Here is a 57671-nt window from a genome sequence, read left to right on the forward strand (position 1 = left end):
CACGCATCTGCGCCGCGCCCGGTGGAGCGAGAAACAACCGACGGCTCCGCCCCGACGGTTCGCCGATCGAGGCGTATCCCCGGGGACCCGTGGAGGTGGGGGGCGCGCCGGTGGGGGCGCGCCGCACACGTCGTCACCGGCGCCGTGCCCGGCGGCGTTCGGCACGGCGCTAGGGTTCCTTCCATGTTTGCCGTCACCGCCGTGAGCATCGATGCCCAGGACCCGCTGACCGGCCTCCGCCTGGGGGAACGCCCCGAGCCCGGGCACGACGGCGGCCTGCCGCCGGGCTGGACGACCGTGACCGTCAAGGCCGCGTCGCTCAACCACCACGACCTGTGGACCCTCAAGGGCGTGGGCATCACCCAGGAACGCCTGCCGATGATCCTGGGCTGCGATGCGGCCGGGATCGACGAGGACGGCAACGAGGTCGTCGTGCACTCGGTGATCGGCGGCCTCGGCACCGACGAGCCCCGGTCGATCCTGACCGAACGCTACGACGGCACGTTCGCCGAGAAGGTCGCGGTACCGCGCTGGAACCTGCTGCCCAAGCCCGCCGAGCTGTCCTTCGAGCAGGCCTGCTGCCTGCCCACCGCCTGGCTGACCGCGTACCGGATGTTGTTCACCAACTCCGGCGTGCGCCCGGGCGGCACGGTGCTCGTGCAGGGTGCCGGCGGCGGGGTGGCCACCGCGCTGGTGGTGCTCGGCAAGGCGGCCGGATATCGGATGTGGGTGACCAGTCGGGACGAGGCCAAGGGCGCTCGCGCGATCGAACTCGGCGCCGACGCGGTCTTCGCCTCCGGCGCGCGACTGCCCGAGCGGGTGGACGCGGTGATGGAGACCGTCGGCGCCGCGACCTGGTCGCACTCGGTGAAGAGCCTCAAGCCCGGCGGCACCGTGGTGATCTCCGGCGCCACCTCGGGCGACCGTCCCAAGGCTGCCGAACTGACCCGGATCTTCTTCCAGGAACTGCGTGTGGTCGGCTCCACGATGGGCGACAAGGACGAGCTCGCCGGTCTCCTGCGGCTGTGCGCGAACGGCGGGGTGCGGCCGGTGATCGACACCGTGCTGCCGCTGACCGAGGCGCGCGAGGGCTTCCGCCGGTTGGCCGAGGGCGACCTGTTCGGCAAGATCGTTCTCACCGCCTGATCGCCACACGTCGTCGGTCCGGCGTCGCCCGGGTCGTCTCGGAAGGACCGCCGGATGCCGTTGTCCCGTCGCCGCGTACTCGCCCTCGGGGCCGGTACGGGCGTGGTCGTGGCCTCCGCCGGCCTGCTCACCGCGTGCTCCGGCAACGGACTGCGCACCGGCGGCACGCTCGCCGTGGGGCTGCCGCGCCTGCCGGACGTGCTCAACCCCGTGCACTCCACGACCGAGCCGGTGCGGTGGATCGCGGATCCCGTGGTCGAGGCGCTGTACACCTACCGGGACGACACCACGATCGGGCCGGTGCTGGCCGGAGCCGATCCGCAGATCGCGCCGGACGGGCTGAGCTGGACGATCCGGCTGCGCGCGGGGGTGCGCTTCCACGGTGGGGACCCGTTCACCGCGGAGCACGTGGTGGACTGCCTGCGCCGGGTCGGCGATCCGGCGACGGCCGGGGACTGGGCGCCGTGGCTGGCGGGTCGGCTCGGCACGATCGAGGCGCCGGACGCGCAGACGGTACGGATCGGGCTGCCCAGGCCGTTCGGCGCGTTGCGGGCCGTCCTGGCCTGCCTGCCGATCCCGCATCGGGCGACGCTGGGTGATCCGCGGGCCCTGGTCGGCACCGGGCCGTTCCGGCTCGCGAGCGCGGACGGGGGAACGGTCGTGCTGCGGCGCGATCCGGACCATCGGGGCAAGGCCGTGCCGCTGGAGGGCATCGAGTTCCGTGCCGTCGCGGACGGGTCGGCCGAGCTGAAGGCGCACCGGGTGGCGGTGTACCCGCGGCCCACGCCCGACCAGGTGCGCCGGTTGCGCAAGGGCGACGACACGTACGTGCAGACCGCGAGCGGGCCCGCGGACCTGGTGGTGCTGCCGAACCTGCGCCGGCCGCCGTTCGACAACGTCGCGGTGCGGCGGGCGCTGGCGTACGGGATGGACCGGACCCGGGTGTCGCAGGACGTGTACCGGGGCGACGCGGTGATCGGGCAGGGGCCGCTGGGGCCGGGCAACGAGGGGTGGGACCCGGAGTACACCCCGTACGGTCGGGGGGTTTCGCCGACCACGTCCCCCAAGCCGAGCCCGAGTGCGACCGCGGGGCCGACGGTGGAGCCGGAGCGGGTGACCGCGATGTTCGGCGAGGCGCCGGTGCCTGCCGGCGTGCGGTTCACGCTGCTTGCGGTGGTCGGGGACGCCGCGGAAGTGCGGGATGTGGCACGGGTGTTGGCCGAGGGGTGGAATCGGGTCGGGTTCACCGTCACGGTCGAGAACGTGGACCCGGCGACATGGGCGGCGCGGCGCCGGACCGGGGACTTCGACGTGGCGCTCGTCGATCTGCGCGGGTCGGCGTATGCGGTCGGGCGGACCGGGCTCGCGGTGTTGTCTCCGGCGGTGTCGACGAGCGCGGACAACACGGGATACGCGAACCCGGAGCTGGATCGGCTGGTCGAGCAGGTTCGGGGGACGGCGGATACGGCTCGGCGGGCGACGCTCACGCGGGTGGCGGGGGAGATTGTTGCTCGCGATGCGGTGGTGTTGCCGCCGGTGTATCCGAAGTCGGCGGTGGGGCGGAGTGGGCGGGTCGAGTCGGTTTCGACGCGGCGGCTTGGGCTTGGGCGCCTGGGGTTGGCGGAGCTGCACCTTAGGGGTTAGGGGGTTTGGCCTCATGCGCCGGCCGGGCTGCTTGGCCTCAAACGCCGGCCGGGCTGGTTCGCCTCAAGCGCCGGCGGGGCTGATTTGGCCTCAAGCGCCGGCCGGGCTGGTTCGCCTCAAGCGCCGGCGGGGCTGATTTGGCCTCAAGCGCCGGCGGGGCTGAGTGGCCTCAAACGCCGGCCAGGCTGGGTTCGCCTCAAGCGCCGGCGAGGCTACTTGGCCTCAAACGCCGGCCGGGCTACTTCGCCTCAAGCGCCGGCGGGGCTGAGTGGCCTCAAACGCCGGCCGGGCTGGTTCGCCTCAAGCCCCGGCCGGGCTGGTTCGCCTCAAACGCCGGCGGGGCTGCTTGGCCTCAAGCCCCGGCCGGGCTGGGTGGCCTCAAGCGCCGGCCCGGCTGCTTGGCCTCGAGCGCCGGCCGGCCGGGTGGGTTCGGGGGGCGGCCGGCGCTCGGGGTTGGGGGTGGGTCAGGTTGGGGGGTCTTCGGTGAAGACCTCTCGGAGGTCGTTCAGGGCTGTGACGATGATGTGGCGGGCTCGGTCGAATTGGTCGGGGGTGATGCCGGCTCGGCGGGCCAGGGGGGCTACCTCGGTGCGGATCGTGTCGAGGATGGCGTCCAGGTCGAAGGAGTCGCCGGCGTGGCCGGTTCGGTCGGTTTCCTTGGCCCAGGCGTCGGTTGCCCGGTCGCGGGCCGTGGGGGGCTCGGGGTCGGCGCCGCCGAACCGGCGCCGCAGCTCGCGCTCCAGGTCGTGCAGGCCGGGCTTGCCGGCCAGGTCGACCAGGTTGTGCGCCAGGCCCTCGGCGAGGTCGGCCATCTTCTGCGAGAAGATCGGTTCCCAACCCTCGGCCATCGGACGCCGCTTGCCCTCGGCGGGCTCCGTGCGCTCCCCGGTCGAGGCGCGCGGCGCCTTGCGCACCTCGCGGGCGGCACGGCCCAGTTCCTCCCGCAGGTTCTGCGCCGAGCTGCGCACCTCGTCCCGGATCTCCCGGGCCCGCTCGTAGACCGATTCCCGGATCTGCGCCTCCAACTGGGCCAATTCCTCCTGCCGTGCCGCCAGTTCGGCCCGCCCGGCGGCGGTGATCCGGTAGACCTTCCGGCCGCCCTCGACGTCGTGCTCGACCAGACCCTCCTGTTCGAGCTTGGTCAGGCGCGGGTAGACGGTGCCCGCCGAGGGGGCGTACAGGCCCAGGAAGCGGTCCTGGAGCAGCCGGATGACCTCGTAGCCGTGTCGGGGGCTCTCGTCGAGCAGCTTGAGCAGGTACAGCCGCAGGCGGCCGTGACCGAAGACCGGGGTCATGCGATCACCTTTCCCTCCGGGGCGCGACGCAGCAGCGTCACGTCGCCCGCGATCGAGTTGATCCGAAGCCGCCCCGAGCCCTCGCCCAGCTTGCCGCTCACGTGGCTGGTGCCGAATTTGGCGCTCGTGGTCAGCTCGTCGAACACCGAGTCGACCGAGCCGGTGGCGCTGCGCACGTCCACGTGCATGTCGCCCTCGTGCGGCAGCCGTACCGTCAGATCGCCGGACACGGTGCTCAGTTGCACGTGGCTGCGGCCGACCGCGTCCAGGTCCAGGGTCATCGGGCCGGATACCGAGTTGGCCCGGACCCGGCCGCCGGTGCCTTCGATCACGGTGAGCGAGCCGGCCACGGTGACCACGCCGAGGTCGCCGGCCATCGACTCGGCGTCCACCGAGCCGTAGACGGTGTTCGCGTCGACCGTGCCGGTCAGACCGACCAGGGTCACGTCGCCGCCGATGCTGCGCACCGCGGTGTCACCGTGCATGCCGGAGACGGTCGCGTGTGCGGACACCACGACGATCTCCACCGTGCAGTCCCACGGCACGGCCAGCGAGACCTCGGCGTGCCGCCGGCCGAGCGCGCGGCCGTCCGCCATGAAGGTCTTGAAGTCCGCCCGGCGTCGGGCGTTCTGGAACCAGGTCTTCAGGTGCTTGCCGGTCAGGTCCGGATAGGAGACGACCAGTTCGCCGCTCACCTCGTCGTGGGTCACCTGGAGCGGCGGCCCCTCGACGGCGTGCACCTCCAGGCGCGGCGGCCCGTCCGTGCCCACCACGTCGACCAGTCCGCCGATCGTGCGCACGCGGAGCACGCGCACGGAGTCGAGTGTGAGGTCTCGTGGTGCGTCGATCGTCCATTGGGACATGGACCCTCCCCTTCGGGTCGGAGTGTCGAACGCGATATATCGCGAAGCTCTGTCATTCACGATATATCGCGTCTGCCGAACGTCAAGGGAACCATCGGGTCTGGTTTCGACGTTTCTCGAAGCCGAGGGACTTCGCTCATCCGCGCGTCGTGCCCGTGACGCGCGTGCGCGCGAGCGGGCACGCGGGCCGACGGCACCACCACCGGGGGCACCACGCATGCCATTCACGCTCAGCCACATCGTGGCGGTGCTGCCGCTACAGGGCGCCACCCGTACCGGCACCACGGCCGGGGACGGGGCGGGCCGGCACGGCCCGTTGATCGCGTCCGCGCTGGCCTTCGGCGCGATGGCGCCGGACGTGATCCTGTTCGTGCACCTGGACTTCCTGCCGACGCGCGCCGACCGGCAGGCCACCCACGAACTCTGGCCGGGTGTCCTGGGCCTGAACGTCGCGCTCACCGTGCTGCTCGTGCTGGCCTTCCACCTGCTCGCGAGACCGTTGCTCGTGCTGCTCCCGGACCGGATCCGGGGCGCGCTGGAGGAGCCACTGCGACCACGCCTGCCGGGCCGGCTGTACGCGGCCGCGCGGGCCCGCCGGCCGTTCCTGCGGGAGAGCGTCTCGGTCTGCGTCTGGTTCGTGGTCTCGGCCGTCCTGGGCGGCCTCACGCACATCGGCTGGGACGCCTGGACGCACCACGACGACCCGGGCGTCGCCCACGTACTGCCCGAGCTGCGCCGGGAGTTCTTCGGCCTGCGGCCGGGCTATGTGCTGCTCCAACACGTCAGCACCGTGGTCGGGCTGACCGTGGGCGCGGTGTGGACGTGGCGCTGGACGGGCCGGCTGCCGGTGCGGCCGATCACCGGCGTGCGGATGCCCGTCGCGGGGCGCTGGGCGGTACTGGGCGCGCTGGTGCTGGTCGGCGCGCTCGGCGCGGCCCGGGCGCTGCTGCCGTTCCCGGACGGGCGGGTGCCGGCCTTCGAGGTGCTCGGCTTCGACGCGGCGACCGGATTCGGCCGCGGCCTGGCGGTCGGGCTGGTGCTGTACGGCCTCTGCTGGGCCCTGTGGCACACCCGCACACTGCGACGCTCCGGCGACGCCTGAACCGCGCCCGGTCCCGCCGCACGGGCCCGGGGGAGCCGCGCGGGCCGGGGGTCGGCCCGCGCTCGGGATCGGCTATTCGTCGTCCTCGTCGTCGTCCAGCCGGGCGAGCCAGGTCGCGAGCCGTTCGACGGGGGTCTCGAACTCGGGGTTCAGGTCCACGAACGTGCGCAGCTGTTCGGCGAGCCAGGCCAGGGACACCTCCTCCTCGCCGCGTCGCTTCTCCAGCTCCTCGATGCCACGGTCCGTGAAATACATGCTCTCCGACTCCGGTGTGTGTGAGGGTGCACGGCACCCGGGTGCACGCGACTCCGCCCCGGCGCGCATCGTACGCGGGCCGGGGCGGAGTCGGTGGTTCGGCGAAAGCCGTGGATCAGCTCATCGCTTCCTCGACCAGACCCTGCTGCTCGGCCTCGTGCCGCTTGGCCGAACCGACCGCGGGCGACGAGGACGACGGACGGGCGATCCGGCGCGGGGCCGGCAGGCCGTACTCGACCAGGTTGAGCGCGATGAACGGCCACGCGCCCTGGTTGGTCGGCTCCTCCTGGGCCCAGACCAGCTCCAGGTCCTTGCCGTAGCGGTCCAGACCGTACCGCTCCAGCTCGGCCTTGAGCTCGGCCACGGGCAGCGGGTAGAGCCGCTCCACGCGCACCAGGGCGACGTCGTCGCGGCCCGACTTGGCCCGTCCGGCGGCCAGGTCGTAGTGGAACTTGCCGGAGGACATGACCACCCGCTTGACCTTGCTCGGGTCCACCGTGGTGTCCCCGATCACCGGCCGGAACTGCCCGCTGGTGAACTCCTCGATCTTCGACGCGGCGGCCTTCAGGCGCAGCATCGACTTCGGGGTGAACACCACCAGCGGCTTGTGGTGCGGGTTGAGCGCCTGCCAGCGCAACAGGTGGAAGTAGTTGCTGGGCAGGGTCGGCGCGGCCACCGTCATGTTGTTCTGCGCGCACATCTGCAGGTAACGCTCGATGCGTGCGGACGAGTGGTCCGGGCCCTGGCCCTCGTAGCCGTGCGGAAGCAGCAGGACCACACCGGAGTGCTGGTGCCACTTCTGCTCGGCGGAGGAGATGAACTCGTCCATGATCGACTGCGCGCCGTTGGCGAAGTCGCCGAACTGCGCCTCCCACAACACCAGCGACTGCGGCCGGGCCAGCGAGTAGCCGTACTCGAAGCCCATCGCGGCGAACTCGCTGAGCAGCGAGTCGTACACGGTGAACTTGGCCTGGTCGTCGGACAGGTGCGCGAGCGGGGTGTACTCGGCGCCGGACGTGCGGTCCACCAGGACCGAGTGCCGCTGGCCGAAGGTGCCGCGTCGGCTGTCCTGACCGGCGAGCCGCACCGGGCGACCCTCCATCAGGAGCGAGCCGAACGCGAGCGTCTCGCCCATCGCCCAGTCGATCGTGCCGTCCTCGACCATCGCCGCACGGCGCTGCAACTGCGGCTGCAGGCGCGGGTGCACGGCGAAGTCCTCGGGCAGCGAGACCTGCGACTCGACGATCCGCTTGACCGTCTCGTGCGCGATGCCGGTCGGGTCGATCCGCGGGAACGCGACGTCCGCCGCGGGCGCGGCCGGGGTCGCCTGCGGGGCCTGCGGTGCGGTGGCCTGCCGGACCTCGGAGAAGACCTTCTCCAGCTGGTCCTGGTAGTCCTTGAGCGCCTGCTCGGCCTCTTCGACGGTGATGTCGCCACGACCGATCAGGGCCTCGGTGTAGAGCTTGCGCACCGAGCGCTTCTTGTCGATCAGGTCGTACATCAGCGGCTGCGTGAAGGACGGGTTGTCGGCCTCGTTGTGACCCCGGCGCCGGTAGCAGATGAGGTCGATCACCACGTCCTTGTGGAACGTCTGCCGGTATTCGAACGCGAGCTGCGCGATCCGCACGCACTGCTCGGGGTCGTCGCCGTTGACGTGGAAGATCGGCGCCTCGATCATCCGCGCGACGTCGGTCGCGTAGATGGACGAGCGGGACGCGGCCGGGGAGGCGGTGAAGCCCACCTGGTTGTTGATCACCACATGGATCGTGCCGCCGGTGCGGTAGCCGCGCAGCTGCGACATGTTGAGCGTCTCGGCGACCACGCCCTGGCCCGCGAACGCGGCGTCGCCGTGCAGCAGCAGGGGCAGCACCGGGAAGTCGGCGCCCTCCATGTCGATGATGTCCTGCTTGGCGCGCACGACGCCTTCCAGGACCGGGTCGACCGCTTCCAGGTGCGAGGGGTTCGCCACCAGGGAGACCTTGACCTGTGCGCCGTCCTCGGAGGAGAACGTGCCCTCGGCGCCGAGGTGGTACTTCACGTCGCCCGAGCCGTGCATCGACTTGGGGTCGATGTTGCCCTCGAACTCGCGGAAGACCTGCGCGTAGGACTTGCCGACGATGTTGGTCAGCACGTTCAGCCGGCCGCGGTGCGCCATGCCGATCGCGACCTCGTCGAGACCGTCCTCGGCCGCGGCCGAGATGATCGCGTCGAGCAGCGGGATGGTGGTCTCGCCGCCTTCCAGCGAGAAGCGCTTCTGGCCGACGTACTTGGTGGCCAGGAAGGTCTCGAACGCCTCGGCCGCGTTCAGCCGGCGCAGGATGCGCAGCTGGTCCTCGCGGTCCGGCTTGGCGTGCGGCACCTCGACCCGCTCCTGGATCCAGCGGCGCTGGTCCGGGTCCTGGATGTGCATGTACTCGATGCCGACGGTGCGGCAGTAGGTGTCCCGCAGCACGCCGAGCACGTCGCGCAGGGTCATCAGCGCCTGGCCGGCGAAGCCGCCGACGGCGAACTCGCGCTCGAGGTCCCACAGCGTCAGCCCGTGCTCGACCACGTCGAGGTCCGGGTGCCGGCGCTGCTTGTACTCCAGCGGGTCGGTGTCGGCCATCAGGTGACCGCGGACCCGGTAGGAGTGGATGAGCTCCTGCACACGTGCCGTCTTGTTGACGTCGTCCTCGTGTGTCGCGGAGATGTCCTGCACCCAGCGCACGGGCTCGTACGGGATGCGCAGCGAACGGAAGATCTCCTCGAAGAAGCAGTCCTCGCCGAGCAGCAGCTGGTTCATCCGGCGCAGGAACTCGCCCGACTGGGCGCCCTGGATGATGCGGTGGTCGTACGTGCTGGTCAGCGTGAGCGTCTTGCTGACCGCGAGACGGGACAGGGTGTCCGCGGACGCCCCCGCGAACTCCGCCGGGTAGTCCATCGCACCCACGCCGACGATCGTGCCCTGACCGGGCATCAGGCGCGGCACCGAGTGCACGGTGCCGATGCCGCCCGGGTTGGTCAGCGAGATCGTCACTCCGGCGAAGTCGTCCACCGTGAGCTTGTTCGAGCGGGCTCGCCGGACGATGTCCTCGTAGGCCTGCCAGAAGGCGAAGAAGTCCATCTCGTCGGCCTTCTTGATGGCCGCCACCACGAGCTGGCGGTCACCGTTGGCCTTCGTCAGGTCGATCGCGAGGCCGAGGTTGACGTTCGCGGGCTTGACCAGGAACGGCTTGCCCTCGCGCTCCTCGTAGGAGTGGTTCATCGACGGCATCGACTTGGCCGCCTGGACGAGCGCGTAGCCGATGAGGTGGGTGAACGAGACCTTGCCACCGCGAGCGCGCTTGAGGTGGTTGTTGATCACGATCCGGTTGTCGATCAGCAGCTTGGCCGGAACGGCCCGCACGCTGGTCGCGGTGGGAATCGCGAGCGACGAATCCATGTTGATCGCGACACGTGCCGCCGGGCCCTTGAGCTGGACGGCCTCGGGGGATGCGGCGGGCTGCTTCTTCGCGGGCGCGGCGGGTGCCTTGGCGGCGGGTGCCTGTGCGGGCGTCGCAGGTGTGGCGACCTTGGCAGGCGCGGCTTGGGCCGGAGCCGGAGTGTCGGCCGGGAGCGGAGTCGGCGAAGGGGCCGCGTCCTGTACGCCGGTCGTCATTATCGGGTGGCTCGGGGCCGGGGCCGGAGTCGTCGTCCCCACTGCGCTCGACGGCATCGCCGTCGTCACGGGGGGTTGCGCCGGGCTCGGCGCGGGGATGCTTCCAGAGTTGTTCGTGGTACTGCTCACTGGTGTGGGGCCGCTCGGGCTTGCCACGGTGGCTGGACCGGCGGACGTCGACGGCGTCGACGACTCGCTGGGCTTGTAATCGGCGAAGAAGTCCCACCAAGCACGATCCACCGAGTTGGGATCTTGCAAATATTGCTGGTAAATCTCGTCGACGAGCCACTCGTTGGGGCCGAAGCTGGCCATCGGGTTGCTAGGGGACTGTGACGACACGGCGGCAACCGCCCTCTTCCGCTTCCTGGGGTGGTGGACAGCGGGAAACAAGGCTACGCCCTTTGACCAGTGTCGCGCAGGCCCCTCGGCCTCCGCGTCGCGTAGATCACAAACGGTTGACCGTTTAGTCGCGTTTGTTGCTTCCCGCCGTATTGGTGGTCACGGAACGTCATGTCGGGATCGTCCCGTGCAGTAAGTGACCGATCACCCGGTTACGTCGGGTCACCGGGCAGGAGCACTCGGATACGGCACCCATGGCTCGATTCGGCTACGGAAATATCACCCCCATGCAGATCCACGGCCCAGCGGGCGATCGCGAGGCCCAGTCCGGTTCCCCCGTCGGTGGACGAACTTCCGCCGCCACGGGTGAACCGCTCGAAAACCCGACCGCGCTCGCCGTACGGGATCCCGGGCCCTTCGTCCTGGACTTCCAGGCGCAGACTGCCCGGGCCCTCGTCGCGTCGTGCGTGCAGACTCACGGTGCCACCGAAGGGGCTGTGTCGGCAGGCATTGGCCACCAGATTGGTAACAACCTGATGCAGCCGTTCGGGGTCGGCCAGTGCGGTGAGATCGGCCGGCTGCACGTCGACCCGGAACCTGACGTCGCTGCTCAGCGCTCCGTTCTCCGCGGTGAGCGCGGTCAGGAACGGGCGCACCGCGAACTCGCGCGCCTGGAGCGGCACGGCCCCCGAATCCAACCGGGAAAGGTCGAGAAGTTGTGACACGAGTCGACCCAGTCGCGCGGTCTGATTGAGCGCCAGCTCCAGCGTGTCGGGATCGGGTTCCTGCACGCCGTCCACGAGATTCTCGAGCACCGCGTGCAGTGCGGAGATGGGCGTGCGCAGTTCGTGCGAGACGTTGGCGACCAGTTCGCGGCGATGTCGGTCCACCGCCTCCAGGTCGGCGGCCATCCGGTTGAACGCGCCGGCGAGGCGGCCCACCTCGTCGCGCGAGGTGGCGCGTACCCGGCGCGAGTAGTCGCCGCGGGCCATCGCCTGCGCGGCGGCGGTCATTTCGCGCAGCGGCGAGGTCATCCCGTGCGCGAGCACCAGGGTGACCGCCAGGCACGCCAGCGAGGTGAACACGAGCATGTACCGGAACCGGACCTCGGCCCGCAGCCCCAGGATGATCAGCAGCGTCGAGACGAACACGGACGCGATCACGAGCACGCCGAGCTTGGCCTTGATCGAGCGCAGCCGATCGAGCGGCCGCAGGTTGCCGCGGCTCAGCCGCAGGCGCCGCAGCCGCGCGGGGCGGGGGTCGGCGAGGTTCAGGATGGTGCCTCCAACGCGTAGCCCACGCCGTGCACGGTCCGGATCCACTCGGCGCCGAGTTTGCGGCGCAGCGCCTTGACGTGGCTGTCCACGGTACGAGTGCCGGAGGCGTCGACCCAGTCCCACACCTCGGCGAGCAACTGCTCGCGCGAGAGCACGGCGCGCGGGCGGGACGCCAGGCACACCAGCAGGTCGAACTCGGTGGGGGTCAGGTGCACCTCGTCCACCCCGAGCCGGACCCGGCGCTGGGTACGGTCGATCCGCAATCGGCCCAGGTTCAGCGCGGCTTCGGGGGAGACGGCCCGGGCGGCCGCCTCGGCCCGCTCCATCCGGCGCAACAGCACGTGCACCCGGGCGACCAACTCGCGCATCGAGAAGGGCTTGGTCATGTAGTCGTCGGCGCCCACGGCCAGACCGACCAGCAGATCGGTCTCGTCGTCGCGCGCGGTCAGCATGATCACCGGCAGGCCGGGGTGCATCGCCTGAAGCCGCCGGCACACCTCCAGGCCGTCCAGGCCGGGCAGCATCACGTCGAGGACGACCAGGTCGGGCCGGGTGGTCGTGGCCGCGGTCAGCGCCGCGGGGCCGTCGGACGCGATGAGCGCGCCGAAGCCCTCCGCCCGCAGCCGGGCCGCCACCGCGTCGGCGATCATGGGCTCGTCCTCGACCACGAGTACGAGCCGCTTTTCCCCCGTCGGGTCGGTCATACCCGCAGCCTACGTATCGTCGGCGGGCCTTGTGGGGGACTTGCCGAGCTTGCCCGGAGCGCAGGTGGCGGTCGGGGGGTTCGGGGGCGGCCGGGGGCCCGGGGCGAGGTGGCCGGCAGGTTCGGGGGAGGCGGCGGCCACCGGTGTGCGGGGTGGGTGACCACGACGTCCGGGGGAGCGATATGGGACTCGGGTACCCCATGCGAGCCGGCCCCGATTGGTACCTCAGGGGGAGGATCGGTCTAACCTGATCCGTCTACCCTGGCTGAAGCGTTGCCGCCGTACACCGCACTCCGTGATCCGGAATGCGCGATCGGGGAGTGGTCCACGACCCGGGTGGCGACCGATCCGACGGCATCGGTCGACGGTACGACCGATACCGACGGCACGACCGATTCAACCGACAGCATGGGGGCGTGGTGCGGCGCAACGTCACGGAGGGTCCCTCCCACGAGGTCGATCGGCTCGACCAGGCGTCGCCGACCACGCAGGCGGCTTCGGTGACGAAGGCCGGCGAGCCGGCCGGGCGGCCGACGGCCGAGTCGGATCCGGCGGCGGTCAAGGCCCGCCGGATGCGCACCTTCAAGGACGCGGCACGCGAGCTGGTCCTGGTCGCGCTGCTGTTCGGGGTGTACAAGCTCGGGCGTGGTCTGGCCTCGGGCGAGACCTCCACCGCGTTCTCCAACGCCAAGCAACTGCTGACCATGCAGAAGGACCTGCGGCTGCCGGACGAGGCGGCGATCCAGGACTGGTTCATGCAGTCGCACGCGGCCGTGACCTTCTGCAACAAGTACTACGCCTATGTGCACTTCCCGGCCACCGTCGGGTTCCTGCTGTGGTTGTGGATCCGCCATCGCGACCACTACAAGTGGGTCCGCAACATCCTGGCGATGATGACCGGCGCCGCGTTGATCATCCACATCCTGGTTCCGCTGGCACCGCCGCGGAAGATGCCGGGCTTCACCGACACGGGCATGGACGCGGGCGACTCGCCGTACTCCGGTGCGGGCGCCAAGATCGCGAACCAGTTCGCCGCGATGCCGTCGTTGCACGTGGGCTGGGCGGTGGTGGTCGCACTCGGGATCGCCTCGGTGTGGCACGCGGCCGGCACGGGTCGGCGGGTGGCGAGCTGGGCGGTCTGGCTGCATCCGGCGATAACCCTGATGGTGGTCGTGGTGACCGCGAACCACTACTGGATGGACGCCGTGGTGGCGGTGCTGCTGATGATCTTCGCGCTGGCGGTGCTGCCCGGACCCGACCGGAATCTGCAGCGGGGGTTGATCCGGCCGATCCCGGCGCCGCGGATAGCACGCTAGGCGGCTGCCACGAACGGGCGGATGGCCGGGCAGGGTCTGCCGGATCGGGGTCGACGGAGCGAAGTGGCGGCCCGGGTCGATCCGTCCTGTGGTGGGTGATCGAACCTCGGTGTGCGTCCGAACGATCAGGGTCGAATTTCGGGCGCTCCGGCCGGGCATGATGCACGAATGCCCGTCTCCTTCCCCTCCGGGGGCATTCGCGCCAAGACCCCGGCCGGCCGGTGGGTGCTGCTGGCCACCGTGCTCGGCTCCGGTATGGCCATGCTCGACTCGACCGTCGTCAACGTGGCGCTGCCCAGCATCGGGCGCTCCTTCGACACGTCGCTCGCGGCATTGCAGTGGACCGTCAACGCGTACACCCTCACGCTGGCCGGACTGATCCTGCTCGGTGGCGCGCTCGGGGACCGGTACGGGCGGCGCCGGGTGTTCGTGATCGGCGTGGCCTGGTTCGCGGTGGCCTCGCTGCTGTGCGGGATCGCCCCCAACGTGCAGACGCTGATCGCCGCCCGGGCGCTCCAGGGCATCGGCGGCGCGCTGCTCACCCCCGGCTCGCTGGCGATCATCCAGGCCACGTTCCACGCCGACGACCGAGCCCGCGCGGTGGGCACGTGGTCCGGCCTGGGCGGCGTGGCGAGTGCGATCGGCCCGTTCCTGGGCGGCTGGCTCGTGGACGCGGTCAGCTGGCGCTGGGTCTTCCTGATCAACCTGCCGCTCGCGGCGGTGACCATCGTGGTCGCGCTGCGCACCGTTCCGGAGACGTTCGACCCGCAGCCCCGGGGCCGCTTCGACGTGAGCGGCGCGGCGCTGGCCGCGCTGGCGCTCGCGGGCGTGACCTGGGGCCTGGTGGAGGCGCAGACCAGCCCCGTGCCGGCCGTGATCGCGGGCGCGGCCGGGGTGGCGGCGGGCGTGGCGTTCGTATTCGTGGAGAAGCGCTCGCGCGAACCGATGTTGCCGCTGGACATCTTCCGGGTCCGGCTGTTCACCTCGGTCAACATCGTGACGCTGTTCGTCTACGGCGCACTGGGTGCGTTCATGCTGCTGCTGGTGCTCGAACTGCAGACGGTGGCGGGCTACTCGGCGCAGCAGGCCGGCCTGGCACTGCTTCCGATCACCATGGTCATGCTGCTGCTCTCGGCCAGGTCGGGCGACCTGGCCCGGCGGATCGGCCCGCGCCTGCAACTGACCGCGGGCCCCCTGGTGTGCGCGGGCGGGCTGCTGACGCTGCTGGGGATCGGCTCCGACGCCTCCTTTTCCTCCTATGCGACCGACGTGCTGCCCGGTGTACTGATCTTCGGGCTGGGCCTGGCCGTCCTGGTCGCTCCGCTGACGGCGACCGTGCTGGCCTCGGTGGACGTCGGCCGGGCCGGCATCGCCAGCGGCGTGAACAACGCGGCGGCCCGCGCGGCGGGCCTGCTCACCGTCGCCGGACTCCCGGCACTGGTCGGCCTGTCGGGCGACGGCTATCGGGACCCGGGCGTGGTCGACACGGGCTTCGACCGCGCGCTGTGGATCTGCGCGGGGCTGCTGGTCACGGGCTCCGCGGTGGCCTGGTTCAGCATCTCGGCCAAGGCCCTCACACCCGCCGAGACGGGGGTCGAGTGCGCCAAGCCGTGCGTACGGATGGGCTGCGATGTGGCGGGGCCGCCGCTGGATCCGGGGGACCGGGCGGCGGGGATGGGAGCGGGGAGGTAGGGGTGCGGGGACGGGCCGGGGCGGGGTGGCACGTAGCGTGGCTCGGGACGTGGGTCGGTGAGCGAGAGGGCGGCGGGATGGATACCGGGGTCGACGGTCTTGTGGTCGAGGTCGAGGGTGGGGTCGCGACGCTGCGCATCGATCGGCCGCAGGCTCGTGGGGCGCTGACCGCCGCGATGTGGGGGGCCTTGCCGGGGATCCTGGCGGCGCTGGAAGCCGATCGCGCCGTGAGCGTGTTGGTGCTGACCGGTAGTGCCGGCGTGTTCTCGGCGGGCGCGGACATCCGCGAGTTGCGGGGGCACTACGCGACGGCCGAGGCGGCGGACGCCTATCACGCGCTGAACTCGGCCGCGGAGCAGGCGTTGGCGACGTTCGGCAAGCCGACGATCGCGTACGTGCAGGGGCCGTGCGTGGGCGGCGGGTGTCAGCTGGCGGCGGCGTGCGATCTGCGCTTCGCGGACACGACGGCGCGGTTCGGAGTGACGCCGGCCAAGCTCGGGATCGTCTACGACGCGGGATCCACCGCACGGCTGGCCGCGCTGGTGGGTGTGTCGACGGCCAAGTACCTGCTGTTCTCGGCCGAACTGATCGACGCGGCACACGCGTTGCGGGTGGGTCTGGTGGACGACGTGTTCGATCCGACCGAGGCCGACGAGCGGGTCTACGCCTTCGCCGACACGATCGCGTCCCGCTCGCAGTTGACCATCCGGGCCGCGAAGGACCTGCTGATCACGGATCCCTCGATCACCCCCGAACCCGCCCGCCTCGCAACGTGGCGTGCCGAATGGGAGACCGAATCCCGCACCTCGGCCGACGTCCGAGAGGGCCTGGCCGCCTTCACGGAACGCCGCGCCCCCCGCTTCGCTTGGCACCGGTGAGATGTTCGTGGCCGCATGGCCCTGATGGGTTCGGTCGGTTCGGGTTGGCGGCTGCGGTTGCGATGTGGGTGGCTTGGGTTGTGTGCCCACCCGCTCCACCCGTGGCGTTTGGTGCGGAGGTTGGGGTTTCAGGGGCTTCGAGGGGGCCTGGTCGGGCCCGGCGGCCACCGAGGTGGTGAGATCTCGTGATCGACGCGCGGAGAGCGGCGGAGCCGCAAAATTGCCGAGTCGCGAATTGCTCCAAGTCGCCCGAAGGGTTGCGTACTTAGCATGCCGGTGGCTATCCCCACAAGGGAGAACACCGTGTGGTAACCGGTCGGTCACGCGTTTAGCCTGACCGGGTTGCCGAGCGGAACGAGGGGGCGCCCGTTCCATGTCACGCACCACAGCACCGATGTCCACAAGTGCGGCACGGTCGGCCGCAAGTACGGCGGGATCGGCCGGAGCCATCGCGTCATCGGCTCGGTCCGTCGGCGGAGTGGGGGTGCGTCGGCGGGTCAGGGCTCGGCCGCGGTTGCCCTCGTCCACGCCGGGGCGGTTGGTGGCGTTGGCGTTGCTGGTGGTCCTGACCCTGGTTCCCGTGTTCACCCTGTCGGTGTTGATCGCCGACCGGTCCGAGGCGACTGCGGCCGAGTTGAAGGACCGGCGGATCCCGGGTGTGCTCGCGCTCGATCAGGCCGCCGCCGCGTTGACCGAGGCCGATCGGGCGACCGCCACGAGCCTGGTGTCCGGCGCGTTCTCGTTGACCGGACCGGGTCAGGACTATCAGGACGCGGTCAAGCGGGCGAACCAGTTCCTCACCCTGGCCGCCGATCTGCACCGCGGCGACTCCGCCGCCCGGGCCCGGCTCACCGGCGTCAACGCGCTCATGGTCGAGTACACGATCATGGTCGGCCTGGCCCAGACCGGTGGCGACGGTCCGCTGTCCCTGGCCAACGTGTTCTACGCCTCCGATCTGCGGCGCTCGATCGTGACCAACCTGTACGAGCAGCGCCGGGAGGATCTGGCGGACATTCGTGCGGCCCGCTCCACGTGGTGGGTGGGCACGTACGTGGCGGTCCCGTTCGGCGCGACCGCGTTCGTGGCGCTGTTGCTCGTGCTGTTCGCGCACGCCTATCTGCGTCGTCGCTTCCGCCGTCGGACCAGCCCGCCGCTGTTGCTCGCCACCGCCGCGTTGGCCGCGCTGATCGCCTGGACCGTGCTGCACGCGCAGAGCACGCACGACCGGCTGGCCGAGGGCGCCGGGCGGCGGGTCGTCGAGCAGTCCGCGCTGTGGCAGGCCCGGACCGCCGTGCACGAGGTGGTCGGCACCGCGGCCCTGGACATCGCCTCCGGAGGCGTCCGGCGCGCGACCGACGTCAAGGCCGGCCTCACGCTTCGGGATCTGGTCGACCCGCTTCCGTCGGCGGCGGAGATCGACGTCATGCGGGGCGGAGCGGATCCCAGGTTCGGCGGCCTGATCGCCACCGCCCTGGCCGAGGACCGCTCGTGGGCCCTGCGCGAGGCGGGTGCTCGGGCGCTGACCGCGGTGACCGCGCTGCGTACCGCCGCGGAGCGGGTCAGGGCCCAGGCTCCGCCGGGTGGCACCCGGGACGGCGGGCCCGGGACCGAGCTGCTGACCGGTCGGGATTCCGATCGCATGTCCGGCGCGGCCGACGACGCGCAGACGGCGTTGACCGACGCGCTGATCGTGGTTCGCCGGGCGGGCGACGCGGCGCTGGCGGAGGCCGCCGACGACGGCGGGCTCACCCTCGGCGGCCCGGTGACGTGCGTGGCCGTGCTCGTACTGACCCTCGCGGGTCTGCTGATCCGCCGCTTCGAATACGGGAGGCTTCGGTGACCGAATCCGGCAGGCCGACACGGGAGTCCGGGGTGGTCGGGCCCGGCAGGCCGACACGGGAGTCCGCCGCGACCGGGTCCGGCAGGCCGGCGCGCAGGTCACCCCTGACCGGGCGCGGCAGGTTGAGGTCGGTGTTCGGCGCTCTGCTCCTGGTCGGCGCGGGGTGTCTTCCGGTGGCGTGTTCGACCGGTGGGTCGGACCGGGTGGTGGATGTGCTGGGCACCTGGGAGGGCAACGAACAGGAGGTGTTCGAGGACGTGGTGGCGCCGTTCGAGGAGGACACCGGGATCGACGTGCGCTTCAAGGGCACTCGTGATGTCGCGGCGGTGTTGGCCGGTCTGGTGGACGAGGGCGATCCGCCGGAGATCGCGGTACTCAGTTCGCCCGGCGACCTGTTGCACTACGCCAAGACGAACAAGCTCGCGCCGCTGGACGGGCTTCACCCGGGATACGCGCCGGAGTGGTTGGCGCCGGGCCGGGTGAACGGGCGGCAGTTGGCGGTCGTGCTGAAGGCGGCGCTCAAGAGCACCATCTGGTTCAACCCGGCCAAACTTGCCCGGGTAGGCGATCCGAAGCCGACCACGTGGACGCAACTCCAGTCCACCACCGCCAAGTTGCGGGCCGCCGGGATCACCCCGTGGTGCATGGGACTGGCCTCCAGCACCACGTCCGGCTGGCCGGGCACCGACTGGATCGAGGATCTCGTGCTGGCCCGCTCGGGTTCGGACATCTACGACGCCTGGGCGGGTGGCCGACTGTCCTGGCAGTCCAAGGAGATCCGGGCCGCGTGGCAGGCCTGGGGCGAGTTGTCGACCAGCCCGGACACCGTCCCGGGCGGGTCGATCGGCACCCTGCTGACCGGGTTCGACAAGTCGGCCGAGCTGCTGGACCCGCGCGGCGGCTGTGTGTTCGACCACCAGGGCTCGTTCGTGTCCGGCAACTACGCGGACCGAACCCCGCCCGGTACCCGGCGCGACTACGACACGTTCGCCTTCCCCGGTTTCGGCACCCCGTCCCCACGCGAGGTGGCGGGTGACGTCGCGGCGATGTTCCATGCCACCCCGGCCGCCCGGGACCTGCTCGACTACCTGATCAGTACGCAGGCGCAGGAACGGTGGGTCCGGTCGGGCACCGCGCTGTCCCCGGATCGCAACGTGTCGCCGAAGGCCTATCGGGACGAGGTGACCCAGGCCCTGGGCGCCGAGTTGGCCGGTGCGCCCGCGATCCGCTTCGATGCGTCCGACCTGATGCCGACCACGATGCGCAGCGCGTTCCAACGCGCGGTGTCCGCCTACGTGTCCGCCCCCGCGGACCTGGATCGCATCCTGGACGACCTGGATCGGGTACGAGCCATGGCGTACTGATCCGGCCCGGGTCGGGAGCGGGGTCGGCCGCCGGGCGAGCGCATCGGAAGCGGTCGGCAGTCGTGCCGGCGAGGTCGTCGGGCCGATCGATCGAGGGCGGCGGACACACGCCCCGGCGGCCCGGGAAGGGACGACGCGGGCCCGCCCCGGCCGGGCCCGCCTCGTCTCGAAGTGTTCGCCACGCTCCCTGGCGAACACCTGCAATCTTGGCCCCTCAACCGGCTACTCATGCGTATCCGGAGTGAAGTTCTTGAGAATTTTACCTTTCTCCGCACAACCATCGAGGTATTTGCCCCGATATTCGGGGTTCGTTCCAGGCGGAAGCTCACTCCTCCAGCGTGTCCCGGGCAATGTCTGCCAAACCGGATACCAGGGCCACGATCCGTGCTCGACGCGCACCCGACGCATTCGTCCCGCGACGCAGTGCACCCGCACAGACGATCGCCAGCTTGATCACCGCGAACGCTTCCCAGAACGGGATGTGACGGACGCTCAGCTCGGCGGCCCGACCGGCGGCGGGATCGAGGGCCCACCCGGTGGCCGATTCGGCGGTTGCGGCGCGGTATTCGGCGACCAGTTCGGGTGCCGTGGGCAACCCCGGGTTGGCGTCCGGCAGATGCCCGCCCCGCTCGGCGAACAACAACCGGCCCGCCGGTCCCCAGTACGCCAGCAACTGGCCGAGATCCGCCTCCGGCGGCCCGAGCGTGGCCATCTCCCAGTCGAGCACCGCCAGCACCCGGTCGGGACGGGCCCGTTCGTACATCACGTTCGCCAGGTTGTAGTCGCCGTGCACGATCCGCTGCGGTCCCGCCGTCGGCGTCCGGGCGGACAGGGCGGCCAGCACCTCGTCGACCGCGGGCACCGGATCCGCGCCGGACGCCGCCCATTGCCGCCGCCAGCGGCGCAACTGGCGTACCGGGTACGGCTCCGGCCGGGCGTACTCGGCCAGGCCCACCGCGCCCGGGTCCACCGCGTGCAGCACGGCCAGGGTCCGGGCCAGCGCGCGCCCGGCCGCCGCGGCGGTGGACGCGGGCAACTCCCGCACCGCATCGGCCCGGGCGTGCACGACCCCGTCCAGCCGAGCCATCAGATAGAACGGCGTACCGATCACCGCCGGGTCCGAACACAGCGCGACCATCGGTGCGACCGGCACCGCGCTGCCCGCCAACGCGGCCTGGAACCGGTATTCGCGGTCCATGTCGTGCGCGGTGGGCAGCCCGCCGCGCGCCGGTGGCGTGCGCAGCACCAGGTCGGCGCCGCCGCCCCGGACCCGGTACGTGGGATTGGACGATCCGCCCGCCAGCGGCTCGATCCGCGGCTCGGCCCCGGGCGCCAGCACGCCGTGCGCCACCGACCACGCGGTGAATGCGCGCAGTTGCGCCGCGTCCAGGGTTGTCGAGCCGGGTGTCGCCCCGCCCGATGACGTCCGACCCGGCGCCGTCGGCCCCGCCGTCACGGCAGGTCCAGCCAGGTCGCGTAGCGCTGCTCCGCGATCGCGCGCCGGGTCGGGATGTGTTCGCTCGGCCATCCCTCGACCGCGGTGTGGCCGCGCAGCGCGAGCTTGGCGACCTGCGCGACGTGCACCTCGTCCGCTCCGTCGGACAACCGGAAGTTGCGCGCGAGCCGGTACATCTCCTCCAGCGGCAGGTCGGTCGAGTAACCCAGCGCACCGTGCACCTGGATCGCCCGGTCCACCACGTCGTGCAGCACCTGCGCACCCCAGTACTTGACCTCGGAGACCGCCTGCCGGGCCGCCTTGGGGCCCTCGTGGTCCCAGGTCCAGGCGGCCTTGAGGGTCATCAGGCGCAGCGCCTCGATCTCGATCGTGGACTTGGTCACCATCTGCTGGACGAGTTGGTGCTCGGCCAGCAACCGACCGTGCGAGCGCCGGGACAGGGCCCGTTCGCAAAGCATGTCGAAGGCCCGGCGGCACTGGCCGATCCAGCGCATCGTGTGGTGGATCCGGCCGCCGTTGAGCCGCTTCTGGGCGAGCGTGAACGCATCGCCGGGGGCGCCGATCAGGTGCGTCCCCGGCACTCGGCAGCCCTCGAAGCGGATCTCCGCGTGGCCGCCCAGGTTTGCCGTCGCGGCGCCGTCGTAGGGGTGGTGCATGGTGTGCACGTCCCGCACGATCCGCATCCCCGGGGTGTCCCGTTCGACCACGAACATCGAGGCCCGGCGGTGCGGTTCGGCCTCGGGATCGGTGACCGCGAAGACCAGGACGAAGTCCGCCCGACGTGCGTTGGAGGCGAACCACTTGTGCCCGTCGAGCACCCAGTCGTCGCCGTCCCGCACCGCCCGGGTCCGGATGCCGGTGGGGTCGGAGCCGGCCGTATGCGGCTCGGTCAGCGAGAACGAACTGGTCAGCCGGCCCGCCAGGAGCGGCCACAACCAGCGCTCCTTCTGGGCCTCGCTCGCGCCCACCGCGAGCAGTTCGCTGTTGCCCGAGTCCGGCGCCTGGTTGCCGAAGATCGCCGGTGCGGAGGGGGTCCGGCCGAGGATCTCGTGCATCAGGGCCAGTCGTAGTTGGCCGAAACCGCCGCCGCCCAGCGCCGGATCCAGATGCGCGGCCCACAGGCCGCGGTCCTTGACCGCCTGCTTGAGCGGCTCGGTGACGGCCCGCCAGTTGGCCGCGCTCATCCGGGTTCGGACCAGGTCGAGCGGTTCGATCTCGTCGACCACGAGCCGGCGGATCCAGTCGAGTTCGGCCGCGACGTCCGGGTCGGTGCTGAAGTCCCATGCCATGGCCGGACGTTAACCCGGTTAATTAACAAGGTCAATCATCTTCCCGGGCGGACGCACTGCGCGGCCCACCGGGCGACCGGGACCGCCGCCGCGCCGGGCCCACGGAACCCCGAGCCACCGGCCCGCCCCGGGCTGTCGGGCCGACGCGAACAGGACCGACACGAAGGGGCCGATCCGACTCGGGCCGTCCCGAGTCGGCCCGCCCGGCCGTCACTCCGCGTCGAGCGGCCCGCGCAGATCCGCGACCAGGCGCTGCATCCGGTCGGCCAGATCGGTGAGTTCCGCGGCCGTCCAGCCGGCCAACTGCCGGGCCAGCATCGCGTCGTTGGCCGCCACGAACAGCCGGTACGCCTCGCGCCCGTGCTCGGTGGCCTCCAGCAGCGCCACCCGGCCGTCGTCGGGGGCGGTGACCCGGATCGTGTAGCCGCCCTCCTCCAGGATCCGGATCTGCCTACTCAGCGCGGCCGGTTGGATGTCGGCGCGCTCGGCCAACTCGGTCGGTCGGATCGGGCCGAAGTCGATGATGCGATGCAGCACGCCGATCGCGACCAGGCTGAGCGGCACCCCGGAGCGCTCGACGTGCAGGGCGTCCAGCCGGCGACTGCTCATCAGTCTGCGGATCGAGCTGATCGCCTCGTTGATCCTGCGTCGGCTCTCCACGTCGGTCATGGGCGTCAGCGTACGGGGCTGCCTGTCGGGCGACCTCGTCGCCGGCTCACGACGGTTTCGACCCCGGTGCGCACATCGGCCGGCCGGAGGGGCGAGGCGGGCGGAGCCGCCGGGTCGGGGGTGCCGGTGCGCCGGCCACACGTTCGAGCCAATCGGCGCCGTACCCCTGTCCGGACGGCCCTTCGTCCTCAACACTGATCTTCGTGCATGCCGAGGTGGTCGTCGTCGACCCGCGAAACGATTCCGGAGAGCGCGCGTTCGCGCTCACCACGCCCGAGGCCGCCGTGGTGGTGGCCGCCGCGTCGACCGTGCCGGTGGGTGGGTGTGGGCACGGCATGGACTGGTTCCTGCGTCGACTGGGCGTGCACCTGCTGGCCCGGTTGACCGACCGGCCGGACCGGGGGATAGCCGACTGCCTGGCCGACACCATCGCCGAGACCGCCGCGCTGCACGGGGCCCGCTGCGACCTCGCGCACGACGCCACCCCGGCCGCGTCGGTGGTCGCGTGTCGGGTGCTGGTGCACGACCTGCAATACCTGGTGCTGGGCCCCGGGGTGGTGAAACTGCACCATCCCGGGGGCCCGACCAGCCGGATGACCGGCCCGGACGGCCCGCTGGCGGCGGTCCGGGCCCGCCCGAGCATCGCCGCACACGCCACCACCGGCACCGCGCGCCTGCACACCCTCACCGGCGCATCACTGACGGCCGACGCCACCGGCCACCCGGGCGCCCGGATCACCCTGACCTTCCGGCCCGGCCCGCTCCCACCCGCCCCGTCCTCCGGCCGCCGATTCGGCCGCGGCACCCACGAGCCCTGAGGCCGGGGCCGCCCCGAGTGCCTGGGGACCCGGGGCTCCGGGCTCCGGGCCCCGGCCGCCGGAGCGCCGGCACCCCGGGGACCCGGGCCCTCGGGCCCGGCCGCCGGACGGCCCGCGGCCCTGGCACCTCCGACCCACCGCACGGCGACGGCGCATCACCCCGGACCCGCCCGACCAAGGCGGCTAACCCGCCGCAGGCAGCTTGTACTCGTGCGTCGTCGGCACCTCGAAGGCGTCCTTGGCCACCACCAGGTTGCCGGGTGCGGTCTTGCTCGGCTTGAGGATGTACGACTTGTAGGACGCCGGCTTGGTCGGGTCGGAGAAGTCCTGCGGCGCGCCGAGTCCGGTGTCCATCTGCTTCTGCTTCCGGTGCGCGGCGATGATCCCGGCGTGCGACAGGTCCTTGTCGACGCACGCCGCCTTGAGGTCCTCACCGAAGATCTTCATCGAGTTGTATCCGGAGATCACCCCTTGATCGAGCGTCCCATCCGGGTACTTGGCCTTGTAGTCCGCGGCCAGCTTCTTCACCGCCGGCATGTCGGCGCCGATCGCGGGCGCCGCACTGACCACGTACAGGAGTTGTTCCAGCGCACCCGCCGCGGTACTGGCCATCACCTGGGGGTGGAAGCCCGGCGCGCTGGTGAGCACCGGCACCCGAAGGCCCGCCACCGCACCGAAGCCGACCAGGGTCGCGGTCTGGGTCGGCCCGGCGCTGATCAGGATCGCCTTGACGCCGGCACCGCGCATCGCGGCGATCTGCGCGGTCAGATCGGTGTCGGTCGCCTTGATCTTCTGCTCGACGATCTGCACGCCGAGCTTCCCGGCCGCGAACTTCGCACCCGCCAGGGCGTTCTCGCCGTACTCGCCCTCGAAGTAGACGTGTCCGACCTTGTCCCCGGACTTGAGCTGGGCGGCCTGGCCCAGGAAGTCCATCGCGTTGATCATGTCGATGTCGTACGTGGTCCCGACGATCTGGATCTCGCGCCGATTGAGCAGCGTCGCGGCCCACGCCTGCGGGAAGGTCAGGATCTGATCCTGTTTCAGGCTGTCCTGCAACGCGGTGACCACGGCCGAGCCGATCACCTGCGGGAAGCCCGCGACGCCGCCCTTGATCTCGGTGTAGGCGGCCACCGCCTTCTGTACGTCGTAGCCGTGATCGCGCACCGTGATGGCGAGCTTGCGCCCGCAGATTCCGCCCTGCGCGTTGATCTCGTCCACGTACAGCTGCTGTGCGTTGACGATGCTCTTGCCCAGCGGCGCGTACGGACCGGACAGGTCGGTCAGCGCGCCGAGCGTGATGGTGGTGTCGGTGATCCCGGGTCCGGTCTTGACCCCACCGGACTGCTTGTCCTTCTTGTCGTCGTCACCCTTGGTACTGCACGCCGTCGCGGCCAGCACGAGCGCCGCGAGCGCCGCCCCCACACGCACGCCATTCCGGAGCCTCACTGTGTTACCCCTTCGAGCCGGTACGGATGGAGCCCTTGGTACGTCCGAGTCGTTCGGTGCGGCCCCCGGTGGGAGCGCCGCCGGGCCGACCGCGCAGCAGGCCCACCAGCCCGCCGGGCGCGAACAGCAGGACGAGCACGATCGCCGCGCCGTACAGATAGCGCGCCGCCTCGCCGGGTCCCACCCCGGAATCCGGGCTGCCCGGCGCCACCACCAGCGGCAGCGTGTCGGCGTACTTGCTCAGCACCTGCGGCAACATGGTCACGAACACCGCGCCCACCACGGCGCCGGTGACCGAGCCGAGACCGCCGATCACGATCATCGCGAGGTAGTCGATGGACAGCGCGAGCCCGAAGTAGTCCGGCACCACGCGGTTGAAGATCATCGCGATCAGCGCGCCCGCCAGACCCGCGTACATCGACGACACCACGAACGCCGCCGAGCGGTAGCGGGCCACCGGAACTCCCATGACGGAGGCGGCGATCTCGCTGTCGCGCACCGCGCCGAGCGCCCGGCCGGGACGTCCGCGCAGCAGGTTGCGCGCGGTCAGCGCGGCGACCAGGACCAGCACCAGCGCGAAGTACCACAGCCGCTCCAGTTGCCCGAACGGGATGCCGAGCACTTCGAGGCCGTCCGGGTCGCCGTCGGTGAGCGTGAAGCCGCCGAACTCCATCGGGGTGACCGAGCGTCCGTTGAAGCCGCCGGTCACCGACTTCGCGTTCAGCATGACGTGGTGCCCGATGAACACCAGGGCCAGCGTGGCCACGCCGAGGTACATCCCACGCAGCCGGCCGGAGATCGGGCTGAACAGGCCGCCCACGATGCCGGTCAGCAGCACCGCGAGCACCAGCGCGAGCAGCGGCGGCAGGCCCGGCCCGCTCAACTGCTGCACGCCGACCTTGCCGGAGTCGCCCGCGAACCACACGTAGCCGTAGGCGCCGCACGCGAGGAAGAAGGCGTGTCCGAGCGAGAGTTGGCCGGTGGTACCGGACAGCAGGTTCAGCCCGATCGCGCCGATCGCGGCGGCCATCGCGAACAGGCCGGTCTGCAACCAGAACGCGGTCACGTAGAACGGAAGCACCAACAGGACCGACACCACCGCCGTCACCGCCCCGGGCGCGGCCCACCTGCGCAGTCCCGGCAGCGCGGGCGAGGCGTGCCGCGCGGGAGGTGTCGGTGCGGGCCTGGGCACCGTCGAGGACACGCGGTCAGACACGAGCACGCTCCTTCGAGCCGAGCAGGCCGGTCGGCCGCCAGATGAGCACGAGCAACATCACGACGTAGGGGGCGACATCGCCGAGGTTGGCGCCGAGCCAGGTCATGTCGCTCTGGTAGCCCGCCATCAGCGCAGCGGTCAGCCCCACCACGAGGCTGCCGAGCAGCGCGCCGGCCGCCGAGTCCATCCCGCCCAGGATCGCCGCCGGGAACGCGGCGAGCGCGATCTGTCCGGTCGAGCGGTCCAGGCCGGCGGAGGGGAACGCGGCCAGGAACACCGCCGCGACGGCGGCCAGGGCACCCGCGACGCACCACGCGGTGAACTGGATCCGGCCCAGCCGGATGCCCATCAGCGCGGCGGCCTCCCGGTCCTCGGCCGCGGCGCGCATCGACAGGCCCCAGGCGGTGAACCGGAACGCCGCGAAGAACGCGCCGATCAGCAGCACCGCCACCACGATGCACGCGATCCGCGCGTCGGCGATGTGCACACCGCCCCAGTCCCGCACGCCGGCCTTCCACGGATCTCCCAGGCTCAGGACGTCGGACCCGATCCGGCGGGTGAGTTCGGTGGTGAGCAGGATGTCCACGCCGATGGTGAGGATGGTCAGGGTGTGTACCTCGGTGCGCCCGAGGCCGCGGATGAACAACACCTCGACCAGGCCCGCCACGGCGGCCGTCACCAGCACCGCGGCGAGCAGCGCGAGCGCGAAGCCGAGGTCGTCGTGCAGCTTGGCGACGGTGAATCCGCCGAGCAGCAGCAGGGACGCGTGCGCGAAGTTGATCACTCCGGACGCCTTGAAGATGACCACGAAGCCCAGTGCGATCAGGGCGTATACGGATCCGAGGGCAAGGCCGTTGAGGATGATCTCGGCGAGCTTGGTCATGTCGGGACCTCTCGGTCGGTGGCCGCCGGATCGGGCTGGTGGGGGTGGGAGCGGGTGGTGGTGCCGGTCTGGGTGTCGGTGGCGGGCGCTGTGGTCGGGCCGGCCGGGTCGGGCCGGCGGGCGGGGTCGTCCGGGTTCTCGGCGGAGTCCGCGTCCTCGCCGGTCCCCAGGTAGGCCCGGATCACCGCCGGGTCGCGCTGGATGTCGGCCGGCACACCGCTTGCGATCCGGCGGCCGAAGTCCAGCACCGTCACCTCGTCCGCGATCCGCATCACCAGGCCCATGTCGTGCTCGACCAGCACGATCGAGATGCCCAGCGAGTCGCGGATCGAGGCGATCGCATCCGAGGTCTCGGCCCGTTCCTCGGCGTTCATCCCGGCGACCGGCTCGTCGAGCAGCAGCACCTTGGGTTCCATGCACAACGCGCGGGCCATCTCGACCCGTTTGCGCATGCCGTACGGCAACAGCCCGACGGGAGCGTCGAAGACGTCGCCGAGATGCATGAACTCGGCGATCTCCCGGGCTCGTTCGCGATGCCGGCGCTGCTCGCGGACCACCCGGGGCAGGTGCAGCGCGGTGGCCGCGAACCCGGAGGTGGTCAGCACATGCCGACCCAGCAGCAGGTTGTCCGCGACCGTGCCCCGGGTGAGCACGATGTTCTGGAAGGTACGGGCCAGGCCGAGCGCGGCGATGCGATGCGGCGGCAGCCGGGTGAGTTCGTGCTCGCCCAGGTGCACCGTGCCGCGATCGGCCCGGTACACACCGGAAAGTACGTTGAAGCAGGTCGACTTGCCCGCGCCGTTCGGACCGATCACCGCGTGGATCGAGCCCGGAGCGACGGTGAAGCCGACCGCGTCCAGCGCGACCAGGCCGGCGAAGCGCACGGTGACCGCGCGTACGGTCAGTTCGGGTACGTCGAACTCCCGCACCTCGGCGGTCTCGGTCGGGCCGACGGTCATTCCCCCCACCTCCGGAGCGGCTTGCGCGGGGCCGGCGGGGCCGGCGTGCCGGCGGCGTCCGCGCCGGCCGCCTCCTCCTCGCCGAGGTACAACCGGCGTACCTCGTCGGTGCGCGCGAGGTCGGCCGAGGAACCGGCGAGTCGCACCTCGCCGACGTCGAGCACATAGGCCTTGTCGGCGAGGTCGAGCGCGACCGTCACGTTCTGCTCGACGAGCAGCACGGCCACGCCCTGTGCGGCGATCTCCCGGATCACGCCGGCGATCCGGCCCACCATCATCGGCGCCAGGCCCAACGACGGTTCGTCGAGCAGCAGCAGCCGCGGTGCGGCCATCAACGCCCTTCCGATCGCCAGCATTTGCTGTTCGCCGCCGGACAACAGCCCGGCCCGCTGGGTACGCCGTTCGGCCAGGACCGGGAAGAGTTCGAAGACCCGGTCGCGGTTGGCCCGGGCCTTCGCCGTGCCGTCCTTGCCCTGGCGCAGCCCACGCGTACTCAGCGCGCCGGCCTGGAGGTTCTCGTCCACCGAGAGATTGGCGAACACCCGCCGGCCCTCCGGGACCTGGACCACGCCGGCCCGGACGATCAGGGCCGGATCGCGACCCGCGAGTCGGGTGCCGCCGTAGTGGATCGTGCCGGCGGTGACCGCGCCCCGATGCAGGGACAGCGTGCCGGACACGGCCCGGAGCAACGTGCTCTTGCCGGCTCCGTTCGCCCCGAGGACCGCCACCACGCCGTTCGCCGGGACATCGAGCGAAATACCGTGCAGGGCCCGAACCGACCGCCCGTAGACGACTTCGAGCCCCGCCACGAGGAGCGCTCCCGATTCCACCGCACCCCTCCCCGCTGTTGGAGTGACCGCGATCACAGCACGGGGTGCGACCGGAGTCCAGATCCCCGGACCACATCGGGGCATCCGACCAACGCGGTGCGTGAGCCGCTGTGCAGCGGCACAGGAGGGGTCGGTGGGGTTCGGGCGCGAGGCGGGGCGGCGGGTGCGGGCAGCGGGGCGGATCAGGTGCGCAGGCGGTGTGCGTCCAGGGCCAGGGCGAGTTCGACGAGATCGCGGGGCAGGCCGAGTTCGCGGCCGGTCAGTTGTTCCAGGCGGCGCAAGCGGTTGAGCACGGTGTTGCGGTGGCAGAAGAGGCGCCGGCCCGCGCGCACCGCCGAGCCACCGGAGTCGAGCCACGCGCCGAGCGTGCCGAGCAACAGATCGCGGTCCACCGGGTCGAGCGCCAGGATCGGCCCGAGCACGCGCGCCGCGAGATCGTGCGCCAGATCGGGCTGCGAGGCGACCAGCGCGGCGGGCAACCGCTCGTCCAGTCGGGCGCATTCACCGTCGGCGGTACACGTTCGCAAGGCGATCTCGGCGAGCCGCCGAGCCCGGCCGAGTGCGGCGAGCCCGTCGACGATCGCACTGATGCCGGCCCGGGACCCGGCCGCCGGGCCGAACGTTTCGGCAACCTCGTCCAACCCCGCCGTACCGAGCAGTACGACTGCGAACTCCCCCTCCATTCGGGCCCGCCACACCACCCGCACGCCGTCCGGCGCCGCCCGCCTCGGCGCGTCGTGCACCCCTGTGCCGGGCAGCGGATGGCGCAACGCGACCACGGCATACCGGCCCCGCTCGGGCAGGTCGAGCACCGCCGCCGCGGCGGCCAGGTCGGCCGCCGGCGCCCGGCCGTCCAAGAGCGTGTCCAACAGGGCGTGCACCCGTTCGTCATGACGATTCGTCAGCTCCGCCTCGACCCGCCGGTACGCATCGGCGATCGCCGCGGCATGCCCGTCGACGAAGTTCCACACGTCGGTGGCCACGTGCACCAACAGCCGCACCTCGTCCGGCTCCTGCTCCGCGGCGACCTCGACCAGGGTCTGCCACAGGAGCACTCCGCCGAGTCGGTAGGCGTGCAACAGGGCCTCCAGCGGCACGCCTTGCTCGGCCCGCCGCCGGGCCAGCCGACCGGAGGCCCACCGGCTGCCCTCCAGCTCGCGGGGCCACACCGCGAGTGCTCCCACCCCGACGCGCAACGCCTCGTGCGCACTCTGCCAGAGCTCGTCCGGCGGCACGCCGCCGTCCAGATAGGCGGGTTCGAGCGCCTGGAGCTCCGCCACGAGCCGATCCGTCAACTCCGGCAACCGCGCCGGCAACACCCGAGCCGCCCGCCGCAACAACGCGGTGTGAGCCGACCCACCGGACAACTCCGCTTCGACCATCGTTCCCCCACCCCCGCAAGGCCAAGGACGCCGTCCGGGGCAACACTGACAGATCGGGGGCCCGGGTAAACAGGAGATGATCGAGCCGGGGCCCGGATGTGACGTGCGGGCGAGGACGAGCCGAACGAGGTGGGACGCCGGGGCGGCCCGGCCGGGGGCGCCGGCGGGCCGGGCGGGCGTGGTGTCGTCCGGTTTACAGGAAGGTGTCGCGGCCGCCGTTGACGATCAGGGTTTGGCCGGTGATGTAGCGGGAGCCGGCGGTGCACAAAAACGTGGCGGGGGCGCCGATGTCGGTTTCCGGGTCGCCGACTCGGTGCATCGGGACCTTGTCCGCGATCCGGGACTCCATGGTCGGGTCGGCCTCGAAGGCGGCTGCCAACGCGGGGGTGACGGCCAGGGGAGCGAGTCCGTTGACCCGTACCCCGCTCGGGCCCCACTCGCGGGCCAGGGCCTTGACGAAGCCGCGCTGGGCGCCCTTGACGCCCGCGTAGAAGGACAGGTTGGCGCTGCCCCGCATGCCGGCGGGCGAGGTCAGCAGGAGCAACGCTCCCCGGGTCTCGCGCAGGTGCGGGTAGGCCGCGTGGGCCACCGTGAACGAGCCGGTCAGTGAGACGTCCGCGTGTTCGCGCCACAACCGCGGTCCGGCCCGCTCGAAGTCCACCGGTTCGCTGGAGCGGCGCGAGGTCGCGTTGTGCACCACCGCGTCCAGTCGGCCGAACCTGGCCACGGTCGCCTCGATCGCGGCGCGTACCGACTCCGCCGAGGTGACATCGCACTCGGTCGCCCATCCGGCCCCGCCGCGCGCGGTGATCTCCTCGACCACCTCGGCGCCGGCCGCGCGTCGGCGGGCGGTCACCACGACGGTGGAACCGGCCGCCGCCAGAGCCAGGGCGATGCCCCTGCCGAGGCCGGCGGCCGCGCCCGTCACCAGGGCGACATGCGCGGTCGTGGTGTCTTCGGTGCCCGCTGCCGCGTTCTCGGTCATGGCGTCATCAGCGCTCCTCCGTCGACGATCAGGGTGGTCCCGGTCATTCGGGCCGCCGCCGGCGCGAGCAGCAGCGATATCGCGTCCACCACGTCCGGCACGGTGCCGGCCCCGGGCAGGACCGCCTCGCCGCGGTCCACGTCGGTGCCGCGCAGGTGTTCGGCGCCGTAGGCGAATACGTCCGGGGTGACGATGTTGACGGTGATCCCGTCGGCCGCCCAGCGCCGGGCCGCGGACTTGGCCAGCGCGCGCAGCGTTTCGGCGGCGGTGGCCAGCGGGACCAACTCGGCGGCACCTTCGAGCGCGACGGCGGGCACGACCAGCACGAACCGGCCCCGACGCGGCGCCAGCACCTCGTGGGCGGCCTGAAGCACCGTCAGGCCGTGCCGGATCGGATCCTCGGCGAGCCGCTGCCACTCGGCACCGGTCAGCGTGGCCAGCGGACGCGGCGTGAACGCCTCGGCGGCCACCAGGGTGTACACGAGCACATCCACCGCGTCGTGACCGGCGTCGCGCAGTGTCGTGCCGAGGGCGGTGCGGAAGTCGTCCGGGTCGTCGAGCGGGGCACACAGGGTCACCACACGTGCACCGGCCTGTTCCTCGGCCTCGGCGATGCGGCCGGCGGCCGGGTCGGGGTCGTGCGGATCGCACAGGATCAGTTCGCAACCGTCCCGGACGAGCCGGTGCGCGACGGCCGCGCCGAGGTCGGCCGCACCCACGACGAGGGCAACACGTTTGCTCACGAGACCTCCGAAGGTGGTGATCGACAGCGCGATGGAACCACGGAGCTCGTGAATTGACCATGCGTCATTCCAACCCGCGTGTCGGCCGTTTTCTTTTGCCCGGTGCTGTGTTGTGCTTCCAGGCACACCCGGTGATCAGGCGAGGGAGCGGTCGTGGCGACCTACGTGTACCGATGTGCCGACTGCGGCGACTTCGAGCTGGTCCGCCCGCTCGGCGAGGCCGGCCCGGACGAGCGATGCCCCGGCTGCGCGGCGCCCGGTCGACGGGTGTGGACCGCACCCCGGCTCGGCAACAGCGGCGTCGGCATGCGCACGGCCGCCGCCGAGGAGCGCTCGGCGCACGCGCCGGCCGTGACCTCGGGGCCGCCGCCCCGACCGGGTGTGCGCGGCTCGGGCGACCCCCGACACGCGCGTCTGCCCCGGCCCTGACGCATCGTCAACGGCCGCCCTTCCGCCCAGTCTTCGAGGAGTCACATGCCCGAGGTCGTGTTCGGTGTCGACCAGTCCCGCCCGTTCCGGGAGCAGAAGGCGCTCGGCCACAACCGGTGGCACCCGGACGTACCCCCGGTGACCGTGGTCAAGCCCGGTGCCGAGTTCCGGATCGAGTGCCGCGAGTGGTTCGACGGCACGATCGGCAACAACGACAGCGCCGACGACGTGCGCGACGCGGATCTGACGATGGTGCATCAGCTGAGTGGGCCGATCGGGGTGGAGGGCGCTCGGCCGGGCGACCTGCTGATCGTGGACATCCTCGACGTCGGCGCCTGTCCGCAGGACGACACCTTCCCGGTGACCGGTCCGGTGGCCGGCCAAGGGTGGGGCTACACCGGCCTGTTCGCGAGGGAGAACGGCGGCGGGTTCCTCACCGACCACTTCCCCGGTGCGTACAAGGCGGTGTGGGACTTCCACGGACAGCGGGCCACCTCCCGGCACATTCCCGGGGTCGAGCTGACCGGCATGATCCACCCCGGCCTGATGGGCACCGCCCCGTCCGCGCGGCTGCTCGCCGAGTGGAACGCCCGCGAGGGGGCGCTGCGCGCGACCGACCCGGACCGGGTGCCGCCGCTGGCGCTGCCGCCCGAGCCGATTGCGGCGGTGCTGGGCTCGATGGATGCCGCCCAGGCCGCGGCCGCCGCCCGCGAGGCCGCGCGAACCGCGCCGCCGCGCGAGAACGGCGGCAACCAGGACATCAAGAACCTGACCGCCGGTTCGCGGATCTTCTACCCGGTGTTCGTGGACGGCGCCAAGCTGTCGGTGGGCGACCTGCACTTCTGCCAGGGCGACGGGGAGATCACCTTCTGCGGCGCGATCGAGATGGGCGGGTTCATCGACCTGCGGGTGGACGTGCTCAAGGGCGGGATGCAGACGTACGGCGTCACCACGAACCCGATCTTCATGCCGGGGCGGTCCGCACCGCAGTACTCGGAGTACCTGACCTTCACCGGATTCTCGGTCACCGAGGACGGCGAACAGCGCTACCTGGACTCGACCCTGGCCTATCGGCGGGCATGCCTGAACGCGATCACCTACCTGACCAGGTTCGGCTACACGCCCGAGCAGGCCTACCTGATCCTGGGGGCGGCGCCGATCGAGGGCCGGTTCTCCGGCGTGGTGGACATCCCCAACGCGTGCGCCACGCTGTACGTGCCGACGGAGATCTTCGACTTCGACATCCGCCCGTCGGCCTCGGGACCGGCCTTCGCCGACCGCGGGCAGTGCGCGACGACGAGCGGCTGAGTCGACCGAGAGGTGCACCCGCGAAGTGGGGTGCGTGGGTGCACCTCGGCCGAGTGGTTGTCGGCCTGACCCCGTAGCTTCCCGGTGAGGACGCCACGGAGGGTGCACGAGTGTCGAAGACCGCCATGATCGCGCTGCTGGCCGAAATGAACGATGCCGACGGAGTGATCTTCGCACGGATCCGGAACGAGATGCCGGCGGCCCTGCGCGACACCGAGACCCTGCCCCCTGCCGTGGTGCGCACCGCGCTCCATCTGGACGACGCCGCCGCGCTGTTCGCGATCGCGGGCAACCTGGGCCTGCCGCGCGGTGCGATCGCCGAGCTGTACACCGGGCCCGCACTGCGGATGTTGCGCGCCCTGCGCGCGCTCGGCCCCAAGAACCCTCGCGCGTACACCGAGGCGACGCGTGGCGTCCGGGAGTTGATGGATCGTCACCTCGGCGGCTCGGCCGCGGCCTGGGGCCGACTGCTCGCGTTGTTGCCGACCCACGAGGGGCCGCTGCACGCGGCGATCGAGGCCGCGGGCGCGGGAGACGACCACTCGGGGCCGACCGGCCCCGACGAACTCCTTGCGATACCTGCCGAGTTGCGCACGGAGTTCCGGCAGTTGGCGCTGCTCGCACCGGCGGATTCGATCGCGCGGCTGTTGCCCGCGCTGCGTCCGCACATCGTGCGCGACCTGGTGCGCTTCGGCGTCGAGGTGCCGCCCGCCGTGCTCGCCGACACGATCGCCCGGGCGACGCCCGCGCAGTGCCGCTCGCTGGCTCGGGCCAGGCGGGCGCTGCCCGAGGTGGGCGCCGCGCTGATCGGCCTCGACGACCCCGCCCTGAACGCGCTGGTCTACCTCAATCCGCATACCGGCGAGGCGATTCGGGCCCGCATCATGGCCTCCTCGACGCCGCTGCACCCGACCCTGGTGGAGCGGCTGTGCGACAACTGGTCGATCCCGACCCGGCTGCCCGCGCTGTGGTCCGGCGATCCGCTCCTGGTGCGCGCGGCATTGCTCAAGCGGCGCACGATGTCGATCACGCTCGCCGAGAGCCTGGCGATCTGGCAGGACAGGGGCATCGAGGGACTGCGCCCGCACGCCCGACACCAGGTGGCGATGCCGGCCGGCTCGGAACCTCGGCCGTTCCGGGCCCCGCGCTATCGCCTGCTGTTCATGATCGCCCTGTTGCGTCTGTGCGATCGGGCCGGCCCCCGGGCCGCGCTCGACCTGCTCGACGACGTGCCCGTGGCCGAGTCGGAGGCGCGGCGCTGTCGCGAACTGCTCTCCTCGCCCGCCGGGATTGCTCGACTGCGTGCCGAGATCGACGCCGCCGGCGGCACCCGCCGACTGGTTCGGCGCCTGCGAACCGACCTGCCGCGGTTCGGCTGGCCGATGCTGGAGACCACCTCCGTGGACTGGGCCGAGATCACCCGGGCGCACCGCCGCAAGCGGTTCTCCGACCCGGCGTTGGCGCTGCTGGCCAAGCAGGACGGCTGCCCGGCCGAACTGCGGCGCGAAGCCGGGTGGGTGCCGACCGGCGGGCGTTGGCCCGTGCCGATCGGTTGGAGCGACCCCAGGACGGGCCGCGGACTCGCCGCATCCGAACGCGCGACGGCCGCCGACGTGGCGGCCGGGCGGACGCCGATCGGCGAACTGCTGACCGGCCCGCGTGCGGCCTCGGCCTGCGAACTGCTCGCGCTGCGCGACACGATCGCCCCCGACGGCCGCGCCGCGCACGAACTCAGCGTCCGATTGCGCGAGTTGATCGAACGCCGGGTCACCCCGGCGGACCGGGTGGCGTTCGCCGTGGTCGCGCTGCGCCTGCTCCCCGAGTTCGAGGGCAGCCTGGCCCAACTGGTCGACACCGCGGCTGCCGCCGTGCGCGGCTGACCGACCCCACTTCCCACCGTCGGCCCGAACGGGCCCGACTCCCGAGAGGGCTTCCCGACATGCAGTATCGCTCCGCGTTCGCGCTGCTCGCCGCGCTGGACAACGCCGAGGGCGAGGTGTTCGCCCGGGTGCGCGGCTCGTACGCACCGCACCTGGGCGAGGCACGCGGCCTCCCGGTCGCGCTGATCACCTCGGCGATCCGCTACGGCACCAACGCCGACCTGGTCAAGATCGCGGCACGGACCCGAAACGTCCGGGTGACCACCGAACTCCTCGCCGAGGCCGGACCCGCCGTCGCCGTCCTGCGCTTCCTCCGGCATTGCGGCGCGAGCGACGGCTTCTCCTACCTGCGCCCGATCACCGAGGTGAGCGCGCTGCTGAACGCGCGGCTCGGCGCCGACCCGCGCGCCTGGTCGCGGCTGCTGACGCTGCTGCCCGACCACCAGGGCACCGTGACCGAACTCGTCGAGGCGGCCGCCGCCGGCGAGGGCGGCACCGAGGCGATCCCGACGCCCCCGCGCACGGTGACCACCCAATGGCGGCAACTGCTCCTGCTGGCAAACCCGGAGCACCTGAGCGCCCTCGTCCCGCACCTGCGCCCCCGCACCGTGATCGACCTGGTGCACTTCGGCGCCCGACTGCCCGCGCCGCTCGTCGCCGACGCGGTGCGCCGCGCGACACCGACGCAGCGCCGGGCGCTGGCCGCGGCCGAGCACCTGCGTCCGGAGGGGTACGACGCGCTGATCGACCTGGGCGACTCGGCGCTGAACGCGGTCGTCTACGCCAACCCTCGGGCCGGCGACCGGGAGCGGAACCGGATCATGGCCGCCGCGGGCGAGGTCCCGCTCGACCCGGCCACGATCGAGCGGGTGATCCGCTCGGACAACGCCCGCTACCGGCGCCCCGCCGTGTGGTCCGGCGATCCGGCGCTGGTGCGCGCCGCGCTGCTGCGGGTGCGACACATGAGCGTGAGTGTCGCCGAGTGCGTCGAGACGTGGGAGCACGGCGGCGTCGAGGCGCTGCGCCCGCGGTTCCACAACGCCTACCAACGCAAGCAGTACGAGCCCTTCGTGGTGCCGCTGCATCGGGCGGTCCTGCTCGGCGCGTTGCTCGCCCTGTGGGATCGGCACGGTGTGGCGCAGGCGGAACTCCTGGTCGCCGATCTGCCGCTGCGCGATGCCTCGGCGGCCAAGCTGCGCGCGATGTTCGCGGCCGGCGACGCGGGACACGCGCGGATGCGGGCCGAGTACGAGCGCGAACTCGGCCGGCGGGCACGTCGGTCCGAACACCCCCGCGTGCCGCAGGGCTTCCGCATCGCCGCCCCCTGGGACCCGCGGGCCGGCTGGGACACTCTCGTGGCCGCACACGCGCAGGAGCCGCTGGCCGGGGCGAGCGCACGCTTTTTGACCGCGTTCCCGCAGTGCCCGACCCCGATCGCCGAGGCGGCCGAGGACGGCGAGATGTTGCGCGGGCAGTGGCCCGCGACCGACCGGTGGTATCGAACGTTTCCGCGCGACCCGGTCTACACAAGCGAGGTGCGTCGACTGCGCGCCGAATGGGGGAGGATCCCGGGGCTGGCGGAGAAGATGTTCACCGGCACCACGCCCGCCGGGGAAGCCCTGGAGCTCTACGACCGGATCCAGCGGTACGCGCCCGACCCGCAGTCGGCGGCGGAGCAGCGACTGCGGATGTCCGAGTACATCCGCGAACACCTGGGAGAGGACCTGGAGGCGCGGGTGATCGCCGCCCGGATGGCCCCCTCGTTCGTCGGGACGCTGCCCGAGTTGTTCGTGACCGCGGCCGCCGCGGCCGGCTGAGCGGGCCGGCCCGGAGGATCGCGCGGGGGCGCGTGGCGGCCGGAAAAGCGTTGGTGTGGAGGGCCGATTCGGGGTACCGATGCACACGTGACGGATGAGCGCGTACTGACGTGGCAGGTGACCGAGAGCGGCGGGCAGGAGACCTCGTGGGTCGAGTTGGGGCAGTCGCGGCTCTCCGCGCGTGGCGAGGCCCTGGGCACGACGCCTCGGTCCTATCGACTCACCTACGAGTTGGAGACCGCCCAGGACTACGTGACCACACGGTTGCGCGTGGTCGCGCAGGGTGCGGGCGAGACCAGGCGGCTGGATCTGCGGCGCACCGCCGACGGCTGGACCGTGGACGGTGTGCCGCGGCCGGATCTGGCCGACGCACTCGACTGCGACCTGGGCCTGTGTCCGCTCACCAACACGATGCCGATCCTGCGGCACGGGCTGCACGAGGAGGCCGGCCGGCACCGCTTCCTGATGGCGTTCGTGGCCGTGCCGGAGCTGGTGGTGGAGCCGTCCTGGCAGACGTACACGCACCTGGGGGTGGAGCCCGACGGGGCTCGGGTACGCTACGAATCCGGTGACTTCCGCAGCGATCTGCTCGTGGATCACGAGGGATTGGTGCTGGACTATCCGCAGTTGGCGACCCGGATCTGAGCCGTCCGGCCGACGCTGCCGCCGATCATGGCCGTAACAGTCCTGTTGCTCTTGTCGTCCCGCTGTGAAGGCTTTGGCCGGATTCCATAAAATTCGGTCCCATGAGCTCCTCCTCGGACGCAGCGTCCCCGCTGCCCGCCCGCACTCCAGGTCTGCCCACCCGGGTGCCGCAACCCCGTCAGGGCGGACGGCACCGTCGGCCCGATTCCCATGAACTCCCGGAGGCCGCCAAACCGTTGATTCTTGCCGTGCCCGGTCCCGCGAACGCCGACCTGCTCGCCCTGGTGAGCGAGGTCGCGTTGCTGGCCGGCGCGGATCTGCCCGGCCTGGACATCAGGCCGCTGGTGATGGAGGAGGGCGAGACCGACCTCGCCGCAGTGATGCGCGGCGCGCCGTCGGCGGTCGTCGTCCCGCTTCTGCTCGGTCCCCATGCCGAGTCCGCGGCCCGGATCGAGGCGGTGCTCGCCGGCGCGGAGGGCGAGTTCCTGCGCTGCGGCGTGCTCGGTCCGCACCCGCTGCTCGCCGAGGTGCTGCACGAGCGGCTCTCCGAGGCCGGCCTGGCCCGCGCCGACCGGGCGCGCCTGTTCAGTGTCGCGACCGCCGCCGAGGGGATCGTGCTGGTCACCGACGGTGGCCCGGAGGCCGTCGCCGCGGCCGAGGTGACCGGTGTGCTGCTCGCCGCCCGCCTTGCGCTGCCGGTGATGACCGCCGACCTGGGCGATCCGAAGACGGTGCTCGCCGCGGCCGAGCGGCTGCGCGAGATGGGCGCGGCCTCGATAGCACTCGCCCCGCACGTGCTCGGTCCCGACGTCGAGACCGGCCGGATCGCGGAGGTCGCGGCACAGGCCGGCTGTACGGCGGCCGAGCCGATCGGCGCGCACACCTCGGTGGCGAAGCTGATCCTGCACAAGTATCTGGAGGCGTGCGGCTAGCCGCACACCCCACCGGGGTGCGGTCGACCGCACGGACCCGGCCCGGCGGCGCATGGTTCCCCCCGTGCCATGCGCCGCCGAAACGTGCCCGAGACCGCCCGGACGGGTGAGTCGTGGGCGACCCGTGCGCAGGCCGCGGCCGAGTCGCGAATGAGTCCCCGGATCGGGCGGCGCCGCCTGGCGACGGGTGCCGAGCCGGGCGGATTCGGGATTCCGTGAACCCGGGTGCGCTGGGAGAGTTCCGCCAAACGGCGGCTCTTCGGCTGCGGTGCCGGAGTGGGGGGAACACGGGGCCATGGACACGTCACGCAAGAAATACGGTTTTGCCATCGCGCTGGTGGCGATCGGCCTGCTGGCCGGTCTGATCACCCTGGTCTGGGAGTCGGATCGGAGCCGGGACACCCCGCACAGGGATTCGGCGGCCTCGGTGCCCACCGCATCCGCACCCGCCCCCGCGGCGTCCGGGAACCGGCCGACCACGCTCACCCTGACCACCACGGGGGATGTGCTCGCCTATCCGACGATCATCGCCCAGTCCGAGCGCGACGCGGCCGGCGGCCCGGGTGGCGCGAGCGGCTCCGGCGGTTCGGGAAACGACTTCCACAAGATCTTCGCGGACGTGGTGCCGCTGGTGCAGAAGGCCGATCTGGCGCTGTGCCACATGGAGACGCCGTACGCCCCGCCCGAGGGGCCCTTCACCGGGTACCCGATCTTCGCCGCGCCGCCGCAGATCGCCCGTACGCTCGCGGACACCGGCTACGACGGCTGCTCGACCGCGTCCAACCACACGCTCGACGGCGGCTTCACCGGCCTGCAGCGCACGCTGGACACGCTGGACGCGGCGGGCGTACGGCATGCGGGCAGCGCACGCACCGAGCAGGAGGCGGCGCCGACGATCCTGGACGTCAAGGGCGTCAAGGTCGCGCACCTGTCCTGGACCTACGACACCAACGGCATCCCGCTGCCGGAGGGCAAGCCGTGGTCGGTCAACGTGATCGACAAGGACCGGATGATCGCGCAGGCCCGGGCCGCCCGCGCCGCCGGCGCCGAACTGGTCCTGCTCAGCGTGCACTGGGGCACCGAGTGGCAGCGCGAGCCGGATGCCCAACAGCGGGCACTGGCAAAGGAGTTGACCGCCTCGACGAACAACGGCGTGAAGGACGTCGACCTGATCATCGGTACGCACAACCACGTGCCGCAGGCCTACGAGAAGGTCAACGGCACCTGGGTGATCTACGGCATGGGCGACGAGTTGGCCAACTTCCCGGACAAGCCGCGCGGAAACTACAGCTCCGCCGGGCTGTTCACGTTCTCCCGGGACGCGGCGGGGAAGTGGAGCGTGACCGACGCGCGGTTCCGCCCGCTGTACTCGCACCCGGGCCCGCCGTTTCGGATCCTGGACGTGAACAAGGCGTTGGCCGACCCGACCACCCCCGCCGACACCCGGGCGCTGCTGGAGACCGCGCGCTCGACGGTGGTCGATGCGGTGCTCTCCGAGGGTGCGGCCGGGGCGGGGCTCACCGAGTCGAAGTAGGACGAGTCGCGGAGCCGGGGCGTGGGTGGCGCTCGGGTGCGGGTGCGGGGCGCGTGGGACGGGTGGGGGTCAGGGCATCGGGCGGGCGCCCCGGGCGGTCCCGGCCTCGTGAGGCGTGCTGTGCGGTCCCGGCGCCGGGAGGGTGTCCCGTGCCGTCACGGCGTCGGGAGGGCGTCCCAGAAAGCCAGTTCGTAGCTCTGCATCAGGCGGGCGGCGGTCTTGGCGCCCTCCTGGTCGTCGCCCGCGTCCAACCCGGTCTGCAACAGCGTCAGTGCCGCGTCCTCGAAGCCCGGCGGCAACGACGCGAAGAAGGTGAAGAACGCGACCTGGTCCTCGGTCAACTCGTGGTGGGTACGCAGCGCCCGCGCGAAGCGCTCGCAATACCCGCCCCAGAAGCCGAAGTTGGCCAACAACGCCAGCGAGACCTCGGCGCGCGAGCCGTACAGGGCCAGCCAGGCCAGGTGATGCGGGTAGCCCTGCGCGGCGGCGTTCGGGGCGTAGCCGAGCAGGTCGGCGGCGCTCATCCCGATCGCCTCCGCGTACGGCATCAACAACTGCAACGCCTGGCCCTCACCACTGGCCAGCGCCAGGAACAACTGGGCCGACTCCGGGAATCGGGACGCGAGCAGGGCGAACGAGCGCCGATCGCTCAGGATGATCCGGTATTCCTCCCCGGCGATCCGACGCAGCGCGTCCGGTTCCACCGGGCCGGCCTCGGCACGGTCCACGAACCGGTTCGTCGATCCTGGGGTCAGGTCCTGCACGACCTGGGCGTAGAGCATCCGTGCGTCCATGGTGCCACCGTTCGTTCGACGTGTTGATTGCGCCGGCGGCCGGCCGCGTGTCGTGGCCGGCTCGTCGGACGTCCCGCGCCGCCGTGTCCGGCTTTCGTGCGCGAGTCCTATGTCTCCCCGGGAAGCGGGCGATCCACGCCTGCGGGGGCGGGTCGGATGGGTCGGAGGGGGTGATTGGGGCGGTGGCGGGTGGTCGAGCGCCACGCGCTCGGGTCGCCGGTCGTCGCGCGGCCGGGGGCGGGGTCCCTCGGCGGGATCCGCGAACGCCTGCCGAATCGGAATTCGCCTGATTAAGCTCTGGCGGCACGGGCGACGGAGGAGCGGGAGTGGCCGAGGACGACAGGGCGCTGCCCCAGCAACTTCGGGACGTCCTGCGCAAGTCCGGCCGGCGGCTGGGCTACGACCGGGGCGACGCGCTGTTCATGGAGGGCGACCACCCGCGCCACGTGGTGTTGATCGAGCACGGGCAGGTCAAGATCGAGCGGGCGACCTCGGACGGCTCGGCGGTCACCATCGCGGTTCGGGGACCCGGCGAGTTGGTCGGCGAACTGGCCTGTATCGACGGGCGCGGCCGGTCCGCGACCGTGGTTGCCCTGGGGCCGGTGGTGGCCGTACTGGTCCCGCTGTCCCGCTTTCGCGAGTTGCTCAACACGAACGCGCCGCTGGTGTACGCGGTGCTGATCCGCACGGTGTCGCGGATCCGCGAGTCGGACCGGTGGCGCGTCGAGTACGGCGCACTGGCGACCGGGCGTCGGGTGGCCCGGGCGTTGGCCGATCGCACACTGGGCAGTGCCGAGGGGCCGTACGTGATCCGCACCACGCAGCAGGAACTCGGTGACGCGATCGGCATCTCCCGGGAATCCGTGGTCCGCGCGTTGCGGGTCCTGCACGAGTCGGGGTTGGTGCAGACCCGGCGCGGCAGCATCGTCGTGCCCGATCCGCCGGCTTTGCGGGAATGGGCCGACGGATAACGCGTTGTGTGTCATCTGACGCGTACAACCGGCCGCCGCCGGAGTACTCCTTGAGGGGCGGGGAGCGAGGGCGCGCAAGCGCGCGGTGCGGTAGGGGGATTTCGTGGGAGCCAAGTCGCGATACGTGTCGATCCTGGTGCTCGACGTCGAGCGATTCGGCCGACGTTCGGACGTGACGCAGGAGTGGGTGCGCGGGCGGTTGTACGAACTGCTGCACTCCGCACTCGAATCGGCGGGCATCGCCTGGGACGCGTGTGCGGTCGAGGACCGCGGCGACGGGGCGATCCTGCTGATCCCGGCGAACGTGCCCAAGGAGGACCTGACCGATCTGTTCATCGATCGACTGCACGCCGGACTGCGCAACCACGATCGGCACGCGAGCGACGAGGCACGGATCCGGCTGCGGGTGTCGCTGCACGCGGGCGACGTGGTGCAGGACACCCGGGGCTGGTCGGGCAGTGCGATCAACACCGCGTGTCGGCTGGTCAACGCCGACCCGCTGCGCGACGTGCTGGCGGCGGCCGAGCGCGCGTGTCTCGCGCTGATCGTGTCCCGGTCCTGGCACGAGGCGGTCGTCGCCCCGGAGCGCGGCGGCCTGGAGAGTTCGGCGTACGGGGAGGTGCACGTGCTGGCCAAGGAGGTCGACGAGACCGCATGGGTGTACGTGCCCGGATATCAACGTCCACCCGCCACGGGCACCGACCATGTGGCGACTGCGCCTCGGGTGCGGAAGACGACTGTCCGGCGCGGGGGGCTGGACAGGGGCTTCAGCTTCGACGGTGAGGTTCGCCGGCCTCGGTGACGTGGTGGGTGGGGACGTACTCGGTGCGCCGGGTCGAGGGTGGCCGACCGATGGGGGCGGTCTCGACCGGCGCACGGCGGCCGGCACCGGCGGGCCTGGGAGGGAGAGGTCCGGCGGCGCTCGGCACACCCGCGGACGGGTCGTGCCCCCACGCGCGGGGACACGACCCGTCCGTCGGTCGGTGGGTGGGGCGACGGCGGGTCGATCGGGTGTGCCGACGGGGCGATCGATCAAACGTGCCGTTGCTCAGGAAGCCGGGGGCATCAGCACGGTGTCGACGATGTATACGGTCGCGTTGCTGGTGGATACGTTGCCGCAGACCACCTTCGAGGCGTCGTTGACGGTATACGTCTGCCCCGAGCCCCTGGTCGTGAGCATCTGCTTCTCCAGCGTCTCGAACGAGCCGTTGTCGAGCTTGGCGGGCGCGAGTCGCCGACCCACCACGTGGTAGGTCAGGACCTTGGTCAGCATGGCCTTGTCGGCCAGCAGCTTGTCCAGCGTGTCCTTCGGAATCTTCGCGAACGCGTCGTTGGTCGGCGCGAACACGGTGATGTTCTGCGCGGTGTTGAGCGTGTCCACCAGACCGGCCGCCTGCGCGGCGGTCACCAGCGTGGACAGCGCCGGGTTGTGCGAGGCGGCCGTGGCGACCGGGTCCTGGGCCATGCCGGCGAAGCTGCCCGCGCCGGTGGCGGGCACAGCGGAACACGCGCTGCCGAACGGCGTGGAGGTCGAGCCCGCGGGCGCGGGCCCGGCAGTACCGGCGGCCGAGGAAGGTGCGGCCGCCGGTGCGGCGGTCTCGCTCTTCTTGGCCGAGTCGTCCTTGTCGTCGCTGCCGCACGCGGCAAGCGGGATCGCGAGCGCGGCCACGGTGGCCAGGGTGGCGATGGGGCGGGGGAGCAGGCGAACGGTCTTCACGTGAAGACTTCCTTTCGATGAAAAGGGTTTGGCGGTACGGGAAATCGACGGCCGGATCAGGTGACGGTGACCACCACCGAGTGCCGGCCGGTGGCACCGTCGGGCACCGTGCCGACCCGCTTGTCGGTTTGGACCGCGCCGGTCGCGTCCGTGGCGCGGACCTCGATCCGGTGCGTGCCGGGGGTGGTCGGCGTCCACTCCCACACCCACTGGCGCCAGGTGTCCGTGCTCGGCACGTCGGCCTGTCGGGCCGGTTGCCACGGGCCGCCGTCCACGGCGACCTCGACGCCCGACACGCCCCGGTGCTGGGCCCATGCGATGCCCGCGATCGGCACCGGGGTGCCGATCCGCAGGCGTGCGAACGGCTTGGGCGTGTCGATCCGCGACTGGGTCTTGATCGGCGCCTCCTGCGACCAGGTGCGCTTGACCCAGTAGGCGTCGTAGTCGGCGAACGTGGTCAGTTCGAGGTCCGTGAGCCACTTGCACGCGGACACGTAGCCGTACAGTCCGGGCACCACCATCCGGACCGGATAGCCGTGTTCGAACGGCAACGGTTCGCCGTTCATGCCGATTGCGAGCAGCGCGTCGCGCCCGTCCATGGCGACCTCGACCGGTGTGCCGATGGTCATTCCGTCGGTGGACCGGGAGACGAGCTGGTCGGCGGGCCCACCTTGGGACGGCGGTCGGACGCCCGCTTCGCGCAGCAGGTCGGCCAGGCGTACGCCCAGCCACCGCGCGGTGCCGGTATAGGGGCCGCCGACCTCGTTCGACACGCAGGTCAGGGTGACGTCGCGCTCGATCAGGGGGCGGCGCAGCAGGTCGTCGTAGGAGAACGTCAACGGCGTGCGCACGCCCTCGCCGTGGATGCGCAGCGACCAGTTCTCGACCTTGATGCGTGGCACCACGAGTGCGGTGTCCACCCGGTAGAAGTCGGCGTTGGACGTGGTGAACGAGGACAGCCCGGGCAGGTGCAGGTCGACGCCGGCCGGGAGCGGCGGGGCCGGTTCGGCGGGGGCCGGCAACCTGATCCGGTTGCGGAAGGCGGCGATCGAAGCCCGCTTGCCGTTGCCGACGACGCGACCGGCGGTACCGGTCACGACGGAGCCCACGGCGACCGCGCCCGCGGCGATCAGGAAGGTTCGGCGGTCGAACGCACGATCCTCCGCGCGCATTGCGACCACCGGCCCGGTCAGCCACCACAACACGGCCGCGCCGGTGCCGGCGCCGAGCAGCGACGGCAGGACGTCCGGGAATCCGGCGCCGGCCCGGTGTTGCGCCACGAACGCGCCGAGCAGGCCGAACGCACAAACCCCCGCCGTCGCGGTGCGCCGCAGCCGCAGCGACAACACGCCCAGGCCCAGTGCGATCAGCGTGAGGATCACCAGGATCCCGGCCCGCAGCATCAGCTTGTCGTCGGTGCCGAACTCCCGGACGGCCCAGTCCTTCACCGCCGGGGGAGTGCGGTCGATGACCGCTCCCCCGACAGCGGGAAGGGGACCCGCCTCGGGCCGGACGAACGCCGCGCCGAGTTCGGCGACGGCCAGTGCCGCGCCGGCGGACAGCAGTCCGCTCAGCGCGGCCGATCCGGCCCGGATCCATCGGCGAGTCTCGATTCCTTTCACGTCGGGCCATTCGCAGCCGACGGGGGGTGCGGATTGCTCGTTCACCCGAACGGGTTGTGCGCCGACTCGATTGCCGGTGAAGCGATCGGAACCTGCCCGGTGTGCCCACCAATCCGTTCCGCGCTCGGCGCCGAATATGGGTCGGACGCCTGTGTGGGGCGGTTCGGCCGAACACGAAGACGGACCCGGATTCGCACGAGTCGGTGGTGCGGATGCCCTCGGGCACCCCCCACGGCTGACCTTCGCGGGATCGGGCGGGAGCGGGAGCGGGACATGGACGATCGGTACGGACACGGCCGACGAGGCGGGTACGGGTTCGCGGATGGCCCCGGGCCCGGGGACTGCGGTGTCGGCGGCGGTATCGGTTTCGGTACCGCTTTCGGTATCGGTACCGCTTTCGGGGTCGTGCGTGCTTGCGGGATGCGTGGTGAGCGCAGGTGAGGACCGTCGTGCACATCGCCTCGTCGGATGAGCGCGGGCCGTCCCTGGAGGATCGGCTCGCGAGTGTGGCGATGGGGGACCAGGAGGCGTTCGCGTTCGTCTACGACGCGGTGATCGGCGCGGTGCTCGGCGTCGCACGTCGGGTGGTCCGCGATCCCGCGCAATCCGAGGAGGTGGCGCAGGAGGTGCTGCTCGACGTGTGGCGTACCGCCGCCCGCTTCCGCCCGGACAAGGGCAGCGCGATGGCCTGGATCCTGACCATGGCCCACCGACGCGCGGTCGACCGGGTGCGCTCGGCCCAAGCGGCCACCGACCGCGAACACCGCACCGCCGCACGTGAGCACACGACCGAGTACGACGAGGTGACCGAGGCGGTCGAGTCCCGGCTCGAACGCGAGCAGGTAAGGCGCTGTCTGCGCACCCTGACCGAGTTGCAGCGCCAGTCGGTGACCCTGGCCTACTACCGGGGCTGCACCCACCGTGAGGTGGCCGGCCTCCTGGACGTGCCGTTGGGCACGATCAAGACCCGCCTGCGGGACGGCCTGATCCGCCTGCGCGACTGCCTGGGAGTGGGCACATGACCCTCGCCGACCTGCACACGCTGACGGGGGCGTATTCCGTGCACGCCCTCGACGAGGACGAACAGCGGGAATTCGAGAGCCACTTGGCGGTATGTCCGGCCTGCACGCAGGAGGTCCGGGAGTTCCGCGAAACCGCCGCTCGCTTGGCCTCGTCGGTCGGCGCGACACCGTCGGCGGAACTGCGCCGACGGGTACTCGACGGCATTTCGACGGTGCGACAGCTGCCTCCCGAATTGCCCGCCCCGGAGCCGGTCGTCGGCATCGGGCGGCGCCGGACCCGGCGGGTCACGGTGTTCGTGGCGGCGGCGTGCCTGGCCGTGATCGGCGCGCTCGGCGGAGTCGCGATCGACCAGTACCAGGACGCCCGCAGGGCCGAGCGGGCGGTGGATGCACAGCGCGAGCGCAGCGCCGGGATCGAGGCGGTGATCACCGCGCCGGACGCGGTCCAGGCGTCGGCACCGGTGACCGGGGGCGGAACGGCGAAGGTCATCGTGTCCCGCGCGCTGGACCGGACCGTGCTGCTGACGACCGGTTTGCCGTCGTTGTCGAACGCACGGGTGTACCAGGGCTGGTACGACGACAACGGCCACATGCGTTCGATCGGGGTGATCCGGCCGGGTAAGGCGTTGCTGGCGTCGGCGATCGACCGGGCATCGGGGGTCGGGCTCACGGTGGAGCCGGCGGGTGGCTCCGCACAGCCGACGGGAGATCCGATCGTGTTGCTCGAATTCCCGGCCGGGCGGGCGTGAAGGGTCGGGCAGGCCGGGCGGGCGTGCGGGTCTCGGGATCGGCCGCGCGGGCGTCGAGGGGTGCGCAGCGGAGTCCGGTGGTCACGGCGGGTGCCCGCAGAGGGTGATCGCAACTTGATTTGTGCTCGCGTGTGTTCGAGGATTTCGAGCCATGGGACCTCTCAAGCCGGATATCGCCGAACTGATCTTTGGATTCATCACCTTCCTGGTGGTCTTGGCGGTGTTCGCGAAGGTGTTGTTGCCGCGCATCGCTCGCACGATCGCCGAGCGGCACGACGCGCTCGAAGGCGGTTTCGACCGGGCGACGGACCTCCAGGCGGAGAGTGAAGCGGCGCTGGCCGAGCTGCGGGCGCAGATGAACGAGACGCGCAAGGAAGCCGCGCTGGTTCGGCAGCAGGCGGCCGAGGAGGGGGCCCGGCTGATGGCCGAGGCGCGCGCGGAGGGACAGCGGATCAAGGACGAGCTCGTCACGTCCGGCCACGAGCGGCTGGACACGGACCTCGCCCTGGCGAGCGCGTCGTTGCACGCGGAACTGGGCCTGATCGCGACGGAGCTGGCGGGCAAGGTGCTCGGCGAGCCGGTGGGCCCGCTGGTGGCCGACAGCGATGTGATCGAGCGCTTCCTGGCCGAGTTGGACCAGTTGGACACGGAGCAGGGCGGCGGTTCGGCCGACAAGGGCTGAGCGACGGGCGGCACAGGTGGCCGGGCCCGGGGATCGTCTCCTCGGGGCCGGTCACTTTTGCGTTCGGTGGTCGTGCCGGTTCAGGACCGGGACTGGGATCAGGACCAGCACCAGGACCAGGAGCAGGGCTAGGAGCAGGGCTAGGACCGGGGCCGGGACCTGGGCGGGCCTGTGCCCGCGTCCCGTGCCCCGGCCCGTGCGGCTCGACGGTCAGCCTCGGTAGTCCGGGTCCGGCTCGAACTCCGGGTAGAACTCCGGCTCCGGTTCGAAGTCGGGTTCGTAGTCGTTCTGGTAATCGGGCTGGTAGTCCGGCAGGGGTTCGCGGATGAGTTCGGGCACCGGCTCGCGGATGAGCTCGGCGGCGGGTGCCGAGGTGGGCGGCGCCGGGGTACGGGTCGCTCCGGGCGCCTGCGCGGGCGCGGGCGTGGCGGGGCCGCCGGGCGTCGAGCCGGCCAGCGTGTCGAGGATCGACTGGCCGTACTTGGCCAGCTTGTTCTCGCCGATGCCACTGATCGTGCCGAGTTCGGCCAGGGTGCCGGGCCCGGTGGTGGCGATCTCGCGCAGCGTCGCGTCGTGGAAGATCACGTACGCCGGTACGCCCTGCTCCTTCGCGGTCGCCGCGCGCCACGCGCGCAACGCCTCGAAGATCGGCGCAGCCGCCGCGGGCAGCTCGATCGGCGCGGCCTTGCCCTTGCCGGCCTTGGCGGCCCGGTCGGCCTTGGCCGCGCGCGCCGGACGCTCCGGCTCACGGCGCAGCATCACCTCGCGTCGTCGGCCGAGCACCTCCTCGCTCGCCTCGGTGAGCACGAGCGCGTTGAACGAGGGCTCTACGGCGATCAGCTTCATGGCCAGCAACTGGCGCACCACGCTCATCCATTCGGTCCGCCCCAGCTCGGTGCCGATCCCGAACACGCGGAGCGTGTCGTGGTCGAACTGGATGACCTTGGCCGTCTTGGCGCCCAGCAGGATGTCCACGATCTGGCCCGCGCCGAACTTCTGCCCGCGCCGCTCGTGCTTGAGCCGCCACACGGTCGACAACACCTTTTGGGCGGCGATCGTGCCGTCCCAGGAGGCCGGCGGCGACAGGCACGTGTCGCAGTTGCCGCACGCGGTGCTCTCCTGGCCGAAGTAGGCGAGCAGGCGTACGCGTCGACACTCGACCGTCTCGCACAGGGCCAACATCGCGTCGAGGTGCGTGCCCAGTCGGCGGCGGTGGGCCTGGTCGCCCTCCGAGCCGTCGATCATCTTGCGCTGCTGCACCACGTCCTGGAGCCCGTACGCGAGCCACGCGGTGGACGGCAACCCGTCGCGCCCGGCGCGGCCGGTCTCCTGGTAGTAGCCCTCGACCGACTTGGGCAGGTCCAGATGCGCGACGAAGCGCACGTCGGGCTTGTCGATACCCATCCCGAACGCGATGGTGGCGACCATCACCATGCCGTCCTCGCGCAGGAAGCGGGACTGGTTGGCGGCACGCACGCGCGAGTCCAGGCCCGCGTGGTACGGCAGCGCGTCGATGCCGTTGTCGACCAGGAACGCGGCGGTCTTCTCCACCGAGGCCCGGGACAGGCAGTAGACGATGCCCGCGTCGCCGGCGTGTTCGGCACGGAGCAGGTCGAGCAGCTGCTTCTGCGGCTTGTCCTTGTGCACGATCCGGTACTGGATGTTGGGCCGGTCGAAGCTGGCCACGAAGTGCCGGGCCTGTTGCAGGTTCAGCCGGGAGGCGATCTCGGCGTGGGTGGCCTCGGTCGCGGTCGCGGTGAGCGCGACGCGCGGCACGTCCGGCCAGCGCTCGTGCAACTGGGAGAGGGTGAGGTAGTCGGGCCGGAAGTCGTGACCCCACTGCGCCACGCAGTGTGCCTCGTCGATCGCGAACAGCGAGACGATGCCCCGGTCCAGGAGTCGCAGGGTCGCGTCGACCTTCAGCCGCTCCGGTGCCAGGTAGAGCAGATCCAACTCGCCGGCCAGGAACTCCGACTCGACCATCCGCCGCTCGTCGGGGTTCTGCGTCGAGTTGAGGAACCCGGCGCGCACGCCCAGCGCGGTGAGGGCGTCCACCTGGTCCTGCATGAGCGCGATCAGCGGGGAGATGATCACGCCGACGCCTTTTCGCACCAGCGCGGGGATCTGGTAGCAGAGCGACTTGCCGCCGCCGGTGGGCATCAGGACGAGTGCGTCACCGCCCTCGATCACATGGTCGATGATCTCCTGCTGGCTCCCGCGAAACGAGTCGTAACCGAAGACGCGATGCAGAACCTGCAGCGCTTCGCTGATCTGGGGACCGTCGTCGAGCGCTGTCATCCGAGCAGTCTAAGAGCTGCCGGCGACACCCGAAGCCGGTCTGTGGACAACGCGGAGCGACCGTGCGCGGCACGGTTGTGGACAACCCCGAAGGACCTGGCCATAACGCTGCGCGGCCGGGCGCGGGCGGCTCCCTGTGGGACTCCCGGAAGCCGGCTGGGTGGTGTCTCGGGTGCTTGGCGGTGTGATGGGGGCGGGGCCGGGTGGGGTCGTCGAGGGGGCGGGGGGTCCTGGGTCGGGGGTGGGACACGGAGGGGGCGCGGGGCTGCGTGGGACGGGTGCGGGTGCGGTGCGGTGCGGTGCGGTGGTGCCGCTCGGGGTGGGGTGTGGGCGCGGATTGCTCACGGCGGGGCGTGTGCGCGCCGTGGGATCGCTCGGGACGGGTGTGGGTGCGGATGCGGTGCGGGCCTGGCTCGGGGTGTGGGCGTGGATTGCTCACGGCGGGGCGTGTGCGCGCCGCGGGATCGGTCGGGACGGGTGCGCGTGTGGTGGGGGCCTTGCTCGGTGCGGGGTATGGGTGCGGTGCGGGCCTGCTCGGGTGCGGGCGCGGTGCGGGTTGCCTACGGCTGGGTGCGGCGCGGGACGCCCAGCGGGTTGGCGTCCCGCAGTTCCGCGGGGAGCAGCGCGTCGGGCCAGTCCTGGTACGCGGTCGGCACCAACCAGCGCTCCAGGGCGGTGCCGCCGACCGAGGTGTGGCCCGGGGCGGTGGTGGCGGGCCACGGGCCGCCGTGATGCATCGCCCAGCACACCGCGACGCCGGTGGGCCAGCCGTTGTGGATCAGTCGGCCGACGCGCGGACGCAGGGCGGCGCCGACCCGGGCGGCGAGCGGGTGGTCGGCCTCGACCGTGTGTACCGAGCCGGTGAGGCTGCCCGGGAGCCGGTCGAGTGCGGCGAGCAGGGCGTCCTCGTCGGCGTAGGTGACCACCAGGCCGGCCGGACCGAAGGTCTCCTCGGTCAGCTCGGCCGCGTGCGCGACGAATTCGGCGAGATCGACATGCCACACCACCGGTGCCACCGACCAGGCCCCCTCGGCGGCGGTGCCCCGGGCGAGCTCGCGTCCCGCGTGCGCCGACGTGCCGTCCTCGTACGCGTCCCGGATGCGTTCGGACAACATCGGGCCGCCGGTCGCGGTGCGGGCGTGCGTGGCAATGGCGTCCAGGAGTTCGGTGGCCTCCGGTACGAACAGCAGCCCCGGGTTGGTACAGAACTGGCCGGTGCCGAGGGTGAGTGAGCCGAGGTAGCCGGCGGCCAGTTCCTCGGCGCGTTCGGCCGCCGCGCCGGGCAGTACCACGACCGGGTTGACGCTGCCCAGTTCGCCGAAGAACGGGATCGGGTCGGGGCGGCCGGCAGCGAGGTCGAACAGGGCCCGCCCGCCCGCGAGCGAGCCGGTGAAGCCGACGGCGGCGATCCCGGGGTGGGTGACCAGCGGGCCGCCCGCGGCGCGGCCGACGACCAGGCCGAGCAGGTCCTCGGACACGCCGGCGGCGGTCAACGCGGTACGCACCACCCGGGTCACCGCGAGCGACGTTGCCGGATGCGCCTCGTGGGCCTTGACCACGACCGGACACCCGGCCGCCCACGCGGAGGCGGTGTCGCCGCCGGCGACGGAGAAGGCGAACGGGAAGTTGCTCGCGGCGAACACCGCGACCACACCGATCGGGTGCAACATCCGCCGCACATCGGGCCGGCCGAGCGCCGGATCGGCCGGGCTGAGCACCGCGCCCACGTGTGCGCCGTCCCGGAGCAGGCCGGCGAACATCCGCAGTTGGCCGGACGTACGGGCGACCTCGCCGGTGAGCCGCACCTCGCCCAGCGCGGTCTCCGCGTCCGCGACGGCGACCAACTCGGCACGCGCGGCGTCGAGCGCATCGGCGACGGCCTCCAGCACCTCGGCCCGCTCGGGACCGGAACGCCCGGCCCACCCCGGCGCGGCGGCCCGGGCGGCGGCGACGACGCGATCGACATCGGCCTCGGTGCTGCCGGCCACGGGATCACCGACCGGCGCTCCGGTGCGGGGGCTGCGCCCCTGTACGGCGGCCGGTGGTACTGCGGGCGACTGTTCGACGGCCGGCTGCACGACGATCGGCTCGGCGGTGGGAGTCGGGGTCGACTCGGTCACGGCGATTCCTCCGGGTCGGACGAACGATGCCTGAGGGGTGGTCAGGCGCGGTGGGGCGAGGTCGATGATCCGGAACCATCGAATCATGATCCGGTGGGTGGTTCGACAGCCGTCGAGTCGAAAGCCTCGCGGGTACCGTGCGGAACGGACCGAACCGGCTGAACGGATCGAACCGGCCGAACGGATCGAACCGGCCGAACGGACCGAGCCGACTGCATGGGTCGAACCAGCTGAACGGACCGAGCCGACGGAACGGGTCGAACAGGCCGAACGCGCCGAGGAGATGAGGAGGCATGTCGGCACTACCCGCCTGGATGTATCCGCCGAACGGCACCCGTTGGACCGCCGACGACATGGACAGGTTGCCGCCGGAGGCGCCGCGTCATGTGGAACTCATCGACGGGGCCCTGATCTTCAGTACGGGGCCGCAACGGATCTTCCATTCCCGGGTCAAGCGCAACCTGACATCGGTACCGGCCGCGCAGACACCGGTCGACATCGGCGTCGACGAGGAGATGGCCGTCCGCCTCGACGACCTCACGCGACCCGAACCCGACGTCGTTGCCTATTCGGACACGAGCGACTTCAGCCGGACCTGGTTCGACGCGTCCGAGGTGCGCCCGGCCGTCGAGGTCGTCTCGGTGGGGTCCGAGTGACGCGATGGCAAGCGCAAGCCCGCCCGTTATGCCTAGGCGGGGATCCCGCACTTCTGGCGGATCGAGGAGGAGGCGAAACTGCCGGTCGTGTACGTCTTCGAACTCGAACCCCCCACCGGCAGCCATGTCCCGACGGGGATCCATCGGATCCGGTTGCAGGTTGTGGTGCCCTTCCCGATCGACATCGATCTCGCGGCTCTGATGGGGTGAGTCGGGCCGCCCCCGGTCGGTGTTGCTCCGCCGGACGTGTTGCTCCGCCGGTCGGTGTTGCTCCGCGTGGTCCCGGGGCGTCGGGTCGAGTCAGCCGTTTCGGCGTGAGGTGCCTCGGATCTCCAGGTGGGTCGGTACGAGGCGGCCGGTGGGTGTGGGGTCGCCGGATTCCAGTGCTTTGAGCAGCAACTCGACTCCCACGGAGGCGATTTCGGTCGGGTTCAGGCTCAGGGTGGTGATCGGCGGGTCGGTCTGGGCAGCGGTCGGGTCGTCGCTGACGCACACGATCAACAGGTCCTCCGGGACGCTCAGGCCGTGGGCACGAACGGTATCCAGGATCAGCGGCGGGCTCACCTCGGTGAGCACGAAGAGCGCGTCCGGGCGATCGGGTCGCGCCAGCATGTGATCGACCACGGCGCGGGTGACCTGGTTGCCGGGACGTGCGGTCAGTTCCACGAGGGGAGCGAATCCCCGTTCCAGACACCATGCGTGATACGTCGTCAGGGCTTCCTCGTAGAACAGCGAGGTGGAGTGCGCGGCCACCAGGCCGATCCGCCGTGCGCCGCCCGCGGCCAGATGATCGAGCGCGCCGCGCACGGCGGCCACGTGGTCGATGTCCACCCAGTGCGCACCGGTCATGCCCTCCAGCCGCCGGTCGGAGACGACCGGGATGCGGGCCGCCAGGAAGTCCTCGACCAACGGGTCGTCCGCGAGCGGGTCGGCCACCACGGCGGCGTCCAGCGGCAGGTCCGCCCACTCGTCCCTGGCCGAGTGGGTGGGCAGCAGGACCAGCGCGTATCCGTGGGCGAGCGCGGCCTGCGCGGTGGCGCTGGTGAGCTGGGCGAAATAGGGCGATTCCATGTACGACCACGGCGTGTCCACGTACTCGCGTACCGCGTAGCCGATCAGCCGGGCGTGCCCCGCCCGCAGCAGTCGCGCGGTCGCGTTGGGCCGGTAGCCGAGTCGGCGCGCGGTCTCCTGCGCGTGCAGCCGGACCGCGTCGGACAGCCGGCCGGTGCCGTTCAGGGCGGCCGAGACGGTGGTCTTGGACAGCCCCGCCTCGCGCGCCACGTCGACGAGTCGGACCCGGGGCACGGAGGCGGGACGCCGGCCCCCGTCGCGAGGTGAGGTGGTCATGTCACCACATGCTGCCGGCTGCCGAGTTGCCAGTCACGCGCGGTCCATGGAGCGGTGACCTTCGGAAAACCGTTCCCGCATGTGCTTGTGCGGGAACGTTCCCGCGTCGATACTCCACACAGCTTCGGCGGCGGGCGGGGAGCCCGGGCATCTCGGTGCCCCCGTTACCTCCGCGTCGGCTTCCGCGGGCTTCCGCGGGCGTTTCGCGGGCGCTCGCGGGCGGCCTCGGGCGGCCTCGGGCGTGCCTTGCTCCTTGGGTGTTCTTGGGCGTCCTTGGGCTTCCTTCGGGTGCCTTGGGTTTCCTTCGGGTGCCTTCGGCGCCGGTCGTCCGCTTCCCGTTCGCAGCCCCATCCGCCGCCTTCGCCCGTTGCTTCCCTTCCCGTCGTCTGCGCAAGGAGTCTCATGTCCACCCCTGCCGATGTCGTTTTCCGAGGTGGGCCGGTCCACACGATCGACGCCGCTCGTCGCCGGGCCACGGCGGTTGCCGTGCGGGACGGGCGGATCGTGGTCGTCGGGCACGACCCGGACGTACGCGACCTGATCGGCCCGCGTACCGAGGTGATCGACCTGGCCGGACGGGCATTGGTGCCCGGCTTCCAGGACTCGCACGTCCATCCCGCCCTGGCGGGGATGACGCTGATCCGCTGCGACCTCTCCGAAGCGCGGGACGCCGAGGCGACGTTCGCGCTGATCCGCACGTACGCGGCCGACCGGTCCGAAGAGGCGTGGATCAGCGGCGGCGGCTGGAGCATGGAGGCGTTCGCGGGTGGTACGCCGAGCCGGCACCAACTCGACGCGATCGTGCCGGACCGCCCGGCGTTCCTGATCAACGCGGACGGCCACGGCGCGTGGGTCAACACGCGCGCCCTCGAACTCGCCGGCGTCACCCGGGACACCCCGGACCCGGCCGACGGGCGGATCGAGCGCGAGGCCGACGGTACCCCGCAGGGCACCCTGCACGAGGGCGCGACCGCCCTGGTCGGCGACCTCGTACCGGGCCTGGACGCGGCGGACGCCCTGCGTGCGCTGCTCGCGGGCCAGGCGCGCATGCACTCGGTCGGTGTGACGTCCTGGCAGGACGCGATGGTCGGCTCGGCCCACCCGGGGCTGGACCCGCTGGAGTCCTACCTCACGGCGGCCCGTTCGGGGCAGCTCACCGCCCGGGTCGTCGGCGCGCTGTGGTGGGAACGCGACCACGGCGCCGAGCAGTTGGAACGACTGCTCGACCTGCGGGCGTCCTCGTCGGTCGGGCGCTTCGCGGCGACCAGCGTGAAGATCATGCAGGACGGCGTCGCGGAGAACTTCACCGCCGCCCTGAACGAGCCCTACTTCGACGGTTGCGGCTGCCACACCGGCAACAGCGGCCTGAGCTTCGTCGACCCGATCGCGCTGCGCGAGCACGTCACGCTGCTGGACGCGCACGGCTTCCAGGTACACGTGCACGCGGTCGGCGACCGGGCCGCCCGCGAGGCGCTGAACGGCTTCGCCCAGGCACTCGCGACCAACGGCCACGGCGACCACCGGCACCACATCGCGCATCTCCAGGTGATCCACCCCGACGACGTACCGCGCTTCGCCGCGCTGGGCGTGACCGCCAACCTGCAACCCCTGTGGGCCGCCCACGAGGCCCAGATGGACGAACTCACCATCCCGTTCCTGGGCGACGAACGCGCCGCGTGGCAATACCCGTTCGGCGACCTGCTCCGCTCCGGCGCCACGCTGGCGGCGGGCAGCGACTGGCCGGTGAGCGCACCGGACCCGATGTGGGGCATCCACACGGCGGTCAACCGCGTACTGCCGTCCTTCGCGGACCCGTCCGACACCGTCTTCCTCCCCGAACAGCGCATCGACCTCACCGCGGCCCTGGCCGCCTACACGGTGGGCACGGCGTACGTGAACCACCGCGACCACGACACGGGCACCATCGAGCCCGGCAAGCTCGCCGACGTGGTGGTCCTCGACCGCGACCCGTACGCGGGCCCGGCGACGGAGATCGGCGAGACGGGAGTGCTCGCGACGTACGTGGAGGGCACGGCCGTGTACGCGGCCCAGGGGCTGTGAGGGCTGGTGGGTGGGTGCGGGGCGGTCCGGGTGCGCACGGCGGAGCTGTGAGGGCTGCGGGTAGGCGCGGCGGCGGTCGGGTGCGCGGCGCGGTGTGAGGCTGCCTGCCGGGATGGGTGCGGCCGGCCGGTTATGCGGCGCGGGGTGTTGAGGCCCGGGGGTGGGTGGGGCTGGGCCTGTACGCGGGGCGGGGTGTGTCGAGGCCCGGCGTAGCTGGGGCCGGCCGGGTACGCGCCGCAGGGCCTGTGAGCCCGCCGGGCAGGTGCGGTTGGCTCGGCCGGTCCGTCCGGTCCGGCGGGCTCTTCGAAGCGTGGGGTGGGCATCGTCCGCGGAGGAGGGGATGCCCACCCCACAGCCATGAAGGCATGATCCTTGTGGAGACAATCCACGTGGAGATAATCTGCGCGGGGCGAAACTTGGCCAGGTCTCTCGGGCCTCTCGTCGCCACGCCCGTCGTCCCTGCCTCTTCTCCACCTCCCCCGCACGTCGAAGGCGGCGCCCGCCATGCCTCTGAGCCCCGAAGACAGCCCCGGCTTCCTGCTCTGGCACACCACCCTGCGCTGGCAACGTGTCATGGCCGCGACGCTGACCCCCCTCGACCTGACCCACCCTCAATTCGTACTCCTGGCGAGCCTGCACTGGCTCGACACCCAGGGTGCCCACCCCAACCAACTCGCCCTGGCCACGCACGCCGGCATGGACGTCAAAACCGTCAGCCAAGTCCTGCGCCGCCTCGAAGCCAAGGGCTACCTGACCCGAGAGACCGACCCGACCGACACCAGGGCCAAGCTCCTTCGCATCACCGAACCCGGCACCACACTCGCCAGGCGAGCCATGCACGACGTCGAGGCGGCCGACGCAACCTTCTTCGCCGAAGTCCCGGAATACGCAGGCCTCCTGACCTCCCTTCGCCACCTCTCCGGCACTCCCGAGAAGTAACAAGTAGGGGAACGGCGTTTCCGCCCTCCGGACGTGCGGCCCGAGAACATACGGTTCGATGGAAGCCATGCCAGTACGCCCACCTTTCACCGAACAGGACCTCCTCGACGCCGCCGGAAA

Annotated in this window: 48 protein-coding genes (1 of these 48 running past the window's edge); 25 read left to right on the forward strand and 23 right to left on the reverse strand. The window is 71.8% G+C overall.

Features of this window, described 5'->3' with window-relative positions:
- The first annotated feature begins 183 nt into the window (after positions 1-183).
- Positions 184-1146 carry a zinc-binding dehydrogenase gene (locus ACIBM5_RS12160; RefSeq protein WP_391581155.1) on the forward strand — a complete coding sequence of 321 codons (963 nt, stop codon included), beginning with the start codon at positions 184-186 and terminating at the stop codon, positions 1144-1146.
- 54 nt (positions 1147-1200) lie between these two features.
- Positions 1201-2790, forward strand: a complete 1590-nt coding sequence (locus tag ACIBM5_RS12165) for an ABC transporter substrate-binding protein (protein ID WP_396006780.1) — start codon at positions 1201-1203, stop codon at positions 2788-2790.
- Positions 2791-3254: 464 nt separating this feature from the next.
- Here ACIBM5_RS12165 and ACIBM5_RS12170 read toward each other — a convergent pair whose 3' ends face one another.
- Positions 3255-4085, reverse strand: coding sequence for a helix-turn-helix transcriptional regulator (locus tag ACIBM5_RS12170; RefSeq protein ID WP_396006781.1), 831 nt, complete (start codon positions 4083-4085; stop codon positions 3255-3257).
- On the reverse strand, positions 4082-4948 hold the full coding sequence (locus tag ACIBM5_RS12175) for a DUF4097 family beta strand repeat-containing protein (protein ID WP_396006782.1): 867 nt from the start codon (positions 4946-4948) through the stop codon (positions 4082-4084). The genes ACIBM5_RS12170 and ACIBM5_RS12175 overlap by 4 nt, the downstream gene beginning before the upstream one ends.
- 217 nt (positions 4949-5165) lie before the next feature.
- Between ACIBM5_RS12175 and ACIBM5_RS12180 the strand changes: the two genes are divergently transcribed.
- Positions 5166-6050, forward strand: coding sequence for a DUF4184 family protein (locus ACIBM5_RS12180; RefSeq protein WP_396006783.1), 885 nt, complete (start codon positions 5166-5168; stop codon positions 6048-6050).
- A 72-nt stretch (positions 6051-6122) separates the two neighbouring features.
- Here the strand turns inward: ACIBM5_RS12180 and ACIBM5_RS12185 are convergent, their stop codons facing one another.
- The 4 genes from ACIBM5_RS12185 to ACIBM5_RS12200 form a co-directional block, all read right to left on the reverse strand.
- Positions 6123-6305, reverse strand: a complete 183-nt coding sequence (locus ACIBM5_RS12185) for a DUF6104 family protein (RefSeq protein WP_020557400.1) — start codon at positions 6303-6305, stop codon at positions 6123-6125.
- A gap of 115 nt (positions 6306-6420) precedes the next feature.
- Positions 6421-10254: a multifunctional oxoglutarate decarboxylase/oxoglutarate dehydrogenase thiamine pyrophosphate-binding subunit/dihydrolipoyllysine-residue succinyltransferase subunit gene (locus ACIBM5_RS12190; protein ID WP_396006784.1), complete on the reverse strand. Its 3834-nt coding sequence runs from the start codon at positions 10252-10254 to the stop codon at positions 6421-6423.
- Positions 10255-10493: 239 nt separating this feature from the next.
- Positions 10494-11603, reverse strand: a complete 1110-nt coding sequence (locus ACIBM5_RS12195) for an ATP-binding protein (RefSeq protein WP_396006785.1) — start codon at positions 11601-11603, stop codon at positions 10494-10496.
- Complete coding sequence (locus ACIBM5_RS12200; protein WP_396006786.1) at positions 11552-12262, reverse strand: response regulator transcription factor; 711 nt, start codon at positions 12260-12262, stop codon at positions 11552-11554. The genes ACIBM5_RS12195 and ACIBM5_RS12200 overlap by 52 nt, the downstream gene beginning before the upstream one ends.
- A 416-nt stretch (positions 12263-12678) precedes the next feature.
- On the opposite strand from ACIBM5_RS12200, the gene ACIBM5_RS12205 reads away from it, so the two are divergent.
- The 5 genes from ACIBM5_RS12205 to ACIBM5_RS12225 all read left to right on the forward strand — a co-directional run bounded on the left by ACIBM5_RS12205 (position 12679) and on the right by ACIBM5_RS12225 (position 19352).
- On the forward strand, positions 12679-13578 hold the full coding sequence (locus ACIBM5_RS12205; RefSeq protein ID WP_396006787.1) for a phosphatase PAP2 family protein: 900 nt from the start codon (positions 12679-12681) through the stop codon (positions 13576-13578).
- A gap of 168 nt (positions 13579-13746) precedes the next feature.
- A complete protein-coding gene (locus ACIBM5_RS12210) occupies positions 13747-15270 on the forward strand; it encodes an MFS transporter (protein ID WP_396006788.1) in 1524 nt (507 codons plus the stop codon).
- A gap of 77 nt (positions 15271-15347) precedes the next feature.
- Positions 15348-16148 carry an enoyl-CoA hydratase/isomerase family protein gene (locus ACIBM5_RS12215; RefSeq protein WP_396006789.1) on the forward strand — a complete coding sequence of 267 codons (801 nt, stop codon included), beginning with the start codon at positions 15348-15350 and terminating at the stop codon, positions 16146-16148.
- 541 nt (positions 16149-16689) lie between these two features.
- The gene (locus tag ACIBM5_RS12220) at positions 16690-17988 is read left to right on the forward strand and encodes a hypothetical protein (RefSeq protein ID WP_396006790.1); all 1299 of its coding nucleotides are present in this window, start codon (positions 16690-16692) and stop codon (positions 17986-17988) included.
- Positions 17989-18119: 131 nt separating this feature from the next.
- Entirely contained in the window at positions 18120-19352 is a 1233-nt protein-coding gene (locus ACIBM5_RS12225; protein WP_396006791.1) for an ABC transporter substrate-binding protein, read from the forward strand.
- 325 nt (positions 19353-19677) lie between these two features.
- On the opposite strand, the gene ACIBM5_RS12230 is transcribed toward ACIBM5_RS12225, so the two are convergent.
- The 3 genes from ACIBM5_RS12230 to ACIBM5_RS12240 form a co-directional block, all read right to left on the reverse strand.
- A complete protein-coding gene (locus tag ACIBM5_RS12230; protein ID WP_396006792.1) occupies positions 19678-20808 on the reverse strand; it encodes a phosphotransferase family protein in 1131 nt (376 codons plus the stop codon).
- Entirely contained in the window at positions 20805-22097 is a 1293-nt protein-coding gene (locus ACIBM5_RS12235) for an acyl-CoA dehydrogenase family protein (protein WP_396006793.1), read from the reverse strand. The genes ACIBM5_RS12230 and ACIBM5_RS12235 overlap by 4 nt, the downstream gene beginning before the upstream one ends.
- Positions 22098-22307: 210 nt before the next feature.
- On the reverse strand, positions 22308-22766 hold the full coding sequence (locus ACIBM5_RS12240; protein ID WP_391581170.1) for a MarR family winged helix-turn-helix transcriptional regulator: 459 nt from the start codon (positions 22764-22766) through the stop codon (positions 22308-22310).
- Positions 22767-22969: 203 nt separating this feature from the next.
- On the opposite strand from ACIBM5_RS12240, the gene ACIBM5_RS12245 reads away from it, so the two are divergent.
- The gene (locus tag ACIBM5_RS12245; RefSeq protein ID WP_396006794.1) at positions 22970-23584 is read left to right on the forward strand and encodes a hypothetical protein; all 615 of its coding nucleotides are present in this window, start codon (positions 22970-22972) and stop codon (positions 23582-23584) included.
- 183 nt (positions 23585-23767) lie between these two features.
- On the opposite strand, the gene ACIBM5_RS12250 is transcribed toward ACIBM5_RS12245, so the two are convergent.
- From ACIBM5_RS12250 to ACIBM5_RS12285, 8 genes are all read right to left on the reverse strand, one after another.
- Complete coding sequence (locus ACIBM5_RS12250) at positions 23768-25030, reverse strand: ABC transporter substrate-binding protein (RefSeq protein WP_396006795.1); 1263 nt, start codon at positions 25028-25030, stop codon at positions 23768-23770.
- Between the two features lie 4 nt (positions 25031-25034).
- On the reverse strand, positions 25035-26174 hold the full coding sequence (locus ACIBM5_RS12255; protein ID WP_396007092.1) for a branched-chain amino acid ABC transporter permease: 1140 nt from the start codon (positions 26172-26174) through the stop codon (positions 25035-25037).
- 64 nt (positions 26175-26238) lie between these two features.
- On the reverse strand, positions 26239-27129 hold the full coding sequence (locus ACIBM5_RS12260) for a branched-chain amino acid ABC transporter permease (RefSeq protein ID WP_391581174.1): 891 nt from the start codon (positions 27127-27129) through the stop codon (positions 26239-26241).
- Complete coding sequence (locus ACIBM5_RS12265; RefSeq protein WP_396006796.1) at positions 27126-28088, reverse strand: ABC transporter ATP-binding protein; 963 nt, start codon at positions 28086-28088, stop codon at positions 27126-27128. Before ACIBM5_RS12265 ends, ACIBM5_RS12260 begins: the two co-directional genes overlap by 4 nt.
- The gene (locus tag ACIBM5_RS12270) at positions 28085-28918 is read right to left on the reverse strand and encodes an ABC transporter ATP-binding protein (RefSeq protein ID WP_396006797.1); all 834 of its coding nucleotides are present in this window, start codon (positions 28916-28918) and stop codon (positions 28085-28087) included. The genes ACIBM5_RS12265 and ACIBM5_RS12270 overlap by 4 nt, the downstream gene beginning before the upstream one ends.
- Before the next feature lie 182 nt (positions 28919-29100).
- The gene (locus ACIBM5_RS12275; RefSeq protein ID WP_391581177.1) at positions 29101-30300 is read right to left on the reverse strand and encodes a PucR family transcriptional regulator; all 1200 of its coding nucleotides are present in this window, start codon (positions 30298-30300) and stop codon (positions 29101-29103) included.
- A 193-nt stretch (positions 30301-30493) separates the two neighbouring features.
- Positions 30494-31285 (reverse strand): SDR family NAD(P)-dependent oxidoreductase, encoded by a 792-nt coding sequence (locus ACIBM5_RS12280; RefSeq protein ID WP_396006798.1) that lies wholly within the window; start codon positions 31283-31285, stop codon positions 30494-30496.
- Positions 31282-32028: an SDR family NAD(P)-dependent oxidoreductase gene (locus tag ACIBM5_RS12285; protein ID WP_396006799.1), complete on the reverse strand. Its 747-nt coding sequence runs from the start codon at positions 32026-32028 to the stop codon at positions 31282-31284. The genes ACIBM5_RS12280 and ACIBM5_RS12285 overlap by 4 nt, the downstream gene beginning before the upstream one ends.
- A 153-nt stretch (positions 32029-32181) precedes the next feature.
- Here ACIBM5_RS12285 and ACIBM5_RS12290 point away from each other — a divergent pair, with 153 nt between their 5' ends.
- The 7 genes from ACIBM5_RS12290 to ACIBM5_RS12320 all read left to right on the forward strand — a co-directional run bounded on the left by ACIBM5_RS12290 (position 32182) and on the right by ACIBM5_RS12320 (position 40573).
- Positions 32182-32457, forward strand: coding sequence for an FmdB family zinc ribbon protein (locus ACIBM5_RS12290; protein WP_391581180.1), 276 nt, complete (start codon positions 32182-32184; stop codon positions 32455-32457).
- Positions 32458-32502: 45 nt separating this feature from the next.
- Complete coding sequence (fmdA, locus tag ACIBM5_RS12295) at positions 32503-33765, forward strand: formamidase (RefSeq protein WP_391581181.1); 1263 nt, start codon at positions 32503-32505, stop codon at positions 33763-33765.
- A 110-nt stretch (positions 33766-33875) separates the two neighbouring features.
- On the forward strand, positions 33876-35645 hold the full coding sequence (locus ACIBM5_RS12300) for a hypothetical protein (protein WP_396006800.1): 1770 nt from the start codon (positions 33876-33878) through the stop codon (positions 35643-35645).
- A 59-nt stretch (positions 35646-35704) separates the two neighbouring features.
- Positions 35705-37462: a hypothetical protein gene (locus ACIBM5_RS12305; protein WP_396006801.1), complete on the forward strand. Its 1758-nt coding sequence runs from the start codon at positions 35705-35707 to the stop codon at positions 37460-37462.
- 87 nt (positions 37463-37549) lie between these two features.
- On the forward strand, positions 37550-38107 hold the full coding sequence (locus tag ACIBM5_RS12310) for a putative glycolipid-binding domain-containing protein (RefSeq protein WP_391581184.1): 558 nt from the start codon (positions 37550-37552) through the stop codon (positions 38105-38107).
- Positions 38108-38208: 101 nt separating this feature from the next.
- Positions 38209-39039: a sirohydrochlorin chelatase gene (locus ACIBM5_RS12315; RefSeq protein ID WP_396006802.1), complete on the forward strand. Its 831-nt coding sequence runs from the start codon at positions 38209-38211 to the stop codon at positions 39037-39039.
- A gap of 295 nt (positions 39040-39334) precedes the next feature.
- Positions 39335-40573, forward strand: a complete 1239-nt coding sequence (locus tag ACIBM5_RS12320; RefSeq protein ID WP_396006803.1) for a CapA family protein — start codon at positions 39335-39337, stop codon at positions 40571-40573.
- A gap of 155 nt (positions 40574-40728) precedes the next feature.
- Here the strand turns inward: ACIBM5_RS12320 and ACIBM5_RS12325 are convergent, their stop codons facing one another.
- Entirely contained in the window at positions 40729-41367 is a 639-nt protein-coding gene (locus ACIBM5_RS12325) for a transcriptional regulator (protein ID WP_396006804.1), read from the reverse strand.
- A gap of 326 nt (positions 41368-41693) precedes the next feature.
- Between ACIBM5_RS12325 and ACIBM5_RS12330 the strand changes: the two genes are divergently transcribed.
- Together ACIBM5_RS12330 and ACIBM5_RS12335 are read left to right on the forward strand one after the other, a co-directional pair.
- The gene (locus ACIBM5_RS12330; RefSeq protein WP_396006806.1) at positions 41694-42338 is read left to right on the forward strand and encodes a Crp/Fnr family transcriptional regulator; all 645 of its coding nucleotides are present in this window, start codon (positions 41694-41696) and stop codon (positions 42336-42338) included.
- Between the two features lie 103 nt (positions 42339-42441).
- Positions 42442-43140 carry a hypothetical protein gene (locus ACIBM5_RS12335; protein ID WP_396006807.1) on the forward strand — a complete coding sequence of 233 codons (699 nt, stop codon included), beginning with the start codon at positions 42442-42444 and terminating at the stop codon, positions 43138-43140.
- A 246-nt stretch (positions 43141-43386) separates the two neighbouring features.
- On the opposite strand, the gene ACIBM5_RS12340 is transcribed toward ACIBM5_RS12335, so the two are convergent.
- Together ACIBM5_RS12340 and ACIBM5_RS12345 are read right to left on the reverse strand one after the other, a co-directional pair.
- Positions 43387-44055 carry a fasciclin domain-containing protein gene (locus ACIBM5_RS12340; RefSeq protein ID WP_396006809.1) on the reverse strand — a complete coding sequence of 223 codons (669 nt, stop codon included), beginning with the start codon at positions 44053-44055 and terminating at the stop codon, positions 43387-43389.
- A gap of 56 nt (positions 44056-44111) precedes the next feature.
- Positions 44112-45677 carry a molybdopterin-dependent oxidoreductase gene (locus ACIBM5_RS12345; RefSeq protein ID WP_396006810.1) on the reverse strand — a complete coding sequence of 522 codons (1566 nt, stop codon included), beginning with the start codon at positions 45675-45677 and terminating at the stop codon, positions 44112-44114.
- Between the two features lie 437 nt (positions 45678-46114).
- Between ACIBM5_RS12345 and ACIBM5_RS12350 the strand changes: the two genes are divergently transcribed.
- From ACIBM5_RS12350 to ACIBM5_RS12360, 3 genes are all read left to right on the forward strand, one after another.
- A complete protein-coding gene (locus ACIBM5_RS12350; protein WP_396006811.1) occupies positions 46115-46699 on the forward strand; it encodes a sigma-70 family RNA polymerase sigma factor in 585 nt (194 codons plus the stop codon).
- Positions 46696-47448 (forward strand): anti-sigma factor domain-containing protein, encoded by a 753-nt coding sequence (locus tag ACIBM5_RS12355; RefSeq protein WP_396006812.1) that lies wholly within the window; start codon positions 46696-46698, stop codon positions 47446-47448. Before ACIBM5_RS12350 ends, ACIBM5_RS12355 begins: the two co-directional genes overlap by 4 nt.
- Positions 47449-47599: 151 nt before the next feature.
- On the forward strand, positions 47600-48130 hold the full coding sequence (locus tag ACIBM5_RS12360; RefSeq protein ID WP_396006813.1) for a hypothetical protein: 531 nt from the start codon (positions 47600-47602) through the stop codon (positions 48128-48130).
- Positions 48131-48340: 210 nt separating this feature from the next.
- On the opposite strand, the gene recQ is transcribed toward ACIBM5_RS12360, so the two are convergent.
- Together recQ and ACIBM5_RS12370 are read right to left on the reverse strand one after the other, a co-directional pair.
- On the reverse strand, positions 48341-50428 hold the full coding sequence (recQ, locus tag ACIBM5_RS12365) for a DNA helicase RecQ (protein WP_396006814.1): 2088 nt from the start codon (positions 50426-50428) through the stop codon (positions 48341-48343).
- A 560-nt stretch (positions 50429-50988) separates the two neighbouring features.
- Positions 50989-52548: an aldehyde dehydrogenase (NADP(+)) gene (locus tag ACIBM5_RS12370; protein WP_396006815.1), complete on the reverse strand. Its 1560-nt coding sequence runs from the start codon at positions 52546-52548 to the stop codon at positions 50989-50991.
- A gap of 293 nt (positions 52549-52841) precedes the next feature.
- Here ACIBM5_RS12370 and ACIBM5_RS12375 point away from each other — a divergent pair, with 293 nt between their 5' ends.
- Positions 52842-53204, forward strand: coding sequence for a Uma2 family endonuclease (locus ACIBM5_RS12375; protein ID WP_396006816.1), 363 nt, complete (start codon positions 52842-52844; stop codon positions 53202-53204).
- 300 nt (positions 53205-53504) lie between these two features.
- On the opposite strand, the gene ACIBM5_RS12380 is transcribed toward ACIBM5_RS12375, so the two are convergent.
- Positions 53505-54551, reverse strand: a complete 1047-nt coding sequence (locus ACIBM5_RS12380; RefSeq protein WP_396006817.1) for a LacI family DNA-binding transcriptional regulator — start codon at positions 54549-54551, stop codon at positions 53505-53507.
- Between the two features lie 402 nt (positions 54552-54953).
- Here ACIBM5_RS12380 and ACIBM5_RS12385 point away from each other — a divergent pair, with 402 nt between their 5' ends.
- From ACIBM5_RS12385 to ACIBM5_RS12395, 3 genes are all read left to right on the forward strand, one after another.
- Positions 54954-56612 (forward strand): amidohydrolase, encoded by a 1659-nt coding sequence (locus ACIBM5_RS12385; protein ID WP_396006818.1) that lies wholly within the window; start codon positions 54954-54956, stop codon positions 56610-56612.
- Between the two features lie 504 nt (positions 56613-57116).
- Positions 57117-57551, forward strand: coding sequence for a MarR family winged helix-turn-helix transcriptional regulator (locus tag ACIBM5_RS12390; RefSeq protein ID WP_396006819.1), 435 nt, complete (start codon positions 57117-57119; stop codon positions 57549-57551).
- Positions 57552-57609: 58 nt separating this feature from the next.
- Positions 57610-57671: the 5' portion of an SWIM zinc finger domain-containing protein gene (locus ACIBM5_RS12395; RefSeq protein WP_396006820.1), read on the forward strand. It continues 1618 nt past the right edge of the window; the window shows 62 of its 1680 coding nt (coding positions 1-62); it begins with the start codon at positions 57610-57612; its stop codon lies off the right edge, out of view.

The sequence above is a fragment of the Embleya sp. NPDC050493 genome (assembly GCF_044458105.1).
Taxonomy (GTDB): Bacteria; Actinomycetota; Actinomycetes; order Streptomycetales; family Streptomycetaceae; genus Embleya.

Bases quoted from the DNA above. Each gene is read 5' to 3' on its own strand.
- ACIBM5_RS12160 (WP_391581155.1), top strand. From the start codon at position 184: ATGTTTGCCGTCACCGCCGTGAGCATCGATGCCCAGGACCCGCTGACC.
- ACIBM5_RS12165 (WP_396006780.1), top strand. From the start codon at position 1,201: ATGCCGTTGTCCCGTCGCCGCGTACTCGCCCTCGGGGCCGGTACGGGC.
- ACIBM5_RS12170 (WP_396006781.1), bottom strand. From the start codon at position 4,085: ATGACCCCGGTCTTCGGTCACGGCCGCCTGCGGCTGTACCTGCTCAAG.
- ACIBM5_RS12175 (WP_396006782.1), bottom strand. From the start codon at position 4,948: ATGTCCCAATGGACGATCGACGCACCACGAGACCTCACACTCGACTCC.
- ACIBM5_RS12180 (WP_396006783.1), top strand. From the start codon at position 5,166: ATGCCATTCACGCTCAGCCACATCGTGGCGGTGCTGCCGCTACAGGGC.
- ACIBM5_RS12185 (WP_020557400.1), bottom strand. From the start codon at position 6,305: ATGTATTTCACGGACCGTGGCATCGAGGAGCTGGAGAAGCGACGCGGC.
- ACIBM5_RS12190 (WP_396006784.1), bottom strand. From the start codon at position 10,254: ATGGCCAGCTTCGGCCCCAACGAGTGGCTCGTCGACGAGATTTACCAG.
- ACIBM5_RS12200 (WP_396006786.1), bottom strand. From the start codon at position 12,262: ATGACCGACCCGACGGGGGAAAAGCGGCTCGTACTCGTGGTCGAGGAC.
- ACIBM5_RS12210 (WP_396006788.1), top strand. From the start codon at position 13,747: ATGCCCGTCTCCTTCCCCTCCGGGGGCATTCGCGCCAAGACCCCGGCC.
- ACIBM5_RS12215 (WP_396006789.1), top strand. From the start codon at position 15,348: ATGGATACCGGGGTCGACGGTCTTGTGGTCGAGGTCGAGGGTGGGGTC.
- ACIBM5_RS12235 (WP_396006793.1), bottom strand. From the start codon at position 22,097: ATGGCATGGGACTTCAGCACCGACCCGGACGTCGCGGCCGAACTCGAC.
- ACIBM5_RS12240 (WP_391581170.1), bottom strand. From the start codon at position 22,766: ATGACCGACGTGGAGAGCCGACGCAGGATCAACGAGGCGATCAGCTCG.
- ACIBM5_RS12260 (WP_391581174.1), bottom strand. From the start codon at position 27,129: ATGACCAAGCTCGCCGAGATCATCCTCAACGGCCTTGCCCTCGGATCC.
- ACIBM5_RS12265 (WP_396006796.1), bottom strand. From the start codon at position 28,088: ATGACCGTCGGCCCGACCGAGACCGCCGAGGTGCGGGAGTTCGACGTA.
- ACIBM5_RS12275 (WP_391581177.1), bottom strand. From the start codon at position 30,300: ATGGTCGAAGCGGAGTTGTCCGGTGGGTCGGCTCACACCGCGTTGTTG.
- ACIBM5_RS12280 (WP_396006798.1), bottom strand. From the start codon at position 31,285: ATGACCGAGAACGCGGCAGCGGGCACCGAAGACACCACGACCGCGCAT.
- fmdA (WP_391581181.1), top strand. From the start codon at position 32,503: ATGCCCGAGGTCGTGTTCGGTGTCGACCAGTCCCGCCCGTTCCGGGAG.
- ACIBM5_RS12305 (WP_396006801.1), top strand. From the start codon at position 35,705: ATGCAGTATCGCTCCGCGTTCGCGCTGCTCGCCGCGCTGGACAACGCC.
- ACIBM5_RS12315 (WP_396006802.1), top strand. From the start codon at position 38,209: ATGAGCTCCTCCTCGGACGCAGCGTCCCCGCTGCCCGCCCGCACTCCA.
- ACIBM5_RS12320 (WP_396006803.1), top strand. From the start codon at position 39,335: ATGGACACGTCACGCAAGAAATACGGTTTTGCCATCGCGCTGGTGGCG.
- ACIBM5_RS12325 (WP_396006804.1), bottom strand. From the start codon at position 41,367: ATGGACGCACGGATGCTCTACGCCCAGGTCGTGCAGGACCTGACCCCA.
- ACIBM5_RS12355 (WP_396006812.1), top strand. From the start codon at position 46,696: ATGACCCTCGCCGACCTGCACACGCTGACGGGGGCGTATTCCGTGCAC.
- ACIBM5_RS12360 (WP_396006813.1), top strand. From the start codon at position 47,600: ATGGGACCTCTCAAGCCGGATATCGCCGAACTGATCTTTGGATTCATC.
- recQ (WP_396006814.1), bottom strand. From the start codon at position 50,428: ATGACAGCGCTCGACGACGGTCCCCAGATCAGCGAAGCGCTGCAGGTT.
- ACIBM5_RS12375 (WP_396006816.1), top strand. From the start codon at position 52,842: ATGTCGGCACTACCCGCCTGGATGTATCCGCCGAACGGCACCCGTTGG.
- ACIBM5_RS12380 (WP_396006817.1), bottom strand. From the start codon at position 54,551: ATGACCACCTCACCTCGCGACGGGGGCCGGCGTCCCGCCTCCGTGCCC.
- ACIBM5_RS12385 (WP_396006818.1), top strand. From the start codon at position 54,954: ATGTCCACCCCTGCCGATGTCGTTTTCCGAGGTGGGCCGGTCCACACG.
- ACIBM5_RS12390 (WP_396006819.1), top strand. From the start codon at position 57,117: ATGCCTCTGAGCCCCGAAGACAGCCCCGGCTTCCTGCTCTGGCACACC.